General features: G+C 62.1%; 62 protein-coding genes (1 of these 62 only partly in view). 14 read left to right on the top strand and 48 right to left on the bottom strand.

Annotated elements, in window-relative coordinates; all coding sequences use genetic code 11:
- Positions 1-79: 79 nt before the first annotated feature.
- Positions 80-640 (bottom strand): hypothetical protein, encoded by a 561-nt coding sequence (locus L5014_RS28355; protein ID WP_238467120.1) that lies wholly within the window; start codon positions 638-640, stop codon positions 80-82.
- A 29-nt stretch (positions 641-669) separates the two neighbouring features.
- Between L5014_RS28355 and L5014_RS28360 the strand changes: the two genes are divergently transcribed.
- Together L5014_RS28360 and L5014_RS28365 are read left to right on the top strand one after the other, a co-directional pair.
- Positions 670-1,146: a hypothetical protein gene (locus L5014_RS28360; RefSeq protein ID WP_238467121.1), complete on the top strand. Its 477-nt coding sequence runs from the start codon at positions 670-672 to the stop codon at positions 1,144-1,146.
- 349 nt (positions 1,147-1,495) lie between these two features.
- Positions 1,496-1,687: a hypothetical protein gene (locus L5014_RS28365; RefSeq protein WP_213309070.1), complete on the top strand. Its 192-nt coding sequence runs from the start codon at positions 1,496-1,498 to the stop codon at positions 1,685-1,687.
- Positions 1,688-1,750: 63 nt separating this feature from the next.
- On the opposite strand, the gene L5014_RS28370 is transcribed toward L5014_RS28365, so the two are convergent.
- Both L5014_RS28370 and L5014_RS38700 read right to left on the bottom strand, forming a co-directional pair.
- A complete protein-coding gene (locus L5014_RS28370) occupies positions 1,751-1,990 on the bottom strand; it encodes a hypothetical protein (protein ID WP_238467122.1) in 240 nt (79 codons plus the stop codon).
- 274 nt (positions 1,991-2,264) lie between these two features.
- Positions 2,265-2,897, bottom strand: a complete 633-nt coding sequence (locus L5014_RS38700; RefSeq protein WP_274389554.1) for an H-NS histone family protein — start codon at positions 2,895-2,897, stop codon at positions 2,265-2,267.
- Positions 2,898-3,429: 532 nt separating this feature from the next.
- On the opposite strand from L5014_RS38700, the gene L5014_RS28380 reads away from it, so the two are divergent.
- Positions 3,430-3,771 (top strand): H-NS histone family protein, encoded by a 342-nt coding sequence (locus L5014_RS28380; RefSeq protein ID WP_238467123.1) that lies wholly within the window; start codon positions 3,430-3,432, stop codon positions 3,769-3,771.
- 595 nt (positions 3,772-4,366) lie between these two features.
- Here L5014_RS28380 and L5014_RS28385 read toward each other — a convergent pair.
- Both L5014_RS28385 and L5014_RS28390 read right to left on the bottom strand, forming a co-directional pair.
- Positions 4,367-5,542: an ATP-binding protein gene (locus tag L5014_RS28385; RefSeq protein ID WP_238467124.1), complete on the bottom strand. Its 1,176-nt coding sequence runs from the start codon at positions 5,540-5,542 to the stop codon at positions 4,367-4,369.
- Between the two features lie 119 nt (positions 5,543-5,661).
- Positions 5,662-6,399, bottom strand: coding sequence for a DUF2321 domain-containing protein (locus L5014_RS28390; RefSeq protein WP_238467125.1), 738 nt, complete (start codon positions 6,397-6,399; stop codon positions 5,662-5,664).
- 396 nt (positions 6,400-6,795) lie between these two features.
- Here L5014_RS28390 and imuA point away from each other — a divergent pair, with 396 nt between their 5' ends.
- Complete coding sequence (gene imuA / locus L5014_RS28395; RefSeq protein ID WP_238467126.1) at positions 6,796-7,512, top strand: translesion DNA synthesis-associated protein ImuA; 717 nt, start codon at positions 6,796-6,798, stop codon at positions 7,510-7,512.
- Entirely contained in the window at positions 7,433-8,908 is a 1,476-nt protein-coding gene (locus L5014_RS28400) for a Y-family DNA polymerase (protein ID WP_238467127.1), read from the top strand. The genes imuA and L5014_RS28400 overlap by 80 nt, the downstream gene beginning before the upstream one ends.
- Before the next feature lie 284 nt (positions 8,909-9,192).
- Here the strand turns inward: L5014_RS28400 and L5014_RS28405 are convergent, their stop codons facing one another.
- A complete protein-coding gene (locus L5014_RS28405; RefSeq protein ID WP_238467128.1) occupies positions 9,193-9,552 on the bottom strand; it encodes a hypothetical protein in 360 nt (119 codons plus the stop codon).
- 117 nt (positions 9,553-9,669) lie between these two features.
- Positions 9,670-10,008, bottom strand: a complete 339-nt coding sequence (locus L5014_RS28410) for a hypothetical protein (protein WP_238467129.1) — start codon at positions 10,006-10,008, stop codon at positions 9,670-9,672.
- A gap of 219 nt (positions 10,009-10,227) precedes the next feature.
- On the opposite strand from L5014_RS28410, the gene L5014_RS28415 reads away from it, so the two are divergent.
- Genes L5014_RS28415 through dinB form a run of 3 tightly spaced genes read left to right on the top strand, consistent with a single transcriptional unit; the run spans position 10,228 to position 15,459 of the window.
- Positions 10,228-13,374 (top strand): error-prone DNA polymerase, encoded by a 3,147-nt coding sequence (locus L5014_RS28415; RefSeq protein WP_238467130.1) that lies wholly within the window; start codon positions 10,228-10,230, stop codon positions 13,372-13,374.
- A gap of 13 nt (positions 13,375-13,387) precedes the next feature.
- Positions 13,388-14,302 (top strand): DUF72 domain-containing protein, encoded by a 915-nt coding sequence (locus L5014_RS28420; RefSeq protein WP_238467131.1) that lies wholly within the window; start codon positions 13,388-13,390, stop codon positions 14,300-14,302.
- Between the two features lie 2 nt (positions 14,303-14,304).
- Positions 14,305-15,459: a DNA polymerase IV gene (gene dinB / locus L5014_RS28425; protein ID WP_338019346.1), complete on the top strand. Its 1,155-nt coding sequence runs from the start codon at positions 14,305-14,307 to the stop codon at positions 15,457-15,459.
- A gap of 17 nt (positions 15,460-15,476) precedes the next feature.
- Here the strand turns inward: dinB and L5014_RS28430 are convergent, their stop codons facing one another.
- Positions 15,477-15,728, bottom strand: coding sequence for a hypothetical protein (locus L5014_RS28430; RefSeq protein WP_238467132.1), 252 nt, complete (start codon positions 15,726-15,728; stop codon positions 15,477-15,479).
- 220 nt (positions 15,729-15,948) lie between these two features.
- Here L5014_RS28430 and L5014_RS28435 point away from each other — a divergent pair, with 220 nt between their 5' ends.
- Complete coding sequence (locus tag L5014_RS28435; RefSeq protein ID WP_238467133.1) at positions 15,949-16,230, top strand: hypothetical protein; 282 nt, start codon at positions 15,949-15,951, stop codon at positions 16,228-16,230.
- 36 nt (positions 16,231-16,266) lie between these two features.
- Positions 16,267-16,578, top strand: coding sequence for a hypothetical protein (locus L5014_RS28440; protein WP_238467134.1), 312 nt, complete (start codon positions 16,267-16,269; stop codon positions 16,576-16,578).
- A gap of 234 nt (positions 16,579-16,812) precedes the next feature.
- Here L5014_RS28440 and L5014_RS28445 read toward each other — a convergent pair whose 3' ends face one another.
- The 8 genes from L5014_RS28445 to L5014_RS28480 form a co-directional block, all read right to left on the bottom strand.
- The gene (locus L5014_RS28445; protein WP_238467135.1) at positions 16,813-17,799 is read right to left on the bottom strand and encodes a deazapurine DNA modification protein DpdA family protein; all 987 of its coding nucleotides are present in this window, start codon (positions 17,797-17,799) and stop codon (positions 16,813-16,815) included.
- 190 nt (positions 17,800-17,989) lie between these two features.
- Entirely contained in the window at positions 17,990-18,190 is a 201-nt protein-coding gene (locus L5014_RS28450; RefSeq protein ID WP_238467136.1) for a hypothetical protein, read from the bottom strand.
- Between the two features lie 54 nt (positions 18,191-18,244).
- The gene (locus L5014_RS28455; RefSeq protein WP_238467137.1) at positions 18,245-18,427 is read right to left on the bottom strand and encodes a hypothetical protein; all 183 of its coding nucleotides are present in this window, start codon (positions 18,425-18,427) and stop codon (positions 18,245-18,247) included.
- A gap of 72 nt (positions 18,428-18,499) precedes the next feature.
- Positions 18,500-20,821: an AAA family ATPase gene (locus L5014_RS28460; RefSeq protein ID WP_238467138.1), complete on the bottom strand. Its 2,322-nt coding sequence runs from the start codon at positions 20,819-20,821 to the stop codon at positions 18,500-18,502.
- Positions 20,809-21,339: a hypothetical protein gene (locus tag L5014_RS28465; protein ID WP_238467139.1), complete on the bottom strand. Its 531-nt coding sequence runs from the start codon at positions 21,337-21,339 to the stop codon at positions 20,809-20,811. Before L5014_RS28465 ends, L5014_RS28460 begins: the two co-directional genes overlap by 13 nt.
- A gap of 229 nt (positions 21,340-21,568) precedes the next feature.
- Positions 21,569-22,951 carry a metallophosphoesterase family protein gene (locus L5014_RS28470; protein WP_238467140.1) on the bottom strand — a complete coding sequence of 461 codons (1,383 nt, stop codon included), beginning with the start codon at positions 22,949-22,951 and terminating at the stop codon, positions 21,569-21,571.
- A 153-nt stretch (positions 22,952-23,104) separates the two neighbouring features.
- A complete protein-coding gene (locus tag L5014_RS28475) occupies positions 23,105-24,430 on the bottom strand; it encodes a recombination directionality factor (protein WP_238467141.1) in 1,326 nt (441 codons plus the stop codon).
- The gene (locus L5014_RS28480; RefSeq protein WP_238467142.1) at positions 24,427-24,696 is read right to left on the bottom strand and encodes a DUF7696 family protein; all 270 of its coding nucleotides are present in this window, start codon (positions 24,694-24,696) and stop codon (positions 24,427-24,429) included. The genes L5014_RS28475 and L5014_RS28480 overlap by 4 nt, the downstream gene beginning before the upstream one ends.
- A 653-nt stretch (positions 24,697-25,349) precedes the next feature.
- On the opposite strand from L5014_RS28480, the gene L5014_RS28485 reads away from it, so the two are divergent.
- The 3 genes from L5014_RS28485 to L5014_RS28495 all read left to right on the top strand — a co-directional run bounded on the left by L5014_RS28485 (position 25,350) and on the right by L5014_RS28495 (position 27,255).
- On the top strand, positions 25,350-25,964 hold the full coding sequence (locus L5014_RS28485; RefSeq protein WP_238467143.1) for a DUF1845 domain-containing protein: 615 nt from the start codon (positions 25,350-25,352) through the stop codon (positions 25,962-25,964).
- 81 nt (positions 25,965-26,045) lie between these two features.
- A complete protein-coding gene (locus L5014_RS28490) occupies positions 26,046-26,828 on the top strand; it encodes a hypothetical protein (protein WP_238467144.1) in 783 nt (260 codons plus the stop codon).
- A 13-nt stretch (positions 26,829-26,841) separates the two neighbouring features.
- Complete coding sequence (locus tag L5014_RS28495) at positions 26,842-27,255, top strand: bactofilin family protein (protein ID WP_238467145.1); 414 nt, start codon at positions 26,842-26,844, stop codon at positions 27,253-27,255.
- Positions 27,256-27,628: 373 nt separating this feature from the next.
- On the opposite strand, the gene L5014_RS28500 is transcribed toward L5014_RS28495, so the two are convergent.
- The 25 genes from L5014_RS28500 to L5014_RS28615 all read right to left on the bottom strand — a co-directional run bounded on the left by L5014_RS28500 (position 27,629) and on the right by L5014_RS28615 (position 50,208).
- Complete coding sequence (locus L5014_RS28500) at positions 27,629-29,341, bottom strand: ATP-dependent helicase (protein WP_238467146.1); 1,713 nt, start codon at positions 29,339-29,341, stop codon at positions 27,629-27,631.
- A 10-nt stretch (positions 29,342-29,351) separates the two neighbouring features.
- Positions 29,352-30,221: an ATPase gene (locus tag L5014_RS28505; RefSeq protein WP_238467147.1), complete on the bottom strand. Its 870-nt coding sequence runs from the start codon at positions 30,219-30,221 to the stop codon at positions 29,352-29,354.
- 234 nt (positions 30,222-30,455) lie between these two features.
- Positions 30,456-31,028 (bottom strand): IncC plasmid conjugative DNA transfer DtrJ family protein, encoded by a 573-nt coding sequence (locus L5014_RS28510; protein WP_238467148.1) that lies wholly within the window; start codon positions 31,026-31,028, stop codon positions 30,456-30,458.
- A 236-nt stretch (positions 31,029-31,264) separates the two neighbouring features.
- Positions 31,265-31,786 (bottom strand): hypothetical protein, encoded by a 522-nt coding sequence (locus tag L5014_RS28515; RefSeq protein WP_238467149.1) that lies wholly within the window; start codon positions 31,784-31,786, stop codon positions 31,265-31,267.
- Positions 31,787-31,798: 12 nt separating this feature from the next.
- Positions 31,799-33,679, bottom strand: coding sequence for a conjugative transfer system coupling protein TraD (gene traD / locus L5014_RS28520; protein WP_238467150.1), 1,881 nt, complete (start codon positions 33,677-33,679; stop codon positions 31,799-31,801).
- Positions 33,676-35,079: a TraI domain-containing protein gene (locus tag L5014_RS28525; protein WP_338019344.1), complete on the bottom strand. Its 1,404-nt coding sequence runs from the start codon at positions 35,077-35,079 to the stop codon at positions 33,676-33,678. Before L5014_RS28525 ends, traD begins: the two co-directional genes overlap by 4 nt.
- Entirely contained in the window at positions 35,076-36,119 is a 1,044-nt protein-coding gene (locus tag L5014_RS28530) for a type IV secretion system protein (RefSeq protein WP_238467151.1), read from the bottom strand. Before L5014_RS28530 ends, L5014_RS28525 begins: the two co-directional genes overlap by 4 nt.
- 8 nt (positions 36,120-36,127) lie before the next feature.
- Complete coding sequence (locus L5014_RS28535; protein ID WP_338019345.1) at positions 36,128-36,877, bottom strand: DUF4141 domain-containing protein; 750 nt, start codon at positions 36,875-36,877, stop codon at positions 36,128-36,130.
- Between the two features lie 10 nt (positions 36,878-36,887).
- Complete coding sequence (locus L5014_RS28540) at positions 36,888-39,362, bottom strand: VirB4 family type IV secretion system protein (RefSeq protein WP_238467152.1); 2,475 nt, start codon at positions 39,360-39,362, stop codon at positions 36,888-36,890.
- Positions 39,356-39,688, bottom strand: coding sequence for a VirB3 family type IV secretion system protein (locus tag L5014_RS28545; protein ID WP_238467153.1), 333 nt, complete (start codon positions 39,686-39,688; stop codon positions 39,356-39,358). The genes L5014_RS28540 and L5014_RS28545 overlap by 7 nt, the downstream gene beginning before the upstream one ends.
- Positions 39,675-40,061, bottom strand: a complete 387-nt coding sequence (locus tag L5014_RS28550) for a TrbC/VirB2 family protein (RefSeq protein ID WP_238467154.1) — start codon at positions 40,059-40,061, stop codon at positions 39,675-39,677. The genes L5014_RS28545 and L5014_RS28550 overlap by 14 nt, the downstream gene beginning before the upstream one ends.
- Positions 40,062-40,081: 20 nt before the next feature.
- Positions 40,082-41,128 (bottom strand): TadA family conjugal transfer-associated ATPase, encoded by a 1,047-nt coding sequence (locus tag L5014_RS28555; RefSeq protein WP_238467199.1) that lies wholly within the window; start codon positions 41,126-41,128, stop codon positions 40,082-40,084.
- A gap of 266 nt (positions 41,129-41,394) precedes the next feature.
- Positions 41,395-42,588, bottom strand: coding sequence for a vWA domain-containing protein (locus L5014_RS28560; protein WP_238467200.1), 1,194 nt, complete (start codon positions 42,586-42,588; stop codon positions 41,395-41,397).
- 7 nt (positions 42,589-42,595) lie between these two features.
- A complete protein-coding gene (locus L5014_RS28565; protein ID WP_238467201.1) occupies positions 42,596-43,510 on the bottom strand; it encodes a hypothetical protein in 915 nt (304 codons plus the stop codon).
- A gap of 144 nt (positions 43,511-43,654) precedes the next feature.
- Entirely contained in the window at positions 43,655-43,879 is a 225-nt protein-coding gene (locus L5014_RS28570) for a hypothetical protein (RefSeq protein WP_238467155.1), read from the bottom strand.
- Positions 43,880-43,897: 18 nt separating this feature from the next.
- Positions 43,898-44,923, bottom strand: a complete 1,026-nt coding sequence (locus tag L5014_RS28575; RefSeq protein WP_238467156.1) for an ATP-binding protein — start codon at positions 44,921-44,923, stop codon at positions 43,898-43,900.
- Positions 44,924-45,045: 122 nt separating this feature from the next.
- Positions 45,046-45,270: a DUF3717 domain-containing protein gene (locus L5014_RS28580; RefSeq protein WP_238467157.1), complete on the bottom strand. Its 225-nt coding sequence runs from the start codon at positions 45,268-45,270 to the stop codon at positions 45,046-45,048.
- 254 nt (positions 45,271-45,524) lie between these two features.
- Positions 45,525-45,989 carry a hypothetical protein gene (locus tag L5014_RS28585; protein ID WP_238467158.1) on the bottom strand — a complete coding sequence of 155 codons (465 nt, stop codon included), beginning with the start codon at positions 45,987-45,989 and terminating at the stop codon, positions 45,525-45,527.
- A 9-nt stretch (positions 45,990-45,998) separates the two neighbouring features.
- A complete protein-coding gene (locus tag L5014_RS28590) occupies positions 45,999-47,519 on the bottom strand; it encodes a hypothetical protein (protein WP_238467159.1) in 1,521 nt (506 codons plus the stop codon).
- Positions 47,520-47,603: 84 nt separating this feature from the next.
- A complete protein-coding gene (locus L5014_RS28595; RefSeq protein ID WP_238467160.1) occupies positions 47,604-48,020 on the bottom strand; it encodes a hypothetical protein in 417 nt (138 codons plus the stop codon).
- A 205-nt stretch (positions 48,021-48,225) separates the two neighbouring features.
- Positions 48,226-48,693: a hypothetical protein gene (locus L5014_RS28600; RefSeq protein ID WP_238467161.1), complete on the bottom strand. Its 468-nt coding sequence runs from the start codon at positions 48,691-48,693 to the stop codon at positions 48,226-48,228.
- Between the two features lie 9 nt (positions 48,694-48,702).
- Positions 48,703-49,095 carry a hypothetical protein gene (locus L5014_RS28605; RefSeq protein WP_238467162.1) on the bottom strand — a complete coding sequence of 131 codons (393 nt, stop codon included), beginning with the start codon at positions 49,093-49,095 and terminating at the stop codon, positions 48,703-48,705.
- Between the two features lie 92 nt (positions 49,096-49,187).
- Positions 49,188-49,649, bottom strand: coding sequence for an outer membrane lipoprotein (locus L5014_RS28610; RefSeq protein ID WP_238467163.1), 462 nt, complete (start codon positions 49,647-49,649; stop codon positions 49,188-49,190).
- A 76-nt stretch (positions 49,650-49,725) separates the two neighbouring features.
- Positions 49,726-49,860, bottom strand: coding sequence for a hypothetical protein (locus tag L5014_RS38705; protein WP_274389555.1), 135 nt, complete (start codon positions 49,858-49,860; stop codon positions 49,726-49,728).
- Positions 49,861-49,956: 96 nt separating this feature from the next.
- Positions 49,957-50,208, bottom strand: coding sequence for a hypothetical protein (locus L5014_RS28615; RefSeq protein WP_238467164.1), 252 nt, complete (start codon positions 50,206-50,208; stop codon positions 49,957-49,959).
- A 260-nt stretch (positions 50,209-50,468) separates the two neighbouring features.
- Between L5014_RS28615 and L5014_RS28620 the strand changes: the two genes are divergently transcribed.
- Positions 50,469-50,954, top strand: a complete 486-nt coding sequence (locus tag L5014_RS28620; protein ID WP_238467165.1) for a hypothetical protein — start codon at positions 50,469-50,471, stop codon at positions 50,952-50,954.
- A gap of 81 nt (positions 50,955-51,035) precedes the next feature.
- Here the strand turns inward: L5014_RS28620 and L5014_RS28625 are convergent, their stop codons facing one another.
- The 7 genes in view from L5014_RS28625 to L5014_RS28655 are tightly spaced (at most 55 nt apart) and all read right to left on the bottom strand, a layout consistent with a single transcriptional unit that may run on beyond the window.
- Positions 51,036-51,590 carry a hypothetical protein gene (locus tag L5014_RS28625; RefSeq protein ID WP_238467166.1) on the bottom strand — a complete coding sequence of 185 codons (555 nt, stop codon included), beginning with the start codon at positions 51,588-51,590 and terminating at the stop codon, positions 51,036-51,038.
- Between the two features lie 55 nt (positions 51,591-51,645).
- Positions 51,646-52,449, bottom strand: a complete 804-nt coding sequence (locus tag L5014_RS28630) for a PRTRC system ThiF family protein (protein ID WP_238467167.1) — start codon at positions 52,447-52,449, stop codon at positions 51,646-51,648.
- Entirely contained in the window at positions 52,446-53,081 is a 636-nt protein-coding gene (locus tag L5014_RS28635) for a PRTRC system protein A (protein ID WP_238467168.1), read from the bottom strand. The genes L5014_RS28630 and L5014_RS28635 overlap by 4 nt, the downstream gene beginning before the upstream one ends.
- Positions 53,078-53,806, bottom strand: a complete 729-nt coding sequence (locus tag L5014_RS28640; protein ID WP_238467169.1) for a PRTRC system protein B — start codon at positions 53,804-53,806, stop codon at positions 53,078-53,080. Before L5014_RS28640 ends, L5014_RS28635 begins: the two co-directional genes overlap by 4 nt.
- Positions 53,807-53,820: 14 nt before the next feature.
- Positions 53,821-54,825: a PRTRC system protein F gene (locus L5014_RS28645; protein ID WP_238467170.1), complete on the bottom strand. Its 1,005-nt coding sequence runs from the start codon at positions 54,823-54,825 to the stop codon at positions 53,821-53,823.
- 23 nt (positions 54,826-54,848) lie between these two features.
- Positions 54,849-55,067, bottom strand: a complete 219-nt coding sequence (locus L5014_RS28650; RefSeq protein ID WP_238467171.1) for a hypothetical protein — start codon at positions 55,065-55,067, stop codon at positions 54,849-54,851.
- Positions 55,060-55,104, bottom strand: partial view of a PRTRC system protein C gene (locus L5014_RS28655; RefSeq protein WP_238467172.1) — the 3' portion only. 174 nt of this gene lie beyond the right edge of the window; 45 of the gene's 219 nt are visible here — the last part of the coding sequence; its start codon lies off the right edge, out of view; its stop codon occupies positions 55,060-55,062. Before L5014_RS28655 ends, L5014_RS28650 begins: the two co-directional genes overlap by 8 nt.

The raw sequence follows: 55,104 nt of genomic DNA on the forward strand, positions 1-55,104 counted from the left end.
ACTGACCACCCGCGTCACTGCTTAAGTGCTCGCTTCCGTGTGGAACGAGCGCTCGCGTGTTCGTGGAAAACCTGCTCGGCTACGCGTGGAATCCGCGCTCGGGTGTCGTGGAATACGCACGGAAGGCTGCTTCGGTCATGAGCCAGCGATAAAAGCGCACCACGGCGCCCATGCGACGCCTGGCGACGCCGGGAGACAGTTCGCCTGCCTGCACGGCCAGCTTGATCGAAGCGCTATAGCGGTAGGTCGGACGTTGCCGCTTGTTCACCGGGAACGTCAACCACTCGATGCCCTCGTCATCGAGATAACGACGGAACGCCACCAAGTCGTCAGCGATGCTGGCGAACGTCAGCATGTTCGGCGACGACTTCGACTCCATCATATCGATGAGCCAGACGTTCGCCTCAGCCCACGGCGCGCCGTCAGCGAGCCGGACAACAGGGAAGAGAGGGAAGGTGCCTGCGACCCACTGCGGGCGGGCGTCGCGTCGCTTGCCGGTGTCGGGGTGTGCGAGCGGGACCGTGTGATAGATGGCGCCGCCCTCGGGTTTGGTGATGCTGACCGGCGTCGCGCCGGGTGTGTCGCGGTCAACGACCTCGGTCAGCGGCAATTGCCGGATGGTCGTTCGTCTTGCCGTCATTGTGCAGATCCTCAACTGTGTTTGTGAGGATGTCCGCTTTAACACCGCCTGCGAGTATCAGCAAATCGTTCTTCACTTGCGCATATTCCCTGGAAAATGCCGGCCGACCTCCGCTGACCCGCATCACTACCACACCTCACGCGCTCCGCCACCTTACTCTGAGGGGCGTCGTTCGTGGATCGCATACGGTTAATCTCCTCTCGCAGATCATCATCATCACGAGCTTCATCACCCGGGCGGGACATGGGCAGCTCGATATCGCGGACATCGAACGCGTTGAGCATGGCCTCGGAGAGGTGCTCAATCAGGCAGACCACACTGGCGTCTGGAATGTGCCTGAATCGTTGATTGACGGTCTCACCGCCGTTGTCAATGAATACGACCGCGCGCTCAGCGTGACCCGAATGGAGATCGTAGTGAGGGCGAGTGATTACCTCGGAAAGCTGGTGGGTAGGGTCGCGCATGACACCCGCACCAACGACAGTCATCTCCAGGTTGCACGATAACGTCGTCAATGCGCCCCGTCGCGCATTCGCACATCAGTCTGCTCATGCGCATTAAAGGCTGTCGGTGAACAAGGACGGGCGGACGTGAGAGAGGCTCACGCGAACGTCATACGGTTATTCTGGCACCTGATGGTAACCGGCCCCCATAGACGGGCACCAAAACGCCGGGCTTGCATCACAGGGAAATGGAGTCGCGTGCGGTACAGCCTGCGATGGTCGGCAAAAGCGCGCAAGCGCTCACAACAGAACAACGACAGGTGTATCGCGCGCTACACTGAGTCCATAACCCTGCATAGCCCTGCGCACATTGCATGCGCTCCCGGCAACCACATCTCCGAAAGATAACAGCATGGACATCCGCGTTGCGTACGAACATAGTCTCGCCACGGCGCCTGAGGACTTCATCGTTCAGGTGCCTTCGCAGCTCGTGACCGATATCCCCGCGAACGTGCCGCGCGCCCTGCTGCCGGAGTTCATCGCGAACCTGATCGTCGAACGCTCTCCGGCAATCGGAAAGATTCGCAATCTCAGGATTCTCTAGCGGGCTTTTTTTTAGCGGTGATGCCTGGGCGTCGACAGGCGTTGTGCCCAACCTCCTGAAAACTCAGAAGAGGCTCTGTTGCCGGATATCGCGCGCGGGAGGCAATGACGGTTTCTGGCGTCGCGCGCCCGCGCGCCGGCGAATGACACGACGTACATGGGCGATCAGCTCGAAGCTCCCGTTCGCAAAACTGAGCGTGAGCCGGAACTGCGTCAGCCCATCCGGTCCGATACCGGGCTGCACCCGCAGCGACGCACGCATGTCGAGCCGGCGGGCGCGGTCCACGAGCTGCGCGCGGCTCATGCCATTCCATGCGGCCGCGATCAGCCGACCCACCGCCGGAGGAACCGACTCGGGTGGACAGTCAACTGGCAACGCGAGAGATACGAGCGCGAAACGGTAAGCCATTGGGTTGACGGCGCGGCGCTGTGTCCGCACCTCCTCACGTACAAACATGGCGCGCCGCTCTCATTAAGGCGACGCGCGAAGGGACCTGAGTAATCAGTCGTAGCGGGCCGCAAATGCGGCGTGGCCAGCCTGTCGCTCCGCCAGCGACGACTGGATCGCCCTTTAGCGGTTACGCTGCTGCGACTTCAGGCGCGGCAGCAGCCTCAACTGCGGCCGGTGCCTTTCTGGCTGCAACCTTGCGCGGCGCCGAGGCCTTTTTCGCGGGTACTGCGGCCTTGCGCCCACGCACACCCTTTGCCGGAGCCGCTGCTGCACGGCCCGCCTTGTTCGTGGCGACTGCCGTCTTCGCCGCCTCTTTCGCCACGACACGCTTTGCGCCTGCCTTTTTCGCAGCTACCTTTTTCGCAGCAGCCTTCTTCGCAGGCGCGGCCTTTGCGTCGGCAGTCCTGGCCGTTGCCCCAGCTTCAATCAGGAATTTCGAACGATCCTTGACGTCGCGAATCCAGAGCGGCGCCATACCACGGCCCGACCACGTCGCGCCCGTTTTCGGATCCGCGTATTTCGGTGCAACGTGATGTACGACCGCACCCGGAGCTTTTGCTGCCGCCTTTGCCAGCGTCGTCCCAGGTTTGCGACCGCGTCGTTTTGCAACAAAGCCTTCGATATCAGCGACACTCAGTCCGTGCTTGTGCATCAGGTCACGGATTTTCGTCAGGCCCACCGACGACTGTTTTTCAGCAATCGTGGCCGCCTGTTTTTGCAGCTTGGCAATTTTCAAGTTGATTGCGTCCAAAGTAGCCATATTCCAATTCTCCCTGTGAGTTTTTCGACCAGGCGATCCTGAAACTTACCTGGCGTGTTTGCCAGGCACTTCGAAGTTTGGTCTGCCCGGCAGCGCTGACGCCATCGTCAATGATGGTGATTATGACTTTATCAGTACGCTCGTGCAAACTGAAAGCCCAGCGCCCCAGCAGTTCCCGTGTCACTGGACGTTAAAACCTGAGTTTGATTCTCCATTTCCCAGACACGTACCCCGCGTTTCGTCGCTCGCGTGACCGATACTCTATTCCGTGCACGAACTCATGAGTGAAACACAAGATTACAAACTGTGCGGGCGCTAACCAGGCAGCACCTTCCGGTTGATTTATACTGTCTGAAAAGAAAGCGACCGTCAGTCGCGGCGTTTTCGTGTGCTGTTCCCAACAGAGCGCCGTTCGAGAATACCCCACCCACTTCGCTACCGCAGCATGGCCTGCTGGAGTCGGGCGTTATCCTGGCGGCACGCGGTTTGCAATTACCTGTCCAACAACAGCTTGTTGTGCGGAGAATACCGAATGGATGAAAGAAAGCGCGATAGCATCGTGGCCTATCTGCGCAGACGGATGGCGGAATTTGGAATCAGACCGGAAGACATCGCGACTTCACTTGCGGCAGATCAGGCGCGTTTGCGGGCGGTGCGTTTTCGCGACGCTTCCGGTAATACATGGGATGGCAACGGCGCTGCGCCACAATGGGTAGTCCAGGCGATCAGCGCTGGACAGACTCTTGAGCATTTCGCCATTGATGGGGCGCCGAACCGGCACGCAGACAAGCGCACTGGCGCCGACTGGCACAATGACCCGTTTGCTGGCACCCGACTGGCCACAATCAGGACAGAGGGCATTCCCGCCGCCTGAGGTGATGATCAAGGGTCAGCCAGGATCTGAAGCCAGACCGCCTCTTCCTTGCGCCAGGATCGTGGACGTGCGCGAGTTGCGACTCGATGCCGATCAGGAATAGTGCTTCCACCAAGGGGCAAAAAGCCACGAAGTACGCGATGCGCGCGAGCTGGCCAATGACTGGAAATACACCGACTGGAGCGCGCCTGAAGAGCCAATGCGACGGGATCATGGCGAGGGGCAAGACTTCTGGCGCCCCGTCCTTCGCTGGATCTGCCGCACCTGTTTCAGACACGTCCGACTCTGGAGCGCAGCCGGTATCGTCAATCAGTTGCAGCGCGCGATCTGCACCGGCAGGCTCGCGTATGAGCGCGCACGGCGCCGCGACGAAATGATCGTGATATCCGGCTCGTTGATGCTGCTGGCAAACATGGTAGTTGCAAGGCATGCGCAGAGGGTGCGGGCGCCCCTTGACCGCCGGTGGAGCAATGGTGAAGGGATCGGCTACGACGGGTTGTGACGGGGCACTTCGCGTACCTAAATTCTCCGGCGACAGTCCCATGTCGCAGTCAGCCCCGTCAAGACGACTCCGGGCTTGCCGCTAAAAGCGGCTTCAGGAGCCCGGCGTCGCCATGTCGCCTGTCGTTCCGGACGCATCGGTTTTCATCCCGCTCTTCCGCTTGAACCAGTCTCCGAATGACGAGTCATCTAACGCGTATTCCCCGCGGGCCGAACGCCAGACCAGGTCTTTCTTGCGGAGTGCGTCGAGCGCCTTCTGGATGTGAGTCGCGGCGAGAGTCGAGCCCACAATCCGCGAGCAGGCGGTGATGGTCACTTCAGAGAAGGGTTCGAATTGTGGTCCGCCTTCGACAAGCAGGCTGAGCACCGCCTGCTGCGGCCTGCTCAGGTTGTCGTACGCCCTCGAATACTCGTCCCAGATTTCATCCTGCCGTGCGATCGCCCCTCGAGCCAGCCGCTCTCCAAGACTGTGTGCGGCGCCTTCATCCAGGGCGATTTCCGAAATGATTTTCTTCAGGATCTCGGGGCGGTGGCCCACCAGCTTGAACGCGTCAAATACGGCATCCGGTTCAAACCGGTTGTCTTCTGCCAGGTGCTGATTGATTCGCCCGGTGTACCAGTCAACGTAGTCGCGACCAAGAAACGGGAAAGGTTGGACAGAACTTCCGTAGAACGGCTGCTTCTTCGTGAGCACGAGGTGCAGGAGTTTGTCGCGATGTGAGCCCGTGCATACGATGAAAAGTCGCCGGGCACCGTGCGCATCGACGCCGACGGTGTCGCGCGCCGACTTGAGCGAGAACATCAGGTCATCGGCAGAATTGAGTACCTCCTGCGCTTCATCGACGACGAGCATCACCGGCTTGCCGGCTACTTCGGACAGTGTTCTAAGGGCGACCGCGAGTGTCTTGCCCTCCGGTGCGCCGACGTTTTCAAGCCCGAAATCCTCAAGGGTTACGGCCGCGGCGCTCATGCCGGACTTCAGGGCAAGTTCGTCGGCAACCCGGCTTTGCTCGATGCGCAGCGCGTTGACCACGGCCGTCGCGACGAGTCGCGTCGGCGGGGTCTGCTGCGACTCCCACAAGTCCACATACACCGGCAGCCATTGCCTCAGGACGGCCTCGGGCATCAGGTCGCGCCGGAGAAAGGTCGTCTTGCCGGTGCGCCGCGGTGCGGCCAGGAACAGGCCTGAACTCGCATCCACAAGCCCGTCGCCCGTCAGTGCGTCGCAGTAGTCTGCGGCCAGCTTTTGTCTGGTGAAATACGGCGACATGGCAATTACCCATGATTATCTATTGACGGATAAATTATACCCATAAAAGATAATTTAGTATAACCCAGAGGACAAGCGATCCGACTGGCGTCCCAGCCACAGTCGGCGAGGGATTCTGGCTAGATTCCGCGCGGCGCAATGACGACTCTCAGCGTCTCAAACCGTGTCGCGGTTTTCTCGAGATCCCGCACGAGACCGGCAGGATTCTTGACCCGAAGCTGCGGATCATAGACGAAGCAAACAAGGTGTCGGGCTTCGGGATGCTCGGAATATCGCCTGATATCAACGAGCAACTCGTCCGCGAGTTTCTTGTCCGTCAGGTTTTCACGCGTCATTTTCGTTTCGACCGCAATGCCCGGACCGACCAGGACGAAGTCGATGCGACTGTTCTGTGCCGCGACGGACGGAGAAAACTCCTCATCACGGACATCGTCGAAGTCCGCAGCAAGCACGGCCGCAAGGAGGTCCTGGACATCGTACTCGTCGTCAACGGCGATCGTCCGGCGGTTTGCATGACGCCGCGCCAGTCGCCTCGCGACAAGGTGGAAGCGCTGGCAGATCTGCTCAATGCGGGCGACGGCGTTGCTGGCGTTACCCGAACTGGATACGTGTTCAGCCCACGGATAGGCTGCGCCACATTGAGGACAGCGGTTGGGTAACGACCAGTTTGCGACGATGACGCCCGGTGCCCTGGGTTTGCCAGGAATGCGTGCGTTGCAGTGAATGCAATGACCCAGCAGGGGCTCCCCGCAGATGAGGCATCGTCCGTCCGGGGGAGCTCCGTTGGGGTCGAACTGGTCCGTCCGGACATGGCCGTTCCGGCACACATATGTCTGAGTTTCCTGCACCACGGTCATCTGCTGTCGTTACCCGAATCTGGTGATTCTAAAGGAGCGTTAACTGCTCGCGGATCATTCACCCCGCGGCCAAACCGTTTCAGAACGCGATCTGGCAGCAAGCTACCGGCGCTTTCTGGCTCGTGAACGGACGCCATGCCTGGCGACGCACGGATCTGGACGAGCCCCGAACATGTCCCGGGATGCGCAATTACCGTTAATTATCCGCGTAACGATAATTTATACCATGCTGCAACATCCTTCCCGGGGCCCGGCAATCGACCACGCGCCGACCGCTTTCGGCACATCCGCACGCTACCGGCCCGGAAGTCGCATTCCACCGGCACATCCGCAGGGTGACTTTTCTGGATAGACAGGCTACGATACCTGTACATCCATACAGTATTCGAGATCATCATGGCGCAGCCGCTACTCAATCTCGAGGCGATCCACCCGGACTTGTGGAGGGCCTCGCAGCTGGGTTCGGCGCACGGCCGCACGGTACCGAGCGGCCACGAGGCGCTCGACGCTGAGTTGCCGGGCCACGGCTGGCCGACGGGGGCCTTGACCGAGGTGATCGTCCCGCAACCGGGCTGCGGCGAACTGCGTCTGCTTAAAACTGCGCTTGAAGCCGTCACAACCCGGCCGGTCTTCATGCTCCAGCCTCCGCATCGGCTGCAGCCGGCAGCATTCACCTGGTGGGGTGTGGGCGCTGACAACATCCACGTGCTCAAGGCTGCCACGACAGCCGACAGCCTGTGGGCCGCGGAGCAGATCCTGCGTGCCGGAACTGCAGGGGCGTTGCTGTTCTGGCAGCAGCAGGTCCGCCCGGAGGCGCTGCGCCGCCTGCACCTCGCCGCACAGTACGCGGACACATTACTGTTCCTCTTTCGTCCAACCGCGGCGGCGAACTCAACCTCGCCCGCTCCGTTGCGTATCGCGATCGACGCGGCGCCCGACGGCGTGAACGTCTCATTCATCAAACGCCGCGGACCGCATCGCGACAAACCCGTGTTCGTAGCGCTCTCCCCTTCGCCTGTTCTCCTGAATCGTCATGCACCACTGGATCGGCGTTCATCTGCCACGCCTGCCCATCGAGAGCTTCTGCCCAACCTGGTACATGCCGGTGTCTGACAACGGTTTCGTTGTTCTGGAAAAGGGCCGCGTGCTCGATGCCGACGCAGCCGCGCGGGCGCAGGGCGTCGTCGATGGCATGCGCCGTGGCGGCGTGCTCACACTTGCGCCGAACGCGGACCTCAGGGAGCGTGAACTCACGCGTGAAGAACAGACGGTACGTGGCGTCGCGTTCGCCCTGCTCCAGTTCACGCCAAATGTCGTGATCGCCGGCGAGAACGTTGTGCTGGCCGATGTGACCGCCAGCCTGCGGCTTTTCGGTGGCCTGCGCGCGCTTCGCCGGCGCGTGCGCCGCACAGTCGCGGATTTCGGCGTGACGAGCACGGCTTCGATCGCACCGACCGCCGAGGCAACCTGGCTCATTGCGCGTGCCGGTGGTGGCGTTGCGCTCACACAGCGCTCCCTTTCGCGTGTACTAAAACGCATCCCTCTGGGCGTGCTGCCGGCCGCGAGACGTTTCGCCGAATGGTTCGATGGTCTCGGGTGCGCAACGATCGATGACGTGACGCGCCTGCCGCGTGCGGGACTGAAAAAGCGCTGCGGCACCGCGCTGCTCGATGCCCTTGACCGCGCGAAGGGCGAGGCACCCGAGGTCCACGAATGGCTCACGATGCCGCCAGCGTTCGATGCCCGCGTCGAGTTGCCCGACCGCATCGAGCATGTTGAAGCGACACTCTTCGCGGCGCGCCGGCTCACGCTGCAGATGACGGGCTGGCTTGCCGCCCGCCAGCTTGCGGTTGCGCGTTTCGTTGTCTCGCTCGAGCACGAGCGCGGCCGCGAGGCGATTCCTCCAACGGACGTGGAAGTTGCGCTGGGCGAGCCGACGTGGCACGAGGAACACCTCGTCCGGCTGCTGAAGGAGCGACTCTCGCGGATCGAACTCGCGGCCCCGGTCATTGCACTCAGGCTCGAAGCGAAGGACGTGCGGGAAGCCGAGGCTCCGAGTGGCTCGCTGTTTCCCGAACCCGGAGGATCGCCCCAGGATCACGCGCGCCTCATGGAGCTGCTCACGGCACGGCTGGGTTCAGGCAATGTGATGAGAGCGGCACCCGTCGCCGACTTTCGGCCGGAAGTCGCCGCGCAGTGGGTGCCGGTCAGCAGCGATACCCAACCCTCGCGCACGGATTTGCCGCGTGACCTCCCACGCCCGGCATGGCTCCTTGAAGTGCCCATCCAGCTCATCGTGCGCGGCCATCGTCCGTTTTACGGTACGACGCTGCGGATGGTGTCGCCCGGAGAGCGGATTGAATGTGGCTGGCAGGACGGCCACATCGTGACGCGCGACTACTTCGTCGCCGAAGCCGAAAACCATCTTCACTACTGGGTATTTCGTGAGCGCGTCGGCAGTCGTGATGAGCGCGAGCCACGCTGGTTTCTTCACGGCCTGTTTGGCTGAAATGCGGGCGTTGCCACAGGGGCGTTACCGCTGTGATCCAGTTGTCCGCCGGGAGTGCGCTTTTGCGCTGAACCGCGCTCAGACATCCTCTGGCGGGATCGTCGTGCCGCCGCCTGGTGGACGCTCCGGATCCCGTCTGCCCGACTCAGGTGACCGGGTTGTGAGGAACGGGTGACGGCTTCGAGTGGGCGTCAGGACGTCGGCCTCCCGGTCACCATGGCAGTCGCCTTCTTCTGAACCGCGGAATGCCAGAACCAGAGCGCTCTGTCGACAACGCTTTCCTGTTACTCGTTATCCGGAAATCCGCTATCGGAAATCTGATGTGTGCGCGATCCCGTCGACAGAAGCCGGGGCGGCTCGAGAACGATGCCCCACGCGGTCAGCAAACCATCAAAAGACAGCTGGCCGGCCTGCGTTCGGGGTGTGGGCAAGGCGATGCCGGTCGACCGATAGTGAACGCGGTCCTTCGCGCTTGCGCCCGAACGCACGATGCGCTCAAGTGCGCCATTGCGCAACGCGTACTGCACGGCGTCAGATGCCGTGCGCGACTTCATCAGTCCGGACGCCACAATCTCGCTCACCGTCGCGCTTGCGCGTTCGCGAAACCACGCGAGGAGTACCTCAGCGTTTTCGTGCGTGCTCATGATCGGACTCTCCCTGCGCGCGGGGCTTTGCCGCACGATATGTGTATTGACTGTCAATCCTCTATCCGGCCCTTCACCTCGGACTATGCAATGCCGCGGTCACGCGCCTGCAAACCGTCAAGAGTCTTTCGGTTCATCGAAGGGGACGTGTTCACCCGTCGACGACTGCTTGCCAAGCTTGCTTTCATTTTCCATCGCGTCCTGCCACGCCAGCATCGCGTTCGCGACGGCGTCCTTCTCGCCGCTGAAGGAGAGCACCGTCTCCCCGCACGACGGACAGATGCCGCCGAAAGCCGCCTGGATACCCGCGATGTTTCGCGTGTCGAGCGCGTCGAAATCGCTGAATGCGGTCTTGCATGCACCGCACACCAGCTTTTCCGGACGCAACGCGTCGATCTTCGCCTTTGCCTGCGCGATGCGTTGTTCCTGCGTGCCGCGCTGTTTTGCCTGTCCCATCGTTTGTGCTCCATTTGCTGTGAACCGGTCGTGGCCCGATTTTCCGCGATGTTAGCCCGCCGGAGTCCGGTTCATTCCCGGGAAAGCCGATATTTGGGACAGCCAGCCGGTTTGCGCTAGAATACCACTGTATAAATATACAGTGTCGAGGGCGGAAAGTCGGAATCAGGGCGTCCAGGTCCAACGGATCGGGTGCCGGCTGGGCCGCGCGCGCAATTTATGCCTGCAACTGACTTTGGCGGACTGCCGGCGTATGCCGAACTCGAGTGTGCGTCGAATTTCTCCTTCCTCCGTGGTGCCTCGCACGCCGACGACATCGCCGCGCGTGCGGCGCAACTGGGCTATGCGGCAATCGCCGTCACGGACGAGTGCTCGCTGGCCGGGGTCGTGCGCGCGCACGTCGAAGCGAAAAACGCGGGTATCCCGTTCATTGTGGGGTCCAAGTTTGCGCTGACGAATGCCGACGGCTCGCACGCCTTGCGCTTGACCGCCCTTGCCATGACGCGGGAGGGCTACGGCAATCTCAGCGAGTTGATCACGCTCGCGCGCATGCGCGCGGACAAGGGTCGCTACCGGCTCGCCACACGCGACCTGGATCACCCGGAAGCTTCTCACGGACACCTGAAGGGACTGCCGGACTGCATTGCGATCCTCATCCCGGCGTACCCGGCCAATGAAGCGCGCCTTGATGCGCAACTCGAATGGTTTGCGGCGACGTTCGGTGAGCGCGCGCGGATCGCACTGACGCTTCATGCCCGCGCGATGGACGACCTTCATCGCGGCGCGATCGAGCGGGCTGCTGCACGCCATGCCGTGCCCGTAGTGGCGACCGGCGCACCGGTCATGCACGTTCGCTCGCGCAAGCCGCTTCAGGATGTGCTGACTGCCATCCGTCTCGGACGGCCCGTCGCCGAGTGCGGCTACGATCTCGCGCCGAACGCCGAACAGCATCTGCGTTCACGTCTGCGTCTGGCCAACCTTTATCCCGCGCGAGCGCTGGCCGAGACGGTCGAGATTGCGCGCCGCTGCACGTTCTCTCTCGACGAGCTCCGCTACGAATACCCGGACGAACTTGTGCCCGAAGGCTTCACGCCCGAGGCCTACCTGCGTCAGGAAACCTACATTGGCGCCCACCGGCGCTGGCCAGCGGGCATTCCCCACAAGGTCCAGGCGCAGATCGAACACGAACTCGCACTGATCGCGGATCTGAAGTACGAGCCGTACTTCCTGACTGTGTACGACATCGTGCGATTCGCACGCAACGAGGGGATTCTCTGCCAGGGACGCGGCTCGGCCGCCAACTCCGCGGTCTGCTACTGCCTGGGCGTGACCGAGGTGGACCCCGCACGCTCGTCCATGCTCTTCGAGCGCTTCATCAGCAAGGAACGCGGCGAGCCGCCAGACATTGACGTCGACTTCGAGCACCAGCGGCGTGAGGAGGTGGTTCAGTACATCTATCGCAAGTACGGGCGCGAGCGCGCGGCGTTGACGGCTGCCGTCACCACCTACCGGCCACGAAGCGCGCTGCGCGAGTCGGGCAAGGCGCTCGGCGTTGACCTGGCCATCGTCGACCGGGTTGCCAAGGCCCATCACTGGTTCGACTCGAAGGAAGACCTGCTCAGCCGCTTTGAGGAAGCGGGCCTCGACCCACAGGCGCCACTCATTGTGCAGTGGGCGGAATTCGCCACCCTGCTGCTTGGCTTTCCGCGGCATCTGTCGCAGCACAGCGGCGGGTTCGTCGTCAGCCGCGGCAAGCTCTCGCGCCTGGTGCCCATCGAGAACGCCGCGATGGTTGACAGATCAATCATCCAGTGGGACAAGGACGACATCGAATCGTTAGGATTATTGAAGATAGACGTGCTCGCACTGGGGATGCTTTCAGCAGTGCGCCGCGCGCTGGACCTGATTTCGGAAAAGCGTGGCGAAGTGTTCGAGCTGCAGGACATCCCGGCCGAGGATCCCGCGACCTACGAAATGATCTGCCGGGCCGACACTGTCGGCGTGTTCCAGATTGAGTCGCGCGCGCAGATGAGTATGCTGCCGCGTCTGCAACCGCGTTGCTTCTACGACCTTGTGATTGAGGTGGCAATCGTGCGGCCGGGGCCCGTGCAGGGCGGCATGGTTCACCCCTACCTGCGTCGCCGCCAGGGCATCGAGCCGGTGACGTTCCCGAGTCCACAGATGGAGCAGGCGCTCGCGCGCACGCTCGGTGTGCCGATTTTCCAGGAGCAGGTCATGCAGGTTGCGATGCTTGCAGCGGGCTTTTCCGCGGGCGAAGCCGACCAGTTGCGCCGTGCGATGGCGGCGTGGCGGCGCAAGGGAGGCCTCGGCGTCTACTACGACCGTATCGTCAACGGCATGCTCGAACGAGGTTACGAGCGCGAGTTCGCTGAACAGATCTTTGCCCAGATCCAGGGCTTCGGCGAATACGGTTTTCCGGAAAGCCACGCGGCCAGCTTCGCGCTGATGGTCTACGCGAGCGCGTGGCTGAAGTGCCACGAACCCACGGTGTTCGCATGTGCGTTGCTCAACTCGCAGCCGATGGGGTTCTACTCACCTTCCCAGCTTGTCCAGGATGCAAAGCGCCACGACGTACGCGTACTCCCCGTCGACGTAACCGTGAGCAATTGGGATTGCGCGATTGAAGGTCCCACGACGCGCGATCCATTGCGGTTAGGCATGTCGCTTGTTCGGGGCATGAAGGCGGACGCGGCAGCGCGCATTGAGATGGCTCGTGCGGTCCGGCCATTCCGCGACGTCTCCGATCTCGCACGCCGCGCGCAGCTTGACCGCCGCGATCTCGAAGTGCTCGCCACCGCGAACGCCCTGCTCTCTCTTGCGGGAGAGCGGCGCGCAGCGCTCTGGCAGGCCGTCGCTGCAGTTCCCGATCGTGACCTGTTGCGCGGCGCCAGCGACGACGACGATACACCGGAGCTCGCCCCGATGACCGAAGGTCAGGAGATCGTGAGCGACTACCGTTCGACGGGTCTCACGCTCGGCCGTCATCCGCTCGCCCTGCTCCGCCCCCGCCTCGCAAAGATGCGGCTCGTGCCCTCAGATGCACTCATGCGCTATCGTAACGGGCAACTGGCGCGCGCCTGTGGCATCGTCACAGTGCGGCAGCGGCCCGGCACGGCGAACGGCGTAATGTTCATGACGCTGGAAGACGAGGCCGGCAGCGTGAATATCATCGTCTGGCAGTCCGTGCTTGAGAAGTTCCGTCGCGAAGCACTCGGCTCGTCGTTGCTCGCCGTCTATGGGGTGTGGCAGCGCGAGGGTGAGGTGCGGCATCTCGTGGCAAACCGGCTCGTTGACGTTACCGCTTTGCTGGGCGAGCTTCCAACCGTGAGTCGTGACTTCTGCTAGTGGAGAACACTCGATGAACATCCGTGTTGGCACCGCGTCGTGGACCGATCCGACGCTCATCAAAAGCAAGCGCTTCTATCCGCCCGGTTGTAGCAGCGCAGAGGCACGCTTGCGCTTCTATGCGAGCCAGTTCCCGCTCGTCGAGGTGGACTCCAGCTACTACTCGATGCCCAACGGCAGCAACTCCGTACTTTGGGTCGAACGCACGCCACCGGACTTCGTTTTCAACATCAAGGCGTTTCGGCTCTTCACAGGCCATCAGACGCCGCGCGACATGTTTCCGAAGGACATGCAGCCCGCGTTGCCCCAGAACGGGAAGAAGAACCTCTACTACAAGGACATGCCCGAGGATATCCGGTCCGAACTCTGGAGGCGGTATTTCGAGGCAATTGTACCGTTGCAGGATGCGGGAAAACTCGGAGCGGTGCATTTCCAGTTCGCGCCGTGGATCACTTCCGCACCCGACGGTCGCGCGCACGTCGAGCATTGCGCGGAACGAATGGAGGGCCGCTGTCTGATGGCCGTCGAGTTTCGCAACCGTAGCTGGTTCGACACGAAGCATGCTGCGTCGACCCTGGCGTTCGAGCGCGAACACTTACTGGCAAACGTGGTCGTTGATGAACCGCAAGGGCCCGCCAATTCGATTCCGTCGGTATGGGAAGTCACCAACCCTGCTCTTGCTCTGGTGCGCCTTCATGGACGTAACCACGAAACATGGAATATCAAGGACGCCACGGCTGCGAGCGATCGATTCAACTACGACTACAACGATAATGAGTTATCCGAACTGGCTGGAAAGATCAGGAAAATTGCGGCGACCGTTGCGCAGACTCACGTCGTGTTCAACAACAACTACGAGGACCAGGGGCAGCGTAACGCGCGAACACTCATGGGATTCCTCGGCGATACCTCGGTAACCGCGACGTGACAATCGACCGGCCGCGACGCATCGCTCATCTCGACATGGACGCTTTCTACGCGTCCGTTGAGCTGCTGCGTTATCCCGAATTGCGCGGCCAACCGGTCGTGATCGGTGGCGGCCGCGACGCCGCGCCTCAAATGTTGCCCGATGGAACGCGCCGCTTTGCGAAGCTGCGTGACTATGTGGGCCGCGGCGTGGTGACGACTTCGACCTACGAAGCGCGCGCGCTGGGTGTGTTCTCTGCAATGGGCATGATGAAAGCGGCCAAACTCGCGCCGGACGCGATTCTCCTTCCGACCGACTTCGATTCGTACCGGCGGTATTCGAGGCTCTTCAAGGACGCGGTAGGAACATTTACTGACCAGATCGAAGATCGAGGCATTGACGAGATTTTCATTGACCTGACGGACGTAGAGGGTGAGTCCCACGAGCTCGGGATGCGGATCAAGGCCGCCGTGCGCCAGGCCACGAACCTCACCTGCTCCATTGCGATTGCGCCAAACAAACTGCTCGCAAAGATCGGATCCGAACTGGACAAGCCTGACGGGCTCACGCTCCTTACGATGGCGGATCTCGAAGCGCGCATCTGGCCTCTCGCAGCGAAGAAGGTCAATGGTATCGGCCCCCGTGCGAATGATCGTCTCGCGAGCATTGGGATTGTGACGGTCGGTGAGATTGCTGCTGCAGACCCCGCGCGGCTGCAGGAACAATTCGGACGCACATACGCTGAGTGGCTGGCGAGAATCGCGCGCGGAATCGACGACCGCGTCGTCGTTGTCTCCTCCGAACCAAAGTCCATGAGCCGCGAAACAACGTTCGAGCGAGATATGCACGTGGCCCGCGACCGCGCGATTCTGACACCGGCGCTAACGGGGCTATGCGAACGGGTTGCAGGGGATCTGCAGCGCAAAGGATACGCGGGCCGCACTGTGGGGCTGAAGATCAAGTTTGCAGACTTCAAGATCGTGACTCGCGACCTGTCGTTCGCCGATCCCGTGGCGGATACAGCGGCCATCCGGCGAGCGGTAGGCGAGTGTTTGAAGCGGGTGACGCTGGATCGGCGGATTCGGCTTATCGGTGTGCGCGTCGGCTCGCTGGGGCCGGCGGCAGATGACACCCCGCCTGTGCGTCCGGTGCAGCGCGAACTGCCGTTCGATAGCTGAAGCCCCCCCGACGATGGTTAGTCTTGCTCGACCGGCTGCGCACCATCGAGCGGGGTTTCGGCCGACCTGTGGAAAGCGAAGTAAATGCGAAAGCGCCTGCCGTTCGGTGGCCGAAGACCCATGTATCTCATGCGGTCATTCGTCCAGCCGTTGCGCGTTATCTCCAGGGATTCTGCGTTGACCATCGCTAGCAGTTCGTTGTAGCTCTTTATGTCACCATTATTGATGGCGTTTTGAAAAAATGCCTTCAACGAAAATCGATCGTCCATGGAAAAGGAAGTCGTATGTACTTTGTTAACGGGCCATCATGGCGGCTACCCCGGGAGCGACGTCGTTAGCGCGTCGTTGCATCTGAAACTATAACTCCCTGGTACTACGAATTCGGAGTGATGCAAAAATATTTTGCTTGACGCTAATAGGCCAGGTGACGCCGAGCCCATTGAGGACAGCGCGATCTCTCCATATGATTCAATTTCACGGAGAATTTTCATGACTGGTGCATCGAAAAGCATGAGTGCAAGATTTGGGCACATCAAGCGCCGACTCATAAGGGATGAGCCACTTACAGGAGACCTTCTGAAATTGGCGCTGGATGTCGTTGGCGATGGCGACTCAGGCGATGCGCAAATAGACACAATCGCTAACAAACTCATGTCCGGCCAAAAGCTGGGCACCTACGAACTTCATCTTATGGTCGATGTGTTCTTGCTGCATGCGAGGCTAGCGTCCGCCAGTGCCCTCGCTAACGACCAATTTGAGCCAAAGGCGTAAACTGGGTCATCGACCGTCGCAGAAGGAGAGGACAAGATGGGTGAGATCACACTTCAGGACTTCTGCGCGGATGCCAGCATGCTGCTGCGCGACCAGCCGCGCTGCACTGCCGCCCGGCTGTCACAGCACGTCATCGCGTGGTGGGACGGCCGCAACCTCGTTTTCGCTTTTCTGCGTGAGGATAACGAAACGCTGATCGAGGAAGAGTTCGATCCTTTCGATCTGCAATGGCACGAATGGGCCGTCGCTTTCCAACGTTGGCTCGCTGCGCCGGTATACGAGGGGTTCGATGAAATCGAGCATTGGATGCGCGAGTCTCCCCCTTTCGAAGCCGGTCGCGTCGACTAGGTCGCCTGGCAATCAGCCGGGTAGGCGAAAGACCGGGCGGGCGCCGTCGAGTCGAAAAGGCACACGAAAATCACTACCTTTTGATCAGATCGCCGACCACTTTCCCGGCCATACAACCCATCCCCTCTGCTACTCTCGTAGCACCCGATGCGCGCGACAAAGTGTGTGCCCAGAAAAGAGAAAGCCCGCCCGTCCTTGCGCAAGTACGGGCGGGCTTTGTGCAAAAAGCGGACTTCAGGCGGCAAGCACCAAACGATGCTGGTCACCGACTGTCGGCGTGGCCCGTGTCCGGGCGCTATCCATCCACCGGGACATCACGGCTGAGCGATGCGCAATAGTATTGGCAATGGCGCGTTCTCGAGCATCAACGCGTGCCCCGTAGTCCCAGGCCATCGAATCCACGGACGCGATCCAGTCGAACGCCCTGAGCTTTTCAAGGCACTGACCTTTCACGCCGAAAAGATGAAGCTTCGAGCCGGGAGGTAAGTGTCCTTCAAGGCCAGCTAGCACCGCATAGAGGCCGTGACGCGGGTCATTGAGATTTCGGCGACAAACCGAACCAAGCCCGATCAGCGTTGGTTCACCCAGCCATGGTCTCCAGCGTTCCCACACCGATAGCAGCAGGTCGAGGCTGCGGCGGTACTCGTCGACCGAGTATCCCTGAATGACGGGCACCGGCACGGGCACGAGATTGCTCACGGTTCGGCTGTCGTTGTCGCGTGAGAGTCGTTCCTGCCACGCGTACACCACGCGCAGCGTTCCCTCCAGCATCGTCGCCGTTGCCCGAATACGATAGTCGATCGCCTCACGGTCGGTCGCGATCTCGGGCTCACAACACATGTCCGGTTGTGCGAACCACGATGCGCCGCACAGCGATGCAAGCTCGACGTACTGCTCGTAGCTCCACGGATACACCCCGGCAATACCGGCCTGCTTCCCGCGCGTCTTCCAGAGCTGCATGGCCGTGAAACCTGCACTATCGAGCGCGAAGTCCAGTTCCGTCAGGTCCGTCGCGTCGGGAAAGTGAAACTCCTGTCGCGCCGGATTCCAGAAGGCGTTCGCCGACACCATCGCAGCGAAGCTTTCCTTGAAAGCGTGAAAGGCGAGCTTGCCTCCACGATGGGGTATGCCAGCACGCACAGGCAGGCCACCGGCAAGATGAGTATTAGACTGGAAGAGAGGCATACCCGCGCAGCGGGTGTCGCAATTCTCGTTGTTCATGCAGCTTGCTCCTGTAAAGTGAACAGGGCAACACCCTCATGGGGCGTTGCCCCATGAGGGAAAGTGGCGCGTATCACGCCGTCAATGCAAAAAGGTCCATCTATACCGCCTCAAAAGAGCCTGTGGAGTCGCCGGGTGGGAAGCCCCGTCCCGAACCGGCAACGGGGCCTTCGAAGGCAAAGGAAAAGCCTCAGGTGCAGGACTTCGGATGGCTTGCCGGATAGATCAGCACGCGCCCGTCGTCGCAGATGCGGAAATCGCCCTGCTCGCCTTTCGGCGAATGCACAACGATCACAGGCGTTTCTGCCTGCGGCCGAACCTGCGCTTGCGTGCAGGAGCCGAAGGTCGAGGTACCGGCTGCTGCAACGAGCAGCATCAAAAAGTTGATCATGGTTTGATTCCAGAAAAGTAGAGTTGGCCGCCCCGTCAGGGGCGGAACATGAGGTCAGGCAGCGACGCGCTGCGGTGCGGGTTCGGACACGGAAACCGTGATCCACTGCCCGTCAACGAGAACGTCTCGCAGCCGCGAGCCATTGATCGTGTAGACGTGCTCGTGGCCCGTACGCGGCGACCCCGCGCGCGAGGTACCAGTGATGCTGCTCAATAAGGAGGGCTGCTTCTTCAACATGGCTGATCCCCGGAGTCAGGACGAGGAGCGCCCCTTGCGGGGATTCGCTCCCCACAAGGGTTAAAAGAAAAGTCATGCGGCCAGCGCTTCTACATCGATGACGCCGTCGGCCTCGAGAACAAGATCCGGTGTCTGCGAGATGAAGAATTCGCGCTCATAGCCTCCTTGCCGGAGAACCTCACGCTTCATCCTCATGAACTGCATCTTGCGCACGGGATCGAGCGGGCCGTCCGATTCATCGCTGAACAGCGTCTGGTACGTTTGCCCGGCATTGCGCGCGAGATACAGCGCAATGCCGCGAGTCAGGCTCTCGTTGATCCATACCTTCTGTCCACCCGACATCACCGATACCGCCTTGGTGCTGTCGTTGTCGGCGTCATGGACGAGGATCTCGAAGCCTTCACGCAGATCGCCCGACGCAAGTTCGCGCTGGGTTCGAATCTCGACGGTGAATCGCGGGCCATAGCACGCAAGCAGCAGGTCGTTGACCGTCTGCGTGAGTGCCGGGCCAGCATCGTCGATCGTCAGTGCCACGACGCCGTCGTTACCAAGACCTTTCGCAAGCAGCTTCCAGCTTGCGATCTCATCCGAGAGGCGTACCGCCCTCTCCTGCGTCGCGCCGACCCCGTCCAGTTCCGCCTTCATCGCCTCGCGCTGTGTTTCGCGCGTGGCATGGTGACGGATGAGCGTTTCGATACGCGCGTCGATCGCCGCGCTGGCCTCCCGGTTTGCGAGTAGCTGCCGGTCGAGATCGCCGATCGCGCCATTGACATCGGATGCAGAGAGTTTTGAGGACTCCGCATCGATATCGCGCAGCGCCGCCTGCAGCCGGGTCGTTTCCGCCTCACGGCGTTCCGCGACCTGCACCAGTTGCACATCGATGTCGGCAAGATCCGCTTTCGCCTGCGCCAGGCCACTCGCGGCCGCTTCGAGAAGCGGCTTGCGTGCAGCGTGAGCCGTGGCTGTTTCGAAAGTGCGCCGGACCGACGTGAGGGCTGCGTTGGTCAACCGAAGCTGCTCGCGTAGTGGCGCAAGTCGCGCGACAACGGGCGAGAGTTCGTCAGCGAGCGCTTTCTTCTCGCGATAGCTCCTGCGAAGCGATTCGACGGCGACGCGCTGTTCACTGAACTTGCCAGACGCTTCACGTGCCTGGGCAAGCAGCGGACAGCTCGCATGCATGGCATGACCAGCACACGGCACCTGATCGACCACGGCGGCCTGCTGTTGCAGCGTCGTGAGCAATGCAGCCTTCGTTGAACCTTGCGCCTGCAGGCCGCCAAGGGCCGCATTCGCTTCGGTCAACGCCGTCTGCTTCGGCTCAAGACCGGCGATCTCAGACTGAAGCGCCTGAATGCGCGCTTCCTGCCGTCCGATCTCCAGTTGCGCCTGATCGCATTGCGCCTGCGCACCTTCGATCGAAGCGCGCTGAGCTAGCGTCGACTCGTGAGCAGCTGTACTTTTCGTGACCGCCGCCCGTCGATCGTTGAGACGCCGCGTCAGTTCCGTCGCGTCCGATTGCACGGATGCAAGTGACCTCTGCGTTTCGCCTCGCAGCTTCGCCAGTTCGCGCAGGCGCGCCTCTGCCGTTGCCGACTCGGCCTGCTTCGCCGCGAGCGTGGCGCGCTGCTGCCCGAGCGTCTGCGCGGTGGCCAGAAGGCCCTCGCGCTCGCGCCGTGCCGTTGCGATCGATTCCGCGCCCATCGTGATCGCCCGTTCCGTCTGCGCGAGCGAATCGTGCTTCAGGGACAGGGATGCGAGCTCGCGCTGGATGCCGTCGAGCTTGCCGCCAAGGATCTTCGCGACGTCCGCAGCCTTCGCCGAGAGCGTACGCAGATGATCGATGTGCAGCAGTTCGGCCAGCAGCGACTTGATCTCGCCCGCGTTATAGGACGCAAGCGGCCGCCGGTTCTGCGCGGAAAACACGCTCGTAAAGAACGATTCGAGCGAGCCGCACACCGATTCGACGCAGCGGTCATAGGTGTCCGCCTTGCCGTCTGAACGTGTGCCATCGGGCGCGACAAACGGTTGCCAGAGACCGGCCTTGTCGAGCCACGCGAGGAAGTACTCGGCCTTGCCGGTCTTGCCGGGCTTGCGGAAGGCGAAGGTCGAGCGGTAGCGCACGTTGGCGTGCTCCCATTCGAAAATCTTCTGCGCCTGGACGCCACAGAGGTGGTCCCAGTACGAGAAGGCATCAACAGAGAGCTTCGCGGCATGCGAAGGCATGATGCGGTAGGGGTGCAGGTTGTCCATGAGTGTGGATTTCCCTGCGCCGTTTGCGCCCTTGAGCGCAATCAACCCCATCGGCAACGCCTGCAGGTCGAGTGTCACGCTTTCGCGCTTCATCCCGTCGCGCACGCCGATAAAGCCTTCGAGTGTGAGCATCAGCGGTCGCATGGCATGCCCTCCCCGACCGGCGAGTCGTCCAGATAGTCGGACGGCAGCCAGGGCACATCGTCATCGTCAGGAAACGACGCGGCGATGACCGGATCGGCCGGTTCAGGCGCCGGCACAATCGTGCCGTCAATCGCGCGCTCAAGCGCTGTGCAGGCCGCGCGAAACCGGGTACCTGCCAGCTTCAGCAGTTGGTCCCAGCTGTCACACGCTGTAAGCGCTTTCAGTTCACGAGGCGACCACTGGCTCGCATAGCCGTTGCTGTGCGACCAGAGCAGATTCGTCATCTCGACGTCGGGCGCCACAACGAGCTCAAGCTCAGCGGCGGCGTCTTCATGGACCATCACGACGAAGCCGTGACGGATTGCGATCACCGCGCCGCGTGAGGGCCCGTAGGGTTGATGGAAAAGCCCCGCTGTGAATCCGGCATACTTCACGAGAAGCTGCTGGATATCGCGCGCGGCGCAGGTTGCATTGAAATGCTGGACCCAGTCGGGACCGGCAGGATAAAGACCAAACATGGGGAACACTCCAGAGGGAAAGGACGGAGTGCGCCCCCTTCGGGAAATCGCTCCCCGCCAGGGTCAAAAGAAAATGGATGCAGCGGTTGCTGCGATCGATGCGCCAGCGGCGCGGGTGAACCTTGTTCCGGCAATGCGCTCATCTCAATTGCGGAGCGCACTGGCGGGACGCGGCTGGTGTCCACGAACGAGCGGGCCGTACGGGCCCCGCTCGCTGGATGGCGGCTGGTCAGGCCGCAAAAAGATCGCCTTCCAGCCAGTCGAGTGCGTCCCCCGGTGCGCCGCTCGCGCTGTGCGCGGGCGAAGCGACGATCGCAACCTCCTCAGGCAGGATTGCTTCGGCAGCAGGCTTACCTGCGACAAGTGCCAGCGGTGTGGCCGCCGGCGCCTCGTCGAGTTGGGCCAGTACGGCGTCAGCGATCGCGTTCGCATCTCCGGTTTCAAGCAACTGCAGACGTTCGAGAACAGGTGCTGCGGTGACGTTCGCGACCTCACACCAGCGGCCGAGCTTCGCATCGACCGATGTCTCCAGGCTGATGCCCTGTGCGCGGCTGCGCACAACCGGGAGAATGCGCGGTTCGATCTTCACGCCCTGCGCGTTCGCGAACATCGCTTCGATCGCGGCGCGATCGACCGACTGCCGATGCTCCTCGTCGACCTGCCAGCGAACGCGTACGAACGCATCGCCGGCGTCGTTCGCAAACTGCGCGAGACGCTCCATGTCGGGAGGACCATCGAAATCGATGCACACCATACGGCGCGCGGGAGTCGGGACCAGTTCGGCCGAGGCCTCATTGGTATCCGCCTCCCATAGCAGGTAACCCTTCTCGCCCTGCTCGCCAAAGTGAAAGCGGCCGATCGATCCGGCGTAGGCGACAAGCGAGCCGCCGCGTTGCCACGTCTGGTGCTTGTGGACATGACCAAGCATGAACGCAGAACACTGCGCGTCGAACAGCGCCGAGAGCGAGAACTCGTGATCAAATCCCGCCATCGTTACGCCGTGCTCCGTTTCACAGCCAACCACCGTGCCGTGCGAAATGCCCACAGTCGCGATGCCTGCTTCGCGCAGACGCGCATTCACCTGCCCCGACGCTGCCAGATACGTCGAGAGCACGTCACCGAGATCCGTCGCCGCGGCGAGTGCGCCAACACTCGCTGCGAACTGCCCCTTGTTGACGGTCGGCAGACAGGTGAAAGCGGCCTCGGGCCGCATCGCCAGTACCTGCGCAAGCTCACGTTCGTTGAACAACGGCCCCGCAGATGCATGGAAGCGCCCATTCGCGAAAGCCACCTGCTGGATGCGGCTTGCGATGAACACCTCGTTGCTCGAGCCCATGAGCGCGAAGATATCCAGCGTGCCGGGCGGTTCATGCGAGAACGTGCCCTGCAGCATGATCACAGGCATCGCGGACGCGAGACGGTGAATCCGACGCGCGAGGGCCGAGAGTGCCGGTGAATGCGCGTCGAGGCGATGATCAGTCGAGTCGCCGGAGACAACTGCGACACGTGCGCCACGCATGATCGCGTCGTGCGTGGCAAATATGAAGCAGCGGTCTGCTTCGTCGAGCCGCTCGGGCGAGTAATGCAGGTCAGAAAAATGGGCGATCTTCACGACGCACCTCCGTAAACGAAAAATGGCCGCCTGAAGGCAGCCTCGATGGGATAAACGCCGCATCGCGGCGAGAAAAAAGAGTCAGGCGAACGCGTCGCGAACGCGCATCAGCGTCTTGCCCAGCAAGCCAGCCCCGGAAGGGGCTGGCCGTGCTCAGTCAAGCATCGCTGCACGGACCGCAGTCTCGATCTCGCGATCAAGCGCTTCGCGATTCTCGAGTGCCGCTTCGAGGCGAGCGTTCATACCGTCGACGTCGACAGGACGTTGCGCCCAGCCGCGCCTGTACGTCGCGTGAGCGAAGACCCGGAAGTCGCGCTGTCGGTCCTCTACGCTGAGTCCAAGACGGGTGAGCAGGTCTGACATGCGCTCCCGCTTTTCTTCAAGCGTTTCCGGTTCCCGGAACTCGCGTCGTTGCTGATCAGCCCCTTCAACAGCCTCGCGTACGACGGTCGTGCCTTCGAGCGGAACATCACGCAGGACGCCAACGGGTTCCGCGGCAGGCATGAGCGGATACACGTTCGTTGCACCTTCGAGCAGCGCCGCAGCTTCCGACGCGGCCGCAAGCGCAGGCGGGTGATCCTCCGCACCATCGAGCAACGCACTGATGTCGATGTCCGCGTCGAGCACGGTGAGCATCTGCATCTGACGCACCGGTTCGCCCTGCTCGTTGATCCGTGTGATCTCGAATTCCCGCTTCGAAATCCAGAAGCGCGTGCCCGTCAGCTTTCCACGCGCGAGCGCCACGGTCTGCATCGCTGAATACGCCTTCTGCAGCACATAGATCGAGTTCGTCGGCAGTTCCATGAGGCCGAGTCCCTTGATCTCGGGGACCGCAAAGATAAAGCGCGCGGAGAGGTTGCACTGCCGTTGCTGGTACTGCGGGCACCCCTGCGGGTTGCACACGCCATCGGGAATGGCGTTGTCCTCGCGCAGGATGGTTGTGCGTGGGCCGAAGTTACGTTGCGCACGCTGGGCGCGTGCATCACGTTCGGGCGTCGCGTACTGCTTGCAGAAGCGCGTGCCGTCGACACCGTACTCGGAGAAGAACTTGCGTCCGGTCGTGCCCCACGTCGCCATCTCGTTCGGGATGTTGGCCATCCAGTCGTTGAAAGCGAAGACAAGGGGGAAACGATAGAGCTTCAGACCGTCACCGCGATCCTCGCCGTAGAGACGCAGGATTTCGTCAGCGACGTCAGGGTTGGTGAAATCCGAGCGACGGCAGGTGAAGTACGAGACATTGCGCGGCGCGAGCGCGTTTCTGATCTTGCAGCGCCGCTCGATCTCGTCGCCGATCTTCTCGAACGACTCGCCAGCACCAGCAAGCTGCTCGTAAAGCCTGACGGCCTGCTCGTTTTGCCTCGCGGCTGACGTCAGGACCTTGATGCCGGGACGGATCCGGCCGATGACGGGAGCACGAGGTGCACGCTCCTCGACGATGCTGCGCACAGGCACAGCGCCTAACGGAAGAACAGCGTTCATGAGGGTTTCCTTGCAAGAAAGAAGATCGCCGAGGTGCGCATCTCGCTGGCCGACTGCTCCAGGTTTGATGCCGCCGCCTCTCCGCGGCGTGTGGCGATATGGGACAGGAAAACGCGGCGCTCGTTGTCGGCGAGCATCGCGATCTGGGCAACCTCACAGCGCGCGCGCCAGGCGAGCGTTGTGGTGTCGATACTGGCGCGTTCGCTTTCGATCGTGCTGCTGATCGCGTCGGCTATGCGTTGGTCAAGACCATTGGGAAGAAGCATGGGCGCGTCTCCGGACAGGGAATGAAAGAGCAACGGACGAAAAAAAACGCGCTCCCCTGGCAAGAGGAACGCGTTCTGGATTCGGATGAAGATGACCCATACGCCACGTCCCTTCTGGGGACGTGGCGTACAGGGAGCCGCAAGGCTCATAACAGGGAACGTAAGGTCGTTCCCGGCGCGACATGATCACGTCGCGCGAACAGCCCTTTTCCGAAAACAGGAGTTTTCGCCGCAGGTTCACGGGTCAGTCCACTTCGATCGTTCTACCCAGACGGGACTGGAGAGAGACACCCGAATATCCGGGCTCGAACGATGTCGCGGCGCAAATGAATGCGGCCGGCAACGAGTATCACGACTGACGAGAGGGGAGCAGGTGGCGAGCCGCTCAGCACGAGAGATATTCCACACCAGCAGCCAGCTGGTCGGAGCATGCCGTAAGGGTACAACCCGGCACGACTTGAGGCAGAAGACGGACTCCGGGCTACGGAGTCGAGGTCGATGCGTCAGGAGACGCGAGCAATGGAGTCAGTATCGCCAAAATCCCGGCTCCGTGCGCCCGGAATGATGGCCAATATCGTGCAGCTTTTCCCGCAAATCATCAGACGAATCTGGAACACAATGGCGGATGAGAGAGACCACACCCAAAAAACATCATGGCCGCCGTTATAGAAACTGCGCCGCAGCCGGAGGAAACACCCGGCGACACGGCACAGCGCGGGGCGCCCGAAGCACCCGCCGCCCTCACTGCCTTTTCTTCAGTCACCGGGCTCAAGCCCATCGAGCGCCTGACGAGCGACACGCGTTACGCGAAGATCATCCCGGATTCCGCCCAGGTGACGACGCTGAAGTACAGCTCGATCTTCGTCCGGACCTTTCTACGCTCGGACTACAACTTCTGTGCCTCGAAGATCTCGGTTGCGCGCGAAGGCAAGCTGCGCGCGCTAGACCAGGCAATCCGGGAGACCAGCGAGTGGTTCACGATGGCGATCGCATGGACCGAGCAACTCGGCGCACGCCAGATTCCACGACGCTACGAGACGATTGAGCTTGAGGTCAAACGCCCGCTGGCAGGCCAGCTTGTCCGGTGCCTGACACAGTACGAGCGCCTTTTCGCCCGCGCGTGGTCGGCTCACGCTTCGCACCTGCTGAGCCAGGAGCGCTGCACCGCCACGCTCGCGAACGCCGAGAAGAAGCTCAATCGCGTCACGCTGCTGTGCGTGCCGGACAACGACGAGTACGACTTCGACGGCGCACGCCTCGAACGCTAAAAGCCTGCCATATCGCTTTCGTTCCAGCTTGACTTCCGGGCGGGATGGCTACGCTCGACCGTACTCTAGTAAGGATAACAAATGGAAATCGACCTTCGCGAAGTACAGGCGCTGCATGCGCGCTATGCCCGCGAAAACTTCGTCATCGACCTGGAAAGCCAGGTCAAGGCCCTGCCCGCGCCAATCCTGCTCGAGCACGAACCCGCTGCGAGCGGCTCGTCGTTTCGGCGGGCGTGGACTGCGCACTGGAGGATTGGCCGCGCCGCGCTGATGATTGTTGGCGGTGCGGCCATCTGCGGGGCTCTCGGTATGGGAACGGCACGCCTGTTGCCGTTAATGCGCAGTAATCGTCCCCATGCAGACGCGGCCCACGATGCACAGGACAGTCCCGCGACGCGAGCGGGCAGTTCGCCCGACGCTTTCTCGCCGAGCGCGTCGCCCCCCGCCCTGACATCGCAGGATCTGCTCACCGAAGGTGGCCGCGCGAACTGGAGCGCCGCCGTGGATACCGCCGCGGTGCTGCGCCAGGCGCCGCAATCTCGCGAAGCTGCAACGACGAATTCCGCGAATCCCGGGCGGGTGCCTGACGAACAGAAAGCGCTCACTTCGCCGCTGCGTCAACACCTCACGCCGGCACCGCAGCCGCAGGCAAACGTGCCGGCGGCCGTGACGGCCGCCCCCGTCGCGACTGCAGCTGCCGGTCCGTCACAGCAGAAAGAGGACCAACCGGTACCGCGACCTGTCGTGCGACACCTGAGACACCCCCACATTTCGCCGGCCCGAACGGAACAACCGACGAACAACGAGTCCGCGAAGCCCCCGACAGCGCCCGTGCAGCGAAACGCCGACGTACAACTCTTCTGAATGACCGGAAACCATGAAATCACAACACACGCTCAACGTCACGCTGCTAGCGCCCGGTTCGACGATCGAGGGTAACCTCATTCTCGACCACGGCCTGAGTCTCTTCGGGATAGTCGACGGAAACCTCATCAGCAACGAAGGACTGCTGCATGTTGGGGCGGGCGGACTTGTGAAGGGGCAGATCGAGGGCGAGCACGTGCGTATCGACGGGACGGTCGAAGGCGACCTGCGCGCACGCGGTTCGCTCGAGATCAACGGGCGCGTGCGTGGAAATATCTTCTACTGCGGAACCATCAGGCTTGGGGAGCGCGCTTCCCTCGAGGGCCAGCTCAAACGCGTTGCGCGCGAACTAACGATCGAAAGTCCGGCAACTGTCCCGGAGCCATCGAACGTACAGCATCTGGCGCGTGCAACCAGTGCAGGCTGAGAAGAGTCGGAGTTTTTCAATGACAAGGGCTACGAGAACTCACTCGTTGACCCTCAAGGAACAGCACCGACGGTCGGGTTCATCAACCCAGTCGTGCCGGTGCCTCCGCAAAATCGGGCAGGCAAGTGCGCGCCCGTCGCGCGCGCGAAGCAGAAAGATTGCTTCAGACGCGGTCGTGGCGATCATGCAGACGCCTTTAGCGTGCAGACCACGCTCTTCTGTTGCATCGATGATCTCATCGGATTCCAGAGTGAGCCAGCTTGCGACCAGAGTCCGTTGGGATGTTTCGCGAGATAGTGCGCGAACGCCTCGGGAACGGCCACGTCGAATTTTGAAGTGAACCAGGTTGTAAGCCATTCGGGCGCAGTCAGACTCATACCTCGGGTATCCGGGATTCGTGAATGAAGCGCGTGGGCGGATTCTTGCGGATCGAGGTGATCGTGAGCGTTTCGCGCGCGCGCGTCATCGCGACGTAGAAGAGTCGTCGCTCCTCCGGCTCAGGGCTCTTCTGGTCGGGGACCACGTTTTCTTCCGAGCGCGTGATCCACACGTGGTCCCACTCCAGACCCTTCGAACTGTGCATCGTCGTGAGCACAAGCGCATCGGGAGCGGGCTCATTGTTGGCACGCTTCAGGAACTCGATGCGCTCGCTGAACGAGCCATTCAGGCGCGAAATAACCTCGTACGTCGCGACGATCGCGCGCTCCGCCGCGTCCTTGCGCACATACGACATCATCCACTCGCGCACGCCTTCAAGCGCCAGCGAATAGAACTGCCGCTCGCACAGGGTCTGCCATTCGGCGAGGCGCTTCATGAAGCCACGGTAGACCGTCGCAGTATCCTCGTTGAGGCCCAGTGCGATCAGATCCTTCTTCTGTTTTTGCGCGAGCGTTGCGCCCATCGCGTTGTGCAATGCCGTGAGGTCGCGCGTGCTCATACCTGCGTAGCCAAGCACCGCGTCCAGTCCATTGAGCTTTACGCGTTGGGCGATCTGCAGCAGGTTGCACATGAGCGCCCCTTCTGGCTGGTCGAGCACGGAGCGTCCCGATGCGCGGTAGTACTTCACGCCATACGAGCGACACACCGATTCGATTGCGTCCAGCACACGATTGGTGCGGGACAGGATCGCGCACGACTGACCGGCGACGAGCAGCGGCTGCATCGCCTCGACGGCGGCCGCCGCATCCTCATATTCATCGTTAAATCGTCGTGCGACGACGGTACCGCCGGCGCCCTTTTCCGCGTGCAGCACCTTGGCAATACGGTCGGTATTGTGCCGGATGAGGCGGTCGGCCGCCGCGAGGATCTCGGCGCGACATCGGTAGTTGCTCCCGAGTACGATGCGCTGCGCGTCGAACTTCGTGGCAAATCCCTCCATGCCCCGAAAGCCCATCGCCGCGCGAAATCCGTAGATGCTCTGGTCGTCGTCACCGACCACGGTTACGCGCGCGCCTGCGGCGGCATGCAACTCCACCCATCGATACTGCAGTGGATCGGTGTCCTGGAACTCGTCAACGAGCAGATCGGTGAACGCATAAGGCTCAATGTCCCCCGACTCCATGCCAGCGATGGCGAGGCGCAACATGTCCTGAAAGTCGATCTTGCCGTTTCGCGCGAGCGCGTCCTCATAGGCTTCGTAAAGAATCGCCTCGGGGGAGCCCTCGATCGCGTGTGTGATACCCGTCTTGAGCTGCTCGATGACGGGAACCGCTTCCTCGACCTTCCAATTCAATCCCGTCTCGGCTAGCACGCGCATCAGCAATCCGGTCCGGTCACCGTCCGATGCTATATCGCGGCGCTTGCCACCGGGCCTGGCAAGCTGCCGAAATCCCAACGAATGAAACGTGCCAGCTATCAGCCGCGACTTGGCGCCCGCGCCAGCAAGCGCGAGGATGCGATCGCGTAACTCCATCGCCGCATCCTTGCTGAAGGTCACAGCGCCTACCCTGCTGCCAGGCGCGGCGAGCAGTGATGCCGCCTTGGACGCGATCGTTTTCGTCTTGCCAGCGCCGGGACAGGCCACCGCGAGGCAATGCCGCTGCGCCTGCGCAACTTCGAGCTGCCGGGGGTTCAGACCGTCGAGCATGGTTCAACGCTCAGAGGCCGCGAACCGTGGTCATCAGGCGCAGGTGGGTCATGTACCCGCGCACGCCCACCGGATGGAACTTGCGAAGAAAGCGGGCGGTTTCCTCATCAATATCGGACTGGTCGCGCACGCCGTTCCAGACCAGAAAGTCGAAGTTGTCCATCACCCGGTCAAAGCGCGTGATGACTGAAAGAACGCGCATGGAGAAACGCGAGTAGGCCTCCACCGTGATCTCCAGCGAAGGCTTGGTGACCGCGGGTCGGAAGACGATGTCGCCGCGCTGTGTCATTTCACGCTCGGTCCGCTCGCGGAAGCCATCAGCAACCTGAAGTTGCTCGTCCACATATGCCTCAAGCGCCTTCACCTGCTTTTCGAACCAGGTGTCCACGGTTTCCTTGTCGCGCTCGCCAAAGGTCGAATTGCCGAAGCGCTGGATGTTCAGGCTCATCCGGTTCAGGTACGGCCACCATTGCTCAAAAAGGGGCCGCAGGCGCGTATGGTTCAGGCGCACCGCCGCAGGCACGATCGCGGCGCCCGAGAGTTGCTTGTCCAGCAGCTGACGGCCGATCTCGCGGCGACGGCGAACGATCGCGGCGCGCTCGGCAGGCGGCAGGTCACGAAAGAGGCGACGCGTACGTTCGACCTGCTCACGCTTGTCGGCGGCCTCCGAGTCGGAAATCATGCCTTCACGCTGAAGCGTGGTCGCGTCGTTCTCCATTTGCTGGAGCTCGTTCTCAATCTCCTCGTCGTCTGCGCCGTCCGTCACGTTAGCCGCGGCTACAGCATCGGGCAGCGCGCTACCCGACTCCAGCGGCGTTGCGAGGGCGGTAGCGATTGCCGCGTCGTCGACCACGACAGCATCTTCGTTGTTGGTGCTCATGGTTTCGAATTCCTGTGAGAGTTGCACGCGCACCAGCGCGCGGCATTTACCTATTGTTGCGGGGACCGCACCGCGCTCGGAGGCAAAACGCGTGGAAATAGTGGGGCTTTTGGCCATTCGTCCGTAGCAGGACCGGCGACGACGGGCGCTCGTTTAGGCGCCTAAACGCTTAAACGCAAAAAGCTCACAAAAAATGTGAGCTTTTCGGGAATGAGAAGTGGACCGGCGGCGGTGTCAGGCCGACGAGCTGACAATCCAGAGCAGTAGAGGAAGGAAGATCGCGAGGATCGTCCACCACTGCGCGATGAGCGACACTGGGAGAACAAGAACGACAAACGCACAGCCCAGCACGACAAGGACACCATGCATTGCCAGGTGAAACGAGAGCGGGCTGGCGAAGCCCGCTGCTGCGGCGCGGATCCGGCGCCGCATCGTGCCGTCCACCCACGCTGCCATGCACAGCACGATCGTCCCAGCGAGCCACGCCTTCATCACCACCGCACGGTAGAGCGCTCGGTAGGTCTGCATCCAGAAGTGCCGGGCCCAGCCCCGCGCAAAGTCTCGCGTGCCATCCGCGTCAAATCCGTCGCCGCCGCCGCTCAATGTCGCCGCCACCGCGCCGGTGCTCACGAAAAAACGGCGAAACAACACGTTCGTCGTGTCAACCGAGGTCTGCGCACGTTCATCGCCGAGGGCCTGAACCGCCGACTGCGATTCGGCGTCGCTGATAGCGAAGAGGCCATCGTCCGGAATGATTGGGAGAAGGACGCTGGCGAGAAGTGGCACAACAAAGAACCACCACTTCACATGCCGAACGAACCTGCTGCTAGCCATAGAGCCACGCTCCAACACGGAAAATGAGGTAGGCAGGAAACGCGATCAGGCCAGCAACACCGAACCAGAACCGGGCCGGATTTCGAACGATCACAAGGGCCAGGCCGTACGCCCTGGCGCCTCGCCCGCGCGCGAACTCACGCGGCGCGGGGGCAGCGGGATCATCCTGCGCCGCCGCCGTTGTGAGCGCGCGCTGCGCGTCTGCCGGGTCAAGCCCCGACAGCAGCGCTATCAGGGTAGCTGTGAGCGACATCATAGTCCTCGAAGTAAAGCCGGAAACCCTCTCCGGTGAGCGAGCGCGCGGCAAGCTGGAAAGCGGCGGTCTTGTGCGTGATGCGTTCCGGGCACGCCTCGTCGACCATCTCGATGGTGCAATCGGGAAAGCGTGCCTCGAATGCCGTCACGGGTTCGAACATCGGGGACCATACGTGCAGACGTTCGCCCTGGCGTGCCACGTAGCGACGCGCGTACAGCAGATGTGCGCGGCGAAACAGACCCTGCATGAATGCAACGTGCGGTTCGCCAGTCTTGCGTACGCGCTTGTACGCAGCCAGTCCGTCCTCGAGCATTTCGCGCATCAGCGGTCCGCTCTCGCCGACGAACCGCTCGCCGATGAAGTCTGCCAGACGCGAACAGGCGAGTTCCAGTTCGGGTGCGAGCGTGAACACCGGCACGAGATGGGCCGAAAGCTTGTAGTCGCGAATGATTTTCTTGAACACGGTGGAAGTCATGCCTTTTTATATTTAGCCTTGCAGGATTGGAATACGGCCCTGATACACAGCGCCACCCGAGATGCGCATGAAGTACTGCAGGTTGGGCAGCCGCTGGATGAGCGCAGTTGGGATGAGCGGTGCCTTTTCCAGTTGCAGCGAACGTGTGATGCCACCGTTAAATTCACCGATGTGGCCTTCACTGCCACGGCTCGTAGACCCGGAAATCTGGATATTGCGGATCGCTGTCTCCCCGACCTTGTCCGAGAACCACTGTGCCGTGTCGCTGTCCTCCAGTCTAAGGATTACCTGGTTATTGAGGTTGCCCAAAACCTGCAGCATCTTCGCGGCGTTTCCGAGTTTCGCCTCCAGGTCCGAGCGCGTCTGGAATGCGACGAACGCCTTGAAGCCCGCGCCGCGGCCCTTGTTCAGGATCTGGATGACCTGTTCGTTGATCGCTTCGGCAACCTCATCGATGACCAGAACGACATCAGGGTTCGTCTTGTAGAAGTTGTAGATAGCGCCGCACACGGCCGCCACGTCGGCAAGCACGAGCGACGCGATGGCCTTTTGCACGATGCTGTTCGAGAGCGAGTCGAAACCCATGTAGAGCACCGCTTTCTGCTTGATGATGCGGTCGATGTCCCATATCTCGCGCTCGTCCTCAAAGTCCTCGACCTTCGGTGCGAGCATGAGGCCCGTCTCACCGGTGGCCAGCATCTGAAGCAACGGCATGACCGATGCAATCACCCGCGTGTAGTGGTCGCGATCGTGCGTGTGTGTGGCGATAAGCCCGTCGATTGCCTCGTGCCCGTGGTCCTCGTGTGCGTACCGTTCGTTGTAGAGCAACACCATCGCATCAACGCGCGACACGCTACCGGGCTTGCCGCCTATCTGCGTTTTCGTGGTCGCGACGAGCTCCTCCCAGTTCACGAGCCCCGCGTCGCGGAAGAAGCGTTCGAGGCTGCGCTCCAGAAGCTTGGCGACGCCTGCCTGTGCGTATGTCAGGATCGAACGCAGATTCGGTTTGTCGCCGACATACAGTTCGCCCTTCACCGCGCGGTCGATGAAGAGGAACGCGAAATCGCGGAACGGCCCCTCCTCCATCAGTTGGGAAATGCGCCCTGGAATTTCGGAAGGTTGCGACCAGTTTTCGAGCGGGTTCAGGCGGATCGACTCATGGGGCTTCGCCTGGCTGAAGTACAGGAACTTGCGTCCAGCGCGTTCGCATTCGCGCTGCACGCGAGCCTTCCAGTCCTTGTCGTTCTTTGGGTCAATGACGATGAGCACGTCGCCCAGATGGATGACCTGGCTGGACAGTACCTCGTAGGTGCGAGTCTTCCCGGAGCCTGTCGTGCCACCTACCGCCGTATGGCCGCCCATCGCCTTGTAGTGGAATGGCACGAACCCCTTGTCGGGCTCCATGCCGTGAATCCACGACGCGCCCTGCGGCATGCGGTCCCGGATGCTGTCGGCAGGCGCGAAGATTTTCTCGATCGCTTCCTCGATCTGGCGACCACGCCGCGTCTTGCCCAGCCACTTCGGGAGCCCTGGAATGTCGGTAGTCGGCATGCGCAGAATGTCGTGCGCGATCTGGCAGTGCTTCTGCGTCCACTCGAAGCCCATGCCGAGGTACATCGAATCGCTTTCCTCGCGCATGCGCTTCTGGATTCGCAGCAGGCGCGGCACGTCAAGCGTGGTGAGCCACTTGGTCGAGATCGCCATGCGAAACCGCAGCGCTTTCCATACCTGCCGACCACGAAGCAGCAACGGCAGGAGCGCGGCGAGCCCAAAGATCCAGCCGTATGGCATACCGGTGAACGGCAGGACCACGAAGGCGACGAGCCAGAAGATCGTCGCGCGGAACTCGTATATTGGCCGGAAATGATTGATGTAGCTTGTCGTGGCGTTCATTCGGCGCCTCGTTCGAGGATCAATTCACCCGCGCGCGGCGCGAGCACGATTTCCGCCTGCACATTTGCGACGAGCAGTTTTCGTTTTCGAAGATATTCAACGAGCGTGTCACTTGCTACGCCGTAGCTTCCGACGAGACGCTTGGACACAGCGAGCCCCTTGTCGGTCCAGTTGACCTTTGCCTTGTCTGCTGCAACGTCTTCCCGTAGAGCACGGAAAAACTCCCTGATCATGTTCGGCTGCCCTTCGAGAACCTCGTCGAAGCCTGCGGGCGTAGCCGCGGGCGCGGGACGTCCAGCCGGACGAATGGCGGCCGGATCGACTGACGCCTGTGGCGGCTTCTCGCCTGCAAACGGCAGGCCAAGCTGCGAATCGTCCTTCTTGCGCGACTCTGGTGATCGCAACGGCTCGCCAGTCTCGAGAGGAGGCACGGTCGATGGCGTTGCGTCGACAGTTAAGGGCGCAGCGGATGCCGGGACGCCAGCGGCCGCAACTGTAGCGCCTGTCGTCGCGCCTGCGCTGGATGCCGTCGCCGCCGGTTGTGCGAGTGTCTCGGGTACCGGAGCATCGGGCCCACCGGGTGAAACGGGTGCCGCTGGTGTGGCTCCTTCGATTGGCGTTGCCGCCGGCGTCGGCATGACGACGGGCTGAACGGCCGCTGCAACGTTGATTGCGGGCGGCACAGGGTACTGAACTGCCTCGAAGACTGCGTGCTGCGCCTTTTTGTCAAAGTCGACGGCGACTGCTACAGCCTGGCGCACGACCTTATGCACGAGCGATTCACCAGGCGGCGCAACGACTGTTGGATTGATCGCCCCAAAGAGTTGGGCGAGCACCTCCGCCTCATATCCAGCCAGCAGTTCGTGGCCAATGAGGTTCTGCGCAAAGAGCGCCGTGCGCATACGCTCTATGGGCAGTGGTGCCTGCCTGCGCTGAACCGCATAGGTGTCACCGCTGAGCCACGGTCCGAGTGCTCCGTGTCCAGCCGGATTCCATTGCGCGCGGTCGCGGCTTCGAAGCACGATGAAATGCCGGTAGGGTTCATCGAGCCCCGAGCAGAGCGCCGCCAGAAAGACCGCATGGTTGTATTGCGGTTCGACGTGGCGTCGCCTTTCCGATGACAGGTTCGTTCCAAACTTCTGTCCACCAGCAAGCCGCATCGCGTAGAACGCGGTTTCCACCGTGCAGCGGAACGCCCCGCCGGGTTCGCGATAGAGCTCAGGCGAATACGGGAGGCTGGAGAACCACGTTGCGCAGCGCGCGAGCAGCTCCCCCCACCGCAGACTGTAGTCACCGTCGTGTGCCTCGTTGGCGGCCTGGCGGATGAGCGAGACGCGGCGATCGTGCGCGGCGAGCAGCGCCGGGGCCTCCATTGGCTGATGCAGGGCGGTGCCGCTCACAGGATGCCTCCCGTCGCAACGCTGGCTGCCTTCTTCATCATCGAACCCGATGCATTGGCGCCGCCGCCAAACATGCCGGCCATCTTGGGAATTTCGAACGAAAGCAGGAATACGAAGAGCGAAAGGTCGAAGACGTACGACGCGCCTTCGGCCGTCGACAAGCCCATGGAGGTTGCTTCATCGATCGCGCTGTTCAGCGACGTGGCAACGAGCTTGAGCAGGATCGCCGAGACCACACAATACATGCCGGCACTGACCATGTAGTCAAGCCACGATTTGAAGTAGCCACGCGTGTACGACGAAAATCCAAGCGCTACCGCGATCTGACCCATCACAATCCCGACGGCTGCCTGGATCAGACCGAGGTTGTTCATGAAGGCGAAAACGATGCTGGTAATCACCAGAACGACGTAGGCGAGGAGCAGCGGGAACAACGAGATCGTGAGCGCGACATAGTTGGTCCACGACGTGCCGTTGTACGCCTTGACGACGGCCTCCATGACCGCGCCGCCTGCAGCTGCCATCGACGACGATACGCCCTGCCCTGCGCCCGACTGGATTATGTTCGCGAGCGCCTGGAACCAGTCGTAAAAGCCCGGCGCGAAGGTCTGGTAGCTCACGTAGATCGACGCGAAGATGCCGAGCGTCCCGATTTCCTCGAACACCGTCACCCACGCGGACACGGGATCCCGGGTGGCGGAGTACCGGATAAACGTCAGGACCAGCGTGATAGCGCCCAGACCTGCGGCGAACTTGTCGGCTTCGCTCTTGATACTCTGACTAACAGTGACCGCTGCCGGGATCGCCGCAGCAAAGAGCGACGCCGCCTTTGCTGCCGCCCTGGTTGCGCCGGCTGCGATCTCGCCCTTGTTCATCGTCGAGCCGAACGTCTCGTTGCCCGACGACGATTGAGTGACCGTGGTGCCGGTTGATTCGGTGATCTGTTGCCCGAATGCGGGTGAGTCATCGGCCCATGCGGGTGCTGCGAGAAGCCCGAGGCTCACGAGGGCGAGCACGGGCAGGAACTGACGGAAGCGCATTTTGCCCCTCAATTCCCGTTGGGGAGTGCGTCGAACGCTGCGCGCTCGGCGGTCTGCTGTGCTGTGTACGACTGCGCGGCCGACAGCCGGTCCTTGGCTGCGGCGTTCGTCGACGCCTGCTGCTGGGCGTCGTTCTGTGTTTTGGCGGCCATCATCTGAAGCATGTCTGAGTTCTGGCTGCTGACGAGGTCCAGGTAGTGCGTCGTGAGTTCGGCCGTCGCTTGCTGGGTCGGCGTGAGCGACAGCTGCGACTGCAGGTCCGACCGGCGCTGCGCGAGGGTCTGCGTGTGCTGCATCACGTTGTTGCCCATCTGGAACAGATTGGTCGCCATCGCGTCCCCCTGCCTGTACAACTCGCTCATATCCGTGAGCCACTGGGTCGGCGACTTGCCGGACGTCGAAATAAGGTTCTGCACGTGGGTGATGTAGGACGAACCCTGCTGCAGACTTCCGTATAACTGGGTCAGCGTGGACGTGAGGCTGCCTACCTTCGAGATATCGCCGGTGATCTGGTCGTACTGCGCCTTCATTGCCGTCGGGTTCAGGTTCGTGGCCTGCAGCAACTGGTTCGCCATCATCTGGTACTGGTACGCGATGTTGGTGTCCTGATAGATCTCGCCCTTCACCGCTTTCGCAGCGGTGATGAAGTTCTGGGCGAAGTTGGTCGGGTCGAAGACGACGAGCTGGGCGTGTGCTCCCGAGGAGATGCACAGGAGCATTGCCGTAGTGGCCACGGCACGAAACAGGGTGTTTTTCACTTTCGGTTCCTCAATCAGAAAGAAGCATTTCGCGCATGTAGTTGTCCGTCCAGTTCGCGTCGCCAGACGTGAAGTGCCGGTCGAGCACAGTCTGCGCGCGGCCGTCTGCGCGCAAGGCGGCGAGCGTTTCCTTGTCAAAGCTCGCCTGCAGCATGCGGGTCTGCGTGGGCGTCACCCACAGGTAGTCGCGATTCGGGATCGCATTGACGATCATGTCGATCTGCCCTTCGCTCAGCCCGAACACATCGCCGTACAGCTTCATGTTGCTCCGCGCGTCGGGGTTGGCCAGATAGAAGATGTTCTGCAACTGTTCCTTGAGCACCTCGAAGTTCGCGACCCGCTCGAGCTGCTTGAGCGACTGCGTGGCGAGCGCGAGCGTGCCGTTCAGGCGCCGGATCGTCACAGCCCACAGTTCGAGTCGTGCATAGAAGCGTGGGTACAGGAAGAAGAAGCCGCATTCTTCGACCTCGATCACCGTGAAGCGCTTGCCGTCCAGCCACTGCGAGATCTGGTAAAAGGCGTAATCGGTAAAGAGGAGTGCCGCTTCCGGGTTGTTCTGGAACAGGTCTCCGCACTCGATTGAGAGGTTGTCCGAAAGCGAAAATGCGTCTTCGACATGGTCGAAGAAATTCCCGTTCTTTTCGCCCTTCGTCCAGATGCGCAGACGCTCACGCAACTCGGCCGACAGCAGCGTGGTGAGGAACGACAGGGTCCAGTACTCGTGGCCGTAGCCCGTTGCGAGCATCGCGACACGCTCGAAGATCTCGCGCTCCTGCGTCGGCGTGCATTTGAACGCATCATCTTCGATCGCCATCTGGACCCACGTCGCGACATACGCGTAATGACGTTCGTCCGAGAGCAGCGACAGGGGGTTGATCGGCGTCGCCGCTTCGTAGCGTCCTGTCACGTCGATGAACCGTCCTCCCGAGAGAACCGTCGGAATCCGGGTCGAGCGTTCCTTGTCGAAGCGGATGCGCCGCGCGTCGTGCCGCGCCATCTGGGAAAGCAGGAAGTTCAGCAACATCGTCTTGCCCGCGCCGTTCGGACCCACGACCAGCAAATGGGAGCGGCCGCCCGGGTGATGAAGAACGACGCGCTGGAGGGTCCGGTGGCGCGTGGGCAAGACCGTCGTCGCGCCGGTCTTGCGACCAAACTGTTGCGTCAGCCATTCGTTGACCTCAGGGCCTTCCGATACCCCGCGCACGGGCGCCACATCCGAGACAGCAGCGGTTTCTACGAACTGCAGCCGCTTTTGCTGGTCCCAGCGTCCCGGCAGCGTCGACGCCCAGGCCGCGCCCAGGTTGTCCTTTTCCATCACGAGACCGAAGCCCGCATTGCTCAGTCGCCCGACCACATCGGATGTCGCCTGGTCGCATTCCTCGATCGTGTCGCCGTAAACAACCACCGAAATGTTCGCGAACCCGTACTGCGCACCCTCGGCGGTGAGCTTCGTGAGCGCGTCTTCGGCCTCGTCGGCCAGGGTCTCGCGCCCCTTGTCGTTCTTTTGCTCTTCCTTCGCGAAGAACTGCTTCAGGATCGCCCACGGGTTGATCGCAGCCGCCTTGAAGAACTTGCGCACGGACTTGATGAAAGCTTCCGCGCGGCTCGTGCTCAGGAAGCGATACATCACGCAGATGTCGAGTTCCGCATCCACGTCGCAGAGCACGTCGAGCGCGGCTTCCTGGAATCCAAGCCATTCCTTGACCGCGATAATCTTGGCAAATCGCTTTCCATGCGCCGATTCGAACAGGAGATGCTCGGCGCCATACGTGACAAACGATTCGGTCAGATGTGTGTCGAGCATCGTGACCGGATAGCGCACGCGCCGCGGCGGCACGGAGGGATTGGCAGTCTGGTGCAGGTGCGCAAGTGCGTTCTGCAGCTCCAGACGCTTCATCTTCAGCCGTCCCATGCCGCCACGGAACGCATCGAGCAGACCCTCGAACCGGCGAATGTCGGCGGTCAGCTGATCAATGTCGAAGGCGAACGCATTACGCGTGAGTACCTGATCCCGGATTGCCTCGAAAACAGCGAGCGGCATGGACTTGCCACCGACCTTCAGGTGGTAGCCGACCTTCTCGAAGAACTTGTTGAAGCCGGTCTCCGGCGTGAAGGCCAGCGACAACGAGTGGGAGTTCCGAAAGAACCTCCCGCTTCCGATGTTCAGCCGGTTGATCTCGTCGAGCCGCGTGTCCAGCGGCGAAGCGAATTCGCCGTCGATTGCGCCCTTCACCCTGCGGTGCGAGAGTCGCCACCACGCGGTGACACGATGATCGAAGTTCTTGCACGCGTTATCGAGGTTGTTACGCGCCGCTGTGATATCGCTGGTGTTCGGGGTATCAGCGTCAACGCCATCGAACGTGAACGAGGTCAGCAGGGACCCGTCCTTGTCGAGGACGAGGTCCGGCGTAACCATGGTGGCCCAGGGGGCGATTTCCTGTATGGGCCGGCGCGCCAGCGCACGCCGTTTTCCTGTCTTCAGCATGACAGATCCTGATCGAAACCGTAGGGCCGTCGAAATCGGGCGGACCACTTTCCGCCCGGTGTCGGCTCATGGACGTCCGGGTAGCGGTTGTAGACGAGCATGACCAGACGCCACCAGGGGTCGCGCGAACTCATCCAGCGCAGGAAGAAGTGCATCCCCATGCCGAGGCAAATGAAGCCGATCGAGCTCACGAGGTCAAACCCGCACGCGTAGCAAAGCAGCAGCGTGATGAAGGCATTTGCCTGCGCGAGCAGCCGGTCCGCCCCGCCAATCTGGCGAGGCAGGGACAGCCCCCGGCTGACCTTGACCCGGTTACGTGCAGACATAGCTGATCTTGAAGTGGTCCTTGAGCACTGGAATCGCACAGGCTGCGAGACCGACGCCGACGAACACGCTGCCGAGCACCTTGCCGAGCGTGCTTTCCGAGTTCGCAATTGCGATGAATGCGATGATCATCACGACCAGACCGATACAGAAGAGCCAGGGGCCGCTGATGTAGTTCGAGATCAGACAGATTGCGTCCGTTGCCGGACCGAGATCGCTCAGGTCGGTCGAGGTAGCCGACGCGACAGGAGCGATCGCGCTGAGCGCGGCCGCAATCAGCGTGGTGCGCAGTTCCCGGCGGCTGAACAGGCGCGAGCACGCCGTGCGCGCCCGGCGCGTGGCGTTCTGAATGAAAGAGGCGAGGTACTGCTTCATCGTTGGTCCACTCCAGTGGTTTAGAAAACGCGTTTGAGGATGTAGTCCCCGTTGTCATAGCCCCGGACTTCGAGGATTTCGGAGAGATGGCGCATTTCGCCGGTGCGCTTCAGGTGAACGACATAGTTGAAGCAGCTGGCGATGTTCTGTCGCAGGTCGGAGATGTCCCAGCGCGTGCCGGAGGGCACGCCGAGCATGGCGAGACTCTCAAGCCGGCGCAACCCGCCTCGCGCCGTGCTCGAGTGAATCGAGCCCAGTCCGCCGTCGTGGCCAGTGTTCAGTGCCTGGATGAAGTCGTAGGCCTCGCCGGCGCGCACCTCGCCCACGAGGATCCGGTCGGGACGAAAGCGCAGGCACAGCGCAACGAGCATCTGGGTCGAAACCCCGGTGTCGGTGTTTGAGAGAAGCCGCAGCTTGTTCGGCACCGGCAGGTTCAACTCCATGGTGTCCTCGATCGTGATCACGCGATCTTCATCGGGGATCTCGGCGCCCATGGCATTGAGCAGGGTCGTTTTGCCCGATGACGTGCCGCCGGCCACGAGGATGTTCTTCTTCGCGCGCACGATCTCGCGCAGCGCCTGACGCAACTCGTCGTTCTCGATGCCAGGTCGAAAGAACTCGAAATCAACGTCCTCGCGCGCGCGGGCGCGAGAAAACGCACCGGCCTGCACGTAGTCGTCGAGCGACAGGTGCTTGTCGCGGTGCTTTCGGATGCTCAATGCGTCGCCGTCAATCGCGGTAGGACGCATGACGGCAGCGATACGCAGGTTGCCGTGGCCCGCGTTCAGAATCCCCTGGGCCGTACCCGCCTTCGCCGACTTCTCAACGGAAGAGGCTAGAGAGTGAATTGCTCCAGACAGCGTTGAAGGGTTCAGTTGGAGCGGCACACGTGTGAGCACCCCGCGACGCTCGATCCAGACGTCCTTCGGGTTGTTGACCATCACTTCGGCGATGTCGGGCGCGTCGAGAAACTCGCGCAACGGCGCGAGCGACGCGAAGAACATCTTTACCGCGCTCTCTTCGAGGCGGTTGAACTTGAGCAGGGGGTTTTCGGCGGCATCGGACATGCTGGTATTGTTCCGGCCCGTCCGCCCCGCCGACCGGGCAAAAGGGTAGCGATATTCGGCAGCTTTTCCGAACGTCCGCGCGCCCGTCCCAGGGGCAATGTGTTGCCCCACTCCCGTTTAGGCGCCTAAACGCTTAAACCCGGAATGGTGAAGTTTTTGTACAGCTTTTCGCCGGTCGTGTCCGGTCTCGTCGGTATGCGCAGCAGCGTATGGACGAAAAAAACCCGGCGCTCGCGAGCCGGGTGGGGTTAAGGGAAAACAGGCAATCAGATGATCACCTCGACCATTTCGCCGAAGGGCGCCTGTCGTGCCCGGCGAATGGGCGTCGTCGACGCCCACAACACCGGAAACGATGGGGACACTTCAGGAAAGCGGCCATCCATGTCCGTCAGATAGACGAGGAACGCGGGATTGATGCCCTCCTCTTCCAGTCGACGGAACGGATCGGTGAACGCAGTGCCGCCCCCGCCCTTCACCGGCGCAAGCTCGATCGGGTCGCCCCGCTCGAACACCTGCACCTGCGTGACGCGCGTATCGCAGTCCATCACGATTAGGCGCGAGGGGCGCACGACTTCGGCCACATGGATGATCTCGGCTGCGAACTGCGCCTGCGTCTCATCGAAGACCGACCCGCTGCTGTCGCGTACGAAAACCGCGTCACCGACTGCCGGCGAATGAAGCGACGGCAGATAGAACCCAAGATGCAGGTAGCGACGGTTGGGCATCGCGAAGCTGTAGTCGTCGTTGGTCACCTGCTGCGCGAAGCGCATCAGGATCGAACGCCAGTCCACAGAAGGCTCCGCCGCCGTTTGGACCATCGACTGCATGCCACCGGGGAGCTTGCCACGCATCTTCGCCGCTTTCGCGGCCTGAAGCGTCGCAACCTTCCACTCTGCCTCCTTCACGGGCTTGTCCGGCCCCGGATAGGGGCGGACCTCGCCGCAGGAGGACGGAGCGCCGGGTTCGGGAGCCGCTGACGGTGTGTTCGCGCCGTTCGCGGGGGCCTGCTGGCCACCCGGCGATTGCGCGCCGGGTTTGCCGCCAGCCTTCTCCTTCTCCCTTTGCCTCGCCTCCTGCGTGAGGACCGCGTAAATCTCCTCGGCCGACTTGCCATGAAAGCGCGCGTCGTCGAGGTGCCGAATGGGCAGGACAAAACCTGCCTGCTTCACTATTGGATTGATCGCGTAGTCGCACGCGTCGTTCCACCGGTCCGCGTCGCGGGGTCCCTGCCGGAAGCAGTGGCCGTTGGCGACGTGCAGGATCTCGTGCGCGAGCACGCCGCGGCATTCCAGATCGTTCAGGGTGTCGAGAAACGCCGGGTTGTAGCCCAGCGTCTCCCCGTCCACCCAGAACGTCTTGCATGCCGGATCCTCGAGTACCTTCAGACGCAGCGCCAGCGCGCCAAAAAACGGCTGGTCCATCACGAGCGCCGAGCGCTGCCTTGAGATGCGTGGATCCATGCTCACCTCACGCTGCAATGCGCAGTTGCGGTGCCTGGCCAGGCTCGGGCATCGCCATATGCGGCTTGCCGCCCATGAAGGCTTCCATCAGTTCCTCGATCTCGGTTGCCTTGGCGGCCACCTGCGAGCGAAGCACCTCGGATTCCTTCAGGTCGACGCCGTTGTGCACGGCGAGGTGGCGGTTGGCCTGCTCGAGGATGTGGTTCAACTGCGGGTCGTTGCTGAAATTCAGCTTCGGCAGCAGTCCGCACAACTCGCGCACATTGTCAGCGACATCGATGCGCACACCGCCCGCCGCATACAGCCGGTTGGCCATCGCGGACACGGCATCGTAGAGACGGCGAACGATGTCCTGGTTGGCGTCCTCAATCGAGCGCAGGACGTGCTGGTCGATTTCAGAGCGCAAGCTCGTAAGCACATCTTCGGGCAGATCGACGCCGAACTGGCTGGCGTCCGGGAACGGCAGAACCGCCATGCGCACACCAAACTTCTCGCCAAGCTGCGCGAGCGTCGGGTAGTCCGCCTCGTTGAACAGGCCATTCATTTCCAGACGTGCCTGTTCCTTGAGGTCTAGGTAGTCGGTCAGGAAGACCTGCACGGCGAGATCGAACTCGTCCTTCATCTTTCGCATCTGCGCCGAAAACTCCATGTAGATGTTGGTCGGCAGCAGACGCACGGAAAGCTGGTTGTATTCCAGCGTGTGGTCATAGAAGTAGCGGCGGATCCGTCCGCCAAGCGACACGACCTCCTTGAAGCTGGGGGCATTTTCAGGCAACAGGCGCTTGTTGAAACGCCCGATGCCTTTCGTGTCGTGACGGGTCTCGACCTCCTCGGTGACCTTCTCATCGAAGCGTCGTGCGACCCACGACGAGATGGTGACCGAGCAAAGCATGACGCGCGATTGAATATCGGTGATGTTCATGGAGAAGCTCCAGAAAGGATATGGAATGGAATGAATCAGGAAAGGGAACAGCGGCGCGGGCACGTGGAGGACGCGGCCCGGAACAACGAAGAAAAGGGATGAGGCGACACGCGCCCCGGCGGTGCAGACTGCCAGGGCGCGTGGTCAGACGTCGTAGTGGCGCCGCGCCAGCCGCCGCGCTTCCGCAAACGGCCGCCCCTGGGTGACATCAAGCGGGGCTAGACGATGCAGGTGACGCAGCGCGGCCGCACGATACCGGGCCGACCAGACGTCCTTCGCACGGACGATGCGAAGGAGTTGAGGCTCGGTCAATACATACGTCTCGGAAACAAGACGATAGAACTGGGCGCGACGGGCGTTGTAGAACATGGTTCTCTCCGCATCCGCTTAGCCGTGAATCAGCTTGCCGATCGCACCGCCTTGCGCCTTGATGAACGCATGCGTGTTCGCGATATCCGGCGTCTTGCGCAGCGCGTCCGTGACCAGCAACGCGGCGAATTCGCTCAGACCTGCGCTGATCAAACGCTCGGTGTAGGTGACGACGCGCTCGAAATTGCTTTCGTTCGCGTACATCGCCAGCGCCGCGCTGATCGCGTAGAGCGCCGACGGTGCGTCCGGAATCGCCGCAACATCGGGCGTCGCGAGAATCGCTGCCGGCGACGGCAACTGCCGGTAGATCTGGACAAATGCCAGAAGCTCGGTCGCCGCGCCCTCGCCCACCGAACCGGCGTGGGAGATCAGCTCCAGTTCCTTCGGCACCGCGCCCATCGTTTTGGCGACGAAGCCCCAGCTGCGGGGGCTCGGCGTTGCTTCGATGTCGCGTGACGTCTTCTGGACCGACAGCAGATCCGGGCGGAAACGCAGGAACGCGATGAGTTCCGGCGCAATGTCGTTCGCGACGGCCCACGCGGTCCACTCCTCGATCGTCGCCTCGAGCTCCACCACCGTGGCAAAGCGCGAGATCAACGGGTCGAGAATGCCGCTCACGCCCGCGTTGTCGTTACGGCGATTGGTGGCCGCAAGGAAAGTGACGTTATCGGGCAGCTCGTGCTCGCCGATGCGGCGGGCGAGCAGCAGCTGCATCTTCGCGGCCTGCACCGCCGGCGAGGCCTGCCCGAGATCGTCGAGGAACCAGATCAGCGGACGCTTGCGAGGCTGCAGCGCACGCTCCAGATCGCCAAACGGCAGGAAGCGTGCGGTCTGGCCATCGGCCGCCGCGAACGGCAGGCCCTTCGAATCGGTCGGGTCTTCGACGACCGGATGACTGATCATGAGATCGTGGTCGACCGTGTCCGCGACCTGGGCCACGATATCGCTCTTGCCAATGCCCGGACGTCCCGTGATCAGCACCGGAAGGCGCTTCGGAACGTAGGCGGTGAGCAGTGCGTTGAGCTGGGAAGCGTTGACTTGCATGAGTTTTCCTTGAAAGAGAAAACCCTGTGCGAACAACGTCCCTATCGGGAGCGTTGTCCCGACAGGGTGAAGTGGATTGCCGCGTTAGCGGCCGTCGATGCGCCGTTGGCGCGAAAAGGCGGTTAGCGCAGCACGGCCGCGAGGGCCTCGCGCTGCATGGCGTTAAGCGTCGAATACTCGATGCTCGGAGCGCCGCTAAAGATGAGAAGGCCGTAGACGTCTGCCAGCGCGCGGGCTTCCGCGCAAAGCACCTGTTGATCCTGATCGGCACTCGGACGACGCTCGCGCCAGTGATTGATCGCACTTTCTAGCTGCGCGAGCGTCACTGCGGAAGGTTGTGTGTTCATGGGCGATTCCTTTGGGGGAAAGCCCGGGAGACGCCGCGCCCGAACCGGGACGGGGTCCCTTCCAGGCGGGTTATATAGCCGGCTTCGCCGGCGGGTTCGATGCGTCAGGGACGCGGGTAACAGAAGCCAGTTTAGGCTCGCGAGACGCCTTCTGGTCTCGCAATGCTGGGCAATTCGGGGTAGCTTTCGTGCGCGTGCCACCGCGAACGGACGAAAAAAAACCGGCGCAAAAATGCGCCGGTCGGGTCAAGGTCTCATGTCAGCAACAACCTAGCCTGCGAAGTTTCACGCGCCCGGATACGGGCGAGCATGGCGGCGTCCTCCTCGCGGAGTCGACGCGTACGTGCTTCGCCCACGCCGTTGTGCTTCTCGACGATGTAGGTGAAATACAGCGGCCTCGCGGGACCACGCCACTGGCTCCATTCGGCGAGGATCGCTGCGCGCATCTCGGGCACACACGCAAAATACGCGCGTCGGGCCTGCCGCCAGAAACGCGCCTGCAGGTCCCGCCAGCGTTGCTCGCATTCCAGCAGCATCCGTTCGCGACGTTTGCGCTCGTCATCAATTGGCAGTGTCGGTCTGGGCTGAAACTGCCCGACGAACAGTGGATAGTCACGCGCTATCTTCTCTGCCTCGCGCGCCTCCCGGCGCAGGAAAAGTGCTTCCTTGCGGGTGGTCCAGTTGTAGCCTTCCGCCCGGGGCTCACGCTCGAATCGCATGGCCACCTCCTAGGATGCGAGAGTGCCGAGGACCGCACGCGCGTAGGCGAGCGTGCCGTCCTTCGCACTGAGCCGGCGCGCCGTGCGCTCCTCGCCGCGAGCGAGCACATACCTGACGCTCGCACCGATGCGATAGCTACGGATGCTCGAGTAGCCGTCACTGATTGCCCGATCGACATGCTCCATACCCGTAATAACCGCATCCTCCGCGTCCCTGTAGCGGGCTTGGGTGGCAGCTTTGCGCGCGTCCTGCAGATCGCGTTCGGCTTCCGACGCAGCCTTGCGCTGTGCGGCCTGCGCCTCCCACTGCGTCTGCTGCACCTCGTTGTAGCCGCACAGCAGGAACACCGCGCGCCGACGCGCTGCCGGGCGCAGACGTAGCAGCTTGACGCCAAGCACTTCCTCGAACGCCGTCTTGCTGGCCCGGTTGTGTTCGTCGGAAGTGTCCAGCACCTTGAGCAAGGCCTCCACGTTGCGTTCGGCGAGCGAGCGCGCCATCCGGTTGCCATACTCGAAGGTGTGACGTCCCTGATCCAGACGGGCAATGTTGCAGCGGTGACGGTGCGCGCGCTGGCTGATGCGACCCGCCTTCAGCTCCTTGTCGGCGTATTCGACTGCCCGCCTGCAGATGCTTGCCGCAACCAGTTCGCGAACGCGATTGGCCAACGGCGAGACAGGCTGGCCAACGTCAACCGGCTTGCTGAACGTCTCGGGCAAGGACAGATCGTCGATGAGACCGTGGGCATGAAGGACGTCTTCTGCATGCGGATACGGGGCATCGTCGGGCAGCAGGCGCGCGAGCATCGTGATGATGTCCGCGTTCTGCTCGTTGACGGGCTTGCCGTTGTGGCGCATGACCGAGGCGATGGTGCGCAGCTTCGCGCCCGGAATCGCCCCACGCAGGCTGGGCACGTGTACGAGCACCTCGCCCCACTCTGCGTACTGGAACGCACCCGGATCGGACCGGTAGGTTTCCAGCACCCTATCCGGCACCGGCAGGTTGGCGAGCAGCGCGTACGCGACGTGCAACGCGTGGCGGCTTTGTACCTCCCGGGTCCCGGGGAGACGCGGGCCGCAATAGCCAAAGCCGAACAGCCGCTCCATCGTCTCGATGCACATGTCCGAAAGTACGAAGTGTTTGCCGGCTGCCCGCTCCTCGGCCGTTGCGGCGTCAATCTGATCCGACGAAAGCAGCAGATTTGGATTGCGACAAAGCTCAACGAACTCGAACAGGGCATCCCAATCGCTTGCGAGGACCTCCCTCGGTTCGCGGTGCGAGCCATCCGGTCGCATGAATGAACCAGCGCGCCGGATTTCGTGAAGCATCTCCGTCACGATGCTGCGCGCGGTACCGGGCATACGGAGCGCCAGCGCGCCGTTGTAGCGCGTGATGCGCTCGCCTGCATCGGCGCCGGCAAGCCGGATAGAACACGTGTCTATCTCGCGCACGCGATCGTCCTTGAACAGCGGAAAGAGGCCGGCGAGCGTGGGCGAAGTCAGAACTACATTAGGGGTTGTCAAGGTGTACATGGATGAGCCTCCATTGAGAAGGGGCCATCACCCAGCGGGGCGAAGGCCCCGCGAGGGAAAGAAAAAAGGCGACGGTAGGTCAGGTCAGTCGATGTCCAGCAGGCGCGATACCAGGGCAGCTATCGCCCACGCTTGCGAGCGGCCAAGCACCTTGATGCGGACGAGCGGCTGATTCAGCCAGTGACCGCCGCTTTCGTCAACGAAACGAACATGGTCGATCTGGACGAGCCATCCTTCGGAATTACCGATCGAAATCGACAGGCAAAGCCGGTCTCGTCGGCCGCCTGACTGCGGCCACGGCGAGTCACCTTTCGAGCCGTACCGCGCTTCGTTCGCGTCGTCCATGAAATTCGCTGCGACGACCCACTCCGGCTCGAGTTCCGTCCTTCGCAGTTTCCGGCAGATCTGGTCTACGACCTGCCCAACGGTTTTGTCGGTGGTGTCAAACGGTGCTGCGTCCAGCGCGCCGGGCGCGTCGAGGAGTTCAAGTGTCGATTGCATGGAAAGATGTCCAGAAAAGCAAAAGGCCGCACCAATGTGTGCGGCCCTTGATTGGGATTGCCAGCGAAAGCTGGCGCTACAGTGAATGTTCAGTGCGAATGCGAGCGACGTTCACGATCCGCCGCGCGGCCCTTGTTCGTCATGTAGCCGCCGTAAATGCTGAAGGCCAATGCGATCACCAGAGCAAAAATTCCGAAACCCATGTTCATTCTCCGTTCATGGAATCCATGCCTACCAAAAAGAGTATCACAACGGCGAAGGCCAGACCCGCCTCATTCCGCACGGCGGCTACGGTCCAACTCGTAGTCGCATGCCAGAAGCCGACCGCTCCGACAACCGAAGCTGCCGCCAGCGTGTGCATGAACCGTCCGAACTGCTGGCGCTGGTCCTTGCTCCAAGCGTGTCCGAAACCGCTGAACGGGAATGCCGAACGAGGGATCGGAAGCGCGATTGTTTCGCCCCGTTTGAATTCAGCGCGATCGCGAATCAGCAGGTGACGGACACCGCCGTCGAGCACGGTAAGTCTCGGCGGTGACTCCGTTGTATCGCATTCGCGAAGCAGCTGCTGAAGGCGTTCGGAGACGTGCACGATCCCGGTCGCGGGATCAAGCGTGGCACCTTCAGAGATTTCCAGGCCGCCCGCATACTGGACGACCACAGTAACGATCTCCATGCCCGCCTCCTACCGACGTTCCGAATCAAGCCCGTTTGTAAGACGCAACGCGCCGAGGAATGCCTCGTAGCCTTCGCGCGACGCGAGCTGCTCCTGACTCACGGCGTTGTCGCCGCCTCCCGACAGGTCCTTTCGACCCCGCCGGGTGCGGAACGAGACAGTCTGGCTGCCGCGCCCGGGCGTATCTGCAACCTCGAGCATGAGCCTGTTGGTGCGAAGCGTGACACGGCAGCCGTGGCCGCGTTGGGCCGGCTCGGTCACGATCTCGTGTTCGCCAGTGCGCAGGCGGAGGTCGCCTGCAACACGGCGAAGGAAACGCTGCGCATGATGCTTGACGCCCGCCTCCCGCGCGGCACTCGCGCTACCGCGGGACGCGTGGAAAACCTTGCTGGTGTGGTTCATAAGTGCCTCAAAAGAAAACGGCGAGGTGCTCCGAAAGGAGTCACCCCGCCTTGCAGGTAAGAGAGCCGGCTATGGCCGGCGAGAGAAAAGCGTCAGTACGTGACGCGAACGCCAGAGCTCGTGTCCATGAGGAGCACGTGATCGCCCGGCGAGAACAACTGGTCGTCTGGTTGCGTGATGACGCGAAGCGAGCCATCCGCCTTGCGCACGACAATCTCCAGACCGGCGGTGCGCGAGAGCGCGTCGCTGACGTGCTGTGCAACGAAACCCGTCACGGCACCGGACATCGCAGCCGCGACGTAGCGGCCGTTACCATTGCCGATCGTCTTCGAACCGAGAAAGGCGCCGAGGCCTGCAGATACGAGGCCCGTCAGGCCCGAGTTGTTGCCCGGGACCTGGATGGTGATACGGCGAACGCGGACGACGGTGGCCTGTTCGAGCGTACCGGCGCGCTGGACGTCCGAACGCTGATAGACATCGGGCGAGCCGAAGTCGGTACTTGCGCAGCCGGAGAGCACGGAGAGAACAACGATGGCGAGAAGAATGCGGATCATGGTGGTTGCCTCAGAACGATGAGGGCAACCGGAGCCCGTTCGGGCTGAGGTTGCCCGAACGGGTTATGGGATCGGCTTAGCGCGACAGCATGCTGACGGCCAGCGAGACAGCGGGAAGGAACGTGAAGAGCGCGAGCGACGTCACGGGGAGGTCGCCTTGCGAGACTTCACGAGCTTTCGAACGGATATTGCGGATTGCGCGATTGAACACGGACGGCTCCTGGAAAGAAAAAGGGGAGCCGTGTCCCGAGTGGGAGAGGGCTCCCAAAGGGGTAAAGGATTGTTGGCAGGGCAAACGCCCGCACCGTTACGAATGACGCGTCAGATTGTGAAGTTCAACGTGGCCACTACGTACCAGCCGACGTTCAACAGCGAATGGCAGATCATAGTCCCACTGCACGGTTGCAGTGCGATCGCTCCAGACGGAAACAATCGTACCGGCGTGAAACTGCGGGGGACTGGCCTGAACATCCTGCGCGACGATGCGTTGCTTTTCGCGAAAGCCGTTGAGTTCGGAGACCTTAACGGCCGGTTGCGAGGCAGCGGAAACGGTCAGCATGGTACGGCTCCTTCGAATAAAAAAGGGAGCCGTGTCCCGAATGGGAGTGGGCTCCCAACGGGGGTAAGAATTGGCGGCGGGACGAAAGTCCGACCGGTGAGACAAAAAGCAGCACAGCAGCAAGCCGCTGTGGTCAGGTCGATGCGCTAAAAGCGCGGGGAATACGGACAGTCTACGGCCCGTCCGCTCCATCCTGAACCGGAATGCTCGCCTAAACAGCCTATGTTTTATCGGACGGCACCACGCGCGGCGCGCGCACGATGTTCGCTGCAGCGGATACCGTACTCCAGACACTTGCCAGCGCAACCTTCGCAGAAGTGCCGGTCGCCTACTGCCGCAGCGTTCCAGCCATGTCCTACTGGAGGCCTCGTGCCGTATTCGACGCCGGCTTCGCGCGCATAGAAAACGGGTTCGCCGTCACGCCCCTGTCGTACGATCGCGTCGATTTCGTCCGCGCCGAACGCGTCACGCAGCGCGTCGACAAAGCGGGCGATCTCAGGCATCGGGGATCGTTTGCCCACTATCTATCTCCTGTTTATATGCACACTATATTCGCGTCACCGCTGCTGCGCACCGCTACGCCCGGCGTGAGCGCCGCCGTCGTCTCCGGGGCGTTCGCGATTGGAGCCGCGACGGGCTTGATCGGCCAGCGCTGGCATTCTCGCGTAACGATCGGTCCTTCGCTTGCCGGTGGTGCCGGGCTCGCCCTGTTCTTCCCCGCTGTCAGCAACTGGTGCCGACCGTAGGACTCTCCGGACGAAAAAAAAAGCGCAGGCCTCGCTTTCGCGGGACTGCGCTGGTTTCAGGGATTCCGGCACTGGTGTGCGTCACGCACGATAACCACGCCCCGGAACACACTGCAGGCGGCTCGAGCACTCCGGCCATGCCACCCACGCGAGTGCCATGAGCAGACCGAGCACGTCGGCGGCCATCTGCGCCAGCTGGTTGATGTCGCCGGTCGCGAGATACTCGCGGCCGTCGTACATGACCGTGGACGTGATGCCGTAGAGCACCGCAAACACGAGTCCCAAAAGGGCGCGGTTACGGGTGGCCTGCGACACGAAACTCGACCACAGCATCACGAACAGCACGCAGCCGGCGAATGCCGTCGCAAGATGTTCAATGCTGCTGGGCGCCCAGTGGCCAAGGCACTGCACCTCCAGCACCCGCAGCCACGCATGGTGCGGCTGCGCGAAGCCCCAGAGCCGGTGAAGTCCGGTCGCAGCGAACAACGCCACAGCGAACAGCGTGGCCCCGAACCGTTGCGTCGCCGTACGGCAGAAACGCGCCTGAACAGTTGTTGAAAAAAATTCGGCATTTAAAGCTCCTTGCAGGATTAGGCAACGGTCGGCCCTCGGCTTGAGGGCCGACATCATCGCCATGGGAAATGAGTCACACAAAGACGTATAGCGCTGCGTGACTCGTGGAGGTCAGCCCTCACGCCGCCTTGCGACGGCGTGCGGGCTGTTTCGCGGGCGGAGCTTCGTAGCCGAAGCGCGCCCACGCTGCGCGGTCAATCGGAATCGGGTTCGTGCGTCCCGTTGCGAGATTCACGAACACACCCGAAAACGACAGACCGGCATTTCGAAACAGCGACCAGAGCAGGTTGAACGCCTGCACCGAGATCGCCTGATTGATGACGAGCGACTGCTTGCGCAGCGCGTCCGCCATCGAGCATGAGGGGGTGTCGTCGCCCTTGTCATTCTTCGGATTCAGCAATTCCGGAAACAGGTCGCCCACATGGGGCAACCGGTCGTGCCGGGGCTTGCCGAACTCGCCGAGGATGACCTGGCCACGGTCCGTCTCATTGCCGCAATCGAGGTAATAGAGACACTTCCCCCGTTTCGCGGCCAGTGCGATTGCGTGCCTGGCCCGCCGTGAATCGACGCATCCAACGACAATGTCAGCGTGCAGGTTGATCCGCGAATCGATGCGGCGCGGTTCAGCCACCCAGTTCGTTCCCATCAGCAGGTTCAGGCGATTCACCAGCAACGTGGCCTTGTACTGGCCAACGTCGTTTGGATAAAAGCCCTGCCTGCCGACGTTGAACTCGCTGACCGTGTCATCGTCGTACACGGTGCACTCCATACCGCCCGGGTGACCAAGCTCGATCATTGCGTGATGCAGCCGTGCGAGCGACGGAAGCAGCGCACTGCCAGTGCCACCCGCGCCAACCACGACAACGCGCCACGGCCCCGTGAGCATGTGCTGGGGCGTCTTGTGAAGGATCGGTCCGTTCATGCAACCTCCCCTTCCAACGCCGTCATCCACTTCTGCGGAATCGTCTGCGCGGGTTCGAACCGCCCTTTCGCGCAAAGACGCAGTGCGACTGACGGGGTGCGATGGCAATGCCCAAGCACAAGCGCAAACTTCACGTCGTGCTGGTCATCGCGATCGTCCGTTCCCGAGAAGTACGCATCGCCACGACCATGCGAATGGCAGTCAATCACCAGCCATTCGCGATCACGCAGTTGTGGTCGGTCATAGCTCAGGTGTGCGGGACTGTGTGACAACGATGGAAGCGGCACCAGGCGAAAGAGGCCTGTCGCTGCGTCCCACACAATCCATGCGCCCACCTCGTTGGGCAGGGCCGCACGCGCCATGCGTGCAAACTCTGCGACGAGCTCGGCTGGCACAGAACCGCACGGCAATTCGGTCAGCTCGGCCGCCTCGCCATAAGGAACAGCCGTGCGCCACTCGAAGGAACCCAGCCGACGAACCAGCCGGATCCACGGGCGATTGATCTCAAGGAAGACGCCATTCGACGCAATGAGCAACCGCTCTCCAGGCCAGGCCATCGGTACCACCGGCTCACGCGTGGGCACCATCACCGAGGGAAACGAGAGCTGCAAAGCAAAATCGATCTGATTCATGCTTTACCCCCGACAACCCCGGCGACAAGCTTGCCGGCTGTTGCTCCTTTCATCGGCACCAGCACGTCGAGCGGAAATACCTCGAACTTGCCGTCGAGCATGTCCCGCCAGAACGCGTAGAAGCCGTCCTCGTAGGTCACGCGCTTGCCACCGTGATTCGGATGGGTAAAGGCCGAGTTGAAGAAGCCCTCCTCCCAGCCACCGATCGCATCAACCTCGATGCGTCGGGGAACCTGTGCCGAGCCAATACAAATCTCACCGAGGTCCCACGTGTTGAAGTACGGCGGCTCGAACAGCGGCGTGTCCGGCGTCGGGCGTCCGCTGTCCTTCAGCGCGAACACGCGGAAGCCCGTCAGCGAGGCCTGAAACACCAGCCCCGGATGCGAGACAACGCGACTGCGCTTTCCCAGCTCCTTGCAGTTGAAGAAGACCCGGCGCGGCGCCGGCGGACACCACCACGTCACCGCGGCCGAGGACACGCCAAGCAGGTTGGCGGGAAGAAATTCGCACTTCGGCGCTGCGCTCTTCTCAAGTTGCACGAGCGTAGCGACGAGCGCGCGGCGATCGAGAGGGCGGCCCGCCCCGATGATGGGACGACCCGACACGCGATCGGCGGCTATCCGGTGGACGGTCGCGTAGTGCGCGCCGTTCTCGCCGGCATAGAGCAGCAATGCAGACGACAGGGAAACGTCGTGGCCAGTGCGGCCAATGGATACATCACTCATGGGAAAACTCCTGGTCAAGGGCTCACCACCAGCGCCAGCAGGCGGTCAAGGTGGTGAAGCATCTGGAAGGCAAGGCTCCACTGCGCGTACTGCTCGCGGATACCCTGTTTTGTGCTGGAAAATTCAATGAAGCAGCTGTACTCGGTCGCTTCTCCGGCCTGGTACTCACCATTCATGTAGTCATCGAGAATCTCGATGGATCGCTCATTGGTCGCGAGCATCAAGGTGCAGCCCGAGTAGATCGGACGCGAGTCGTAGCCCGTGTTCAGCAGCGCTCGCTTGCCTGCCCGCCTGAGCAGTCGATGCATCGCGACAAGCTCTGCGCACACTCTGGCAGGCAGGCCGGAAGACCCGGCCTGCAGTTCAAGCAACTCGCGCTCGGAGAGTTCGAGCCGCCTGCTGCGGCGCCCTTCCGGCCTCGACGGCGACCGGATTTCATCGGGATAGATCTCCGGACGAACGACCGATGGGAGATGGCGTTGAACCGTCTCCTCATCCTGGCCGCGGTAGTCAGTCAGGACGTGCCGGACCTCCTCGTCTTTAGCGCTCTCGTCACCCTCCCAGTTCATGCAGGCGAATTCCTGGAGGAACCAGCCAGGCGTGCGAACAAGGACGGTCTTTCCGGAGACCCGGTCGACGAGCGAGAAAAGCGTGTGGAGCAGGAGCGGATGGCAGGCCCTGAGCGGCTCCGCAAGCGGTCCGATTTCGTGGACCCACTCATCCGTCAGTTTCACACCCAGATGAAGCGGCCCCTTCGGCTCAAATTCGTCGTTGTGCTGGTAGGCCAGGCGATCTTCAACCGCGTTGGTGTCGCATAGCTCGACCTTGACCGAGAGGTATCGCAACGGTTGTCGCAACTGCCTTTTCATCCAGGCGAAGAACGCCTGCTGGAAGGCGTCCGCTGCGCTCGCCGGCGCGTGCACGTCCGTCGCACGCAACGGCCCGTACCGGAACTGCTCCAGGACGATGTCGTTGACGGCGACGTCGGCACGCCATTTGAGAGTAATGCCAGAGGGCACGTCGGGCGCCAGATCAGGCAGCGTCAGAACACAAGGGGAAGATCGATGTCGGGGAGCGGCAAGGCGTGGCGGTTGCCAGGCTTCGCATGCGCTGTCAACGAGCGATCGATCAGCGTATGAAGGATCGAGCAACATTTGTTCATCTCGTCGTCATAAAGAAAAACCGCCCTTTCGGGCGGCTCCTGTCGGTAAAAGCCGCTGTCCGGGTCGGACAGGGCCTTGAGCAAGGTGTCCTTACGCATGGGAGCCTTTGGCACCCGCTGCACGGACAAATTTGTA

Origin of the sequence: Paraburkholderia tagetis (genome assembly GCF_022213065.1) — a bacterium.
Lineage (GTDB): Bacteria > Pseudomonadota > Gammaproteobacteria > Burkholderiales > Burkholderiaceae > Paraburkholderia > Paraburkholderia tagetis.

Excerpts from the sequence above, each read along its gene's own strand:
- L5014_RS28355 (WP_238467120.1), bottom strand. The coding sequence starts at position 640 with ATGACGGCAAGACGAACGACCATCCGGCAATTGCCGCTGACCGAGGTC.
- L5014_RS28360 (WP_238467121.1), top strand. The coding sequence starts at position 670 with ATGTCCGCTTTAACACCGCCTGCGAGTATCAGCAAATCGTTCTTCACT.
- L5014_RS28365 (WP_213309070.1), top strand. The coding sequence starts at position 1,496 with ATGGACATCCGCGTTGCGTACGAACATAGTCTCGCCACGGCGCCTGAG.
- L5014_RS28370 (WP_238467122.1), bottom strand. The coding sequence starts at position 1,990 with ATGAGCCGCGCGCAGCTCGTGGACCGCGCCCGCCGGCTCGACATGCGT.
- L5014_RS38700 (WP_274389554.1), bottom strand. The coding sequence starts at position 2,897 with ATGGCTACTTTGGACGCAATCAACTTGAAAATTGCCAAGCTGCAAAAA.
- L5014_RS28380 (WP_238467123.1), top strand. The coding sequence starts at position 3,430 with ATGGATGAAAGAAAGCGCGATAGCATCGTGGCCTATCTGCGCAGACGG.
- L5014_RS28385 (WP_238467124.1), bottom strand. The coding sequence starts at position 5,542 with ATGTCGCCGTATTTCACCAGACAAAAGCTGGCCGCAGACTACTGCGAC.
- L5014_RS28390 (WP_238467125.1), bottom strand. The coding sequence starts at position 6,399 with ATGACCGTGGTGCAGGAAACTCAGACATATGTGTGCCGGAACGGCCAT.
- imuA (WP_238467126.1), top strand. The coding sequence starts at position 6,796 with ATGGCGCAGCCGCTACTCAATCTCGAGGCGATCCACCCGGACTTGTGG.
- L5014_RS28400 (WP_238467127.1), top strand. The coding sequence starts at position 7,433 with ATGCACCACTGGATCGGCGTTCATCTGCCACGCCTGCCCATCGAGAGC.
- L5014_RS28405 (WP_238467128.1), bottom strand. The coding sequence starts at position 9,552 with ATGAGCACGCACGAAAACGCTGAGGTACTCCTCGCGTGGTTTCGCGAA.
- L5014_RS28410 (WP_238467129.1), bottom strand. The coding sequence starts at position 10,008 with ATGGGACAGGCAAAACAGCGCGGCACGCAGGAACAACGCATCGCGCAG.
- L5014_RS28415 (WP_238467130.1), top strand. The coding sequence starts at position 10,228 with ATGCCTGCAACTGACTTTGGCGGACTGCCGGCGTATGCCGAACTCGAG.
- L5014_RS28420 (WP_238467131.1), top strand. The coding sequence starts at position 13,388 with ATGAACATCCGTGTTGGCACCGCGTCGTGGACCGATCCGACGCTCATC.
- L5014_RS28430 (WP_238467132.1), bottom strand. The coding sequence starts at position 15,728 with ATGGACGATCGATTTTCGTTGAAGGCATTTTTTCAAAACGCCATCAAT.
- L5014_RS28435 (WP_238467133.1), top strand. The coding sequence starts at position 15,949 with ATGACTGGTGCATCGAAAAGCATGAGTGCAAGATTTGGGCACATCAAG.
- L5014_RS28440 (WP_238467134.1), top strand. The coding sequence starts at position 16,267 with ATGGGTGAGATCACACTTCAGGACTTCTGCGCGGATGCCAGCATGCTG.
- L5014_RS28445 (WP_238467135.1), bottom strand. The coding sequence starts at position 17,799 with ATGAACAACGAGAATTGCGACACCCGCTGCGCGGGTATGCCTCTCTTC.
- L5014_RS28450 (WP_238467136.1), bottom strand. The coding sequence starts at position 18,190 with ATGATCAACTTTTTGATGCTGCTCGTTGCAGCAGCCGGTACCTCGACC.
- L5014_RS28455 (WP_238467137.1), bottom strand. The coding sequence starts at position 18,427 with ATGTTGAAGAAGCAGCCCTCCTTATTGAGCAGCATCACTGGTACCTCG.
- L5014_RS28460 (WP_238467138.1), bottom strand. The coding sequence starts at position 20,821 with ATGCGACCGCTGATGCTCACACTCGAAGGCTTTATCGGCGTGCGCGAC.
- L5014_RS28465 (WP_238467139.1), bottom strand. The coding sequence starts at position 21,339 with ATGTTTGGTCTTTATCCTGCCGGTCCCGACTGGGTCCAGCATTTCAAT.
- L5014_RS28475 (WP_238467141.1), bottom strand. The coding sequence starts at position 24,430 with ATGAACGCTGTTCTTCCGTTAGGCGCTGTGCCTGTGCGCAGCATCGTC.
- L5014_RS28480 (WP_238467142.1), bottom strand. The coding sequence starts at position 24,696 with ATGCTTCTTCCCAATGGTCTTGACCAACGCATAGCCGACGCGATCAGC.
- L5014_RS28485 (WP_238467143.1), top strand. The coding sequence starts at position 25,350 with ATGGCCGCCGTTATAGAAACTGCGCCGCAGCCGGAGGAAACACCCGGC.
- L5014_RS28490 (WP_238467144.1), top strand. The coding sequence starts at position 26,046 with ATGGAAATCGACCTTCGCGAAGTACAGGCGCTGCATGCGCGCTATGCC.
- L5014_RS28495 (WP_238467145.1), top strand. The coding sequence starts at position 26,842 with ATGAAATCACAACACACGCTCAACGTCACGCTGCTAGCGCCCGGTTCG.
- L5014_RS28500 (WP_238467146.1), bottom strand. The coding sequence starts at position 29,341 with ATGCTCGACGGTCTGAACCCCCGGCAGCTCGAAGTTGCGCAGGCGCAG.
- L5014_RS28505 (WP_238467147.1), bottom strand. The coding sequence starts at position 30,221 with ATGAGCACCAACAACGAAGATGCTGTCGTGGTCGACGACGCGGCAATC.
- L5014_RS28515 (WP_238467149.1), bottom strand. The coding sequence starts at position 31,786 with ATGACTTCCACCGTGTTCAAGAAAATCATTCGCGACTACAAGCTTTCG.
- traD (WP_238467150.1), bottom strand. The coding sequence starts at position 33,679 with ATGAACGCCACGACAAGCTACATCAATCATTTCCGGCCAATATACGAG.
- L5014_RS28530 (WP_238467151.1), bottom strand. The coding sequence starts at position 36,119 with ATGCGCTTCCGTCAGTTCCTGCCCGTGCTCGCCCTCGTGAGCCTCGGG.
- L5014_RS28540 (WP_238467152.1), bottom strand. The coding sequence starts at position 39,362 with ATGCTGAAGACAGGAAAACGGCGTGCGCTGGCGCGCCGGCCCATACAG.
- L5014_RS28545 (WP_238467153.1), bottom strand. The coding sequence starts at position 39,688 with ATGTCTGCACGTAACCGGGTCAAGGTCAGCCGGGGGCTGTCCCTGCCT.
- L5014_RS28550 (WP_238467154.1), bottom strand. The coding sequence starts at position 40,061 with ATGAAGCAGTACCTCGCCTCTTTCATTCAGAACGCCACGCGCCGGGCG.
- L5014_RS28555 (WP_238467199.1), bottom strand. The coding sequence starts at position 41,128 with ATGTCCGATGCCGCCGAAAACCCCCTGCTCAAGTTCAACCGCCTCGAA.
- L5014_RS28560 (WP_238467200.1), bottom strand. The coding sequence starts at position 42,588 with ATGGATCCACGCATCTCAAGGCAGCGCTCGGCGCTCGTGATGGACCAG.
- L5014_RS28565 (WP_238467201.1), bottom strand. The coding sequence starts at position 43,510 with ATGAACATCACCGATATTCAATCGCGCGTCATGCTTTGCTCGGTCACC.
- L5014_RS28570 (WP_238467155.1), bottom strand. The coding sequence starts at position 43,879 with ATGTTCTACAACGCCCGTCGCGCCCAGTTCTATCGTCTTGTTTCCGAG.
- L5014_RS28575 (WP_238467156.1), bottom strand. The coding sequence starts at position 44,923 with ATGCAAGTCAACGCTTCCCAGCTCAACGCACTGCTCACCGCCTACGTT.
- L5014_RS28580 (WP_238467157.1), bottom strand. The coding sequence starts at position 45,270 with ATGAACACACAACCTTCCGCAGTGACGCTCGCGCAGCTAGAAAGTGCG.
- L5014_RS28585 (WP_238467158.1), bottom strand. The coding sequence starts at position 45,989 with ATGCGATTCGAGCGTGAGCCCCGGGCGGAAGGCTACAACTGGACCACC.
- L5014_RS28590 (WP_238467159.1), bottom strand. The coding sequence starts at position 47,519 with ATGTACACCTTGACAACCCCTAATGTAGTTCTGACTTCGCCCACGCTC.
- L5014_RS28595 (WP_238467160.1), bottom strand. The coding sequence starts at position 48,020 with ATGCAATCGACACTTGAACTCCTCGACGCGCCCGGCGCGCTGGACGCA.
- L5014_RS28600 (WP_238467161.1), bottom strand. The coding sequence starts at position 48,693 with ATGGAGATCGTTACTGTGGTCGTCCAGTATGCGGGCGGCCTGGAAATC.
- L5014_RS28605 (WP_238467162.1), bottom strand. The coding sequence starts at position 49,095 with ATGAACCACACCAGCAAGGTTTTCCACGCGTCCCGCGGTAGCGCGAGT.
- L5014_RS28610 (WP_238467163.1), bottom strand. The coding sequence starts at position 49,649 with ATGATCCGCATTCTTCTCGCCATCGTTGTTCTCTCCGTGCTCTCCGGC.
- L5014_RS28615 (WP_238467164.1), bottom strand. The coding sequence starts at position 50,208 with ATGCTGACCGTTTCCGCTGCCTCGCAACCGGCCGTTAAGGTCTCCGAA.
- L5014_RS28620 (WP_238467165.1), top strand. The coding sequence starts at position 50,469 with ATGTTCGCTGCAGCGGATACCGTACTCCAGACACTTGCCAGCGCAACC.
- L5014_RS28625 (WP_238467166.1), bottom strand. The coding sequence starts at position 51,590 with ATGGCGATGATGTCGGCCCTCAAGCCGAGGGCCGACCGTTGCCTAATC.
- L5014_RS28630 (WP_238467167.1), bottom strand. The coding sequence starts at position 52,449 with ATGAACGGACCGATCCTTCACAAGACGCCCCAGCACATGCTCACGGGG.
- L5014_RS28635 (WP_238467168.1), bottom strand. The coding sequence starts at position 53,081 with ATGAATCAGATCGATTTTGCTTTGCAGCTCTCGTTTCCCTCGGTGATG.
- L5014_RS28640 (WP_238467169.1), bottom strand. The coding sequence starts at position 53,806 with ATGAGTGATGTATCCATTGGCCGCACTGGCCACGACGTTTCCCTGTCG.
- L5014_RS28650 (WP_238467171.1), bottom strand. The coding sequence starts at position 55,067 with ATGCGTAAGGACACCTTGCTCAAGGCCCTGTCCGACCCGGACAGCGGC.